General features: G+C 58.6%; 57 protein-coding genes, 4 tRNA genes and 1 other annotated feature (1 of these 62 running past the window's edge). Of the genes, 42 read left to right on the top strand and 19 right to left on the bottom strand.

Annotated features, from left to right (window positions below; all coding sequences use genetic code 11):
- The 5 genes from cysG to ACJ8J4_RS14610 form a co-directional block, all read left to right on the top strand.
- On the top strand, positions 1-1077 hold the 3' portion of the coding sequence (cysG, locus tag ACJ8J4_RS14630) for a siroheme synthase CysG (RefSeq protein ID WP_043135853.1). It extends 354 nt beyond the left edge of the window; the window shows 1077 of its 1431 coding nt (coding positions 355-1431); its start codon lies beyond the left edge, outside the window; the stop codon is at positions 1075-1077.
- Between the two features lie 22 nt (positions 1078-1099).
- Positions 1100-2008, top strand: a complete 909-nt coding sequence (gene cysD, locus ACJ8J4_RS14625) for a sulfate adenylyltransferase subunit CysD (protein WP_264383798.1) — start codon at positions 1100-1102, stop codon at positions 2006-2008.
- Positions 2009-2019: 11 nt separating this feature from the next.
- A complete protein-coding gene (gene cysN / locus ACJ8J4_RS14620) occupies positions 2020-3447 on the top strand; it encodes a sulfate adenylyltransferase subunit CysN (protein ID WP_043135846.1) in 1428 nt (475 codons plus the stop codon).
- A complete protein-coding gene (cysC, locus tag ACJ8J4_RS14615; protein WP_080287102.1) occupies positions 3386-4075 on the top strand; it encodes an adenylyl-sulfate kinase in 690 nt (229 codons plus the stop codon). The genes cysN and cysC overlap by 62 nt, the downstream gene beginning before the upstream one ends.
- Positions 4076-4159: 84 nt before the next feature.
- Complete coding sequence (locus ACJ8J4_RS14610; protein WP_025301616.1) at positions 4160-4486, top strand: DUF3561 family protein; 327 nt, start codon at positions 4160-4162, stop codon at positions 4484-4486.
- 52 nt (positions 4487-4538) lie between these two features.
- Here ACJ8J4_RS14610 and ACJ8J4_RS14605 read toward each other — a convergent pair whose 3' ends face one another.
- The 3 genes from ACJ8J4_RS14605 to ACJ8J4_RS14595 are packed head-to-tail and all read right to left on the bottom strand — an operon-like array spanning position 4539 to position 6849.
- Positions 4539-5261, bottom strand: a complete 723-nt coding sequence (locus tag ACJ8J4_RS14605) for an amino acid ABC transporter ATP-binding protein (RefSeq protein ID WP_043135839.1) — start codon at positions 5259-5261, stop codon at positions 4539-4541.
- Positions 5245-6057, bottom strand: coding sequence for an amino acid ABC transporter permease (locus ACJ8J4_RS14600; protein ID WP_049204754.1), 813 nt, complete (start codon positions 6055-6057; stop codon positions 5245-5247). The genes ACJ8J4_RS14605 and ACJ8J4_RS14600 overlap by 17 nt, the downstream gene beginning before the upstream one ends.
- A gap of 21 nt (positions 6058-6078) precedes the next feature.
- The gene (locus ACJ8J4_RS14595; RefSeq protein ID WP_025301618.1) at positions 6079-6849 is read right to left on the bottom strand and encodes a basic amino acid ABC transporter substrate-binding protein; all 771 of its coding nucleotides are present in this window, start codon (positions 6847-6849) and stop codon (positions 6079-6081) included.
- A 403-nt stretch (positions 6850-7252) separates the two neighbouring features.
- Between ACJ8J4_RS14595 and ftsB the strand changes: the two genes are divergently transcribed.
- The 8 genes from ftsB (at position 7253) to rpoS (ending at position 13555) form a co-directional block, all read left to right on the top strand.
- Positions 7253-7573 carry a cell division protein FtsB gene (gene ftsB, locus ACJ8J4_RS14590; RefSeq protein WP_021505314.1) on the top strand — a complete coding sequence of 107 codons (321 nt, stop codon included), beginning with the start codon at positions 7253-7255 and terminating at the stop codon, positions 7571-7573.
- 3 nt (positions 7574-7576) lie between these two features.
- Positions 7577-8284, top strand: a complete 708-nt coding sequence (ispD, locus tag ACJ8J4_RS14585; protein WP_025301619.1) for a 2-C-methyl-D-erythritol 4-phosphate cytidylyltransferase — start codon at positions 7577-7579, stop codon at positions 8282-8284.
- A gap of 10 nt (positions 8285-8294) precedes the next feature.
- On the top strand, positions 8295-8768 hold the full coding sequence (gene ispF / locus ACJ8J4_RS14580) for a 2-C-methyl-D-erythritol 2,4-cyclodiphosphate synthase (RefSeq protein WP_004932594.1): 474 nt from the start codon (positions 8295-8297) through the stop codon (positions 8766-8768).
- Between the two features lie 4 nt (positions 8769-8772).
- Positions 8773-9819 carry a tRNA pseudouridine(13) synthase TruD gene (truD, locus tag ACJ8J4_RS14575; RefSeq protein ID WP_025301620.1) on the top strand — a complete coding sequence of 349 codons (1047 nt, stop codon included), beginning with the start codon at positions 8773-8775 and terminating at the stop codon, positions 9817-9819.
- Positions 9800-10561 carry a 5'/3'-nucleotidase SurE gene (gene surE / locus ACJ8J4_RS14570; RefSeq protein WP_038628899.1) on the top strand — a complete coding sequence of 254 codons (762 nt, stop codon included), beginning with the start codon at positions 9800-9802 and terminating at the stop codon, positions 10559-10561. Before truD ends, surE begins: the two co-directional genes overlap by 20 nt.
- Positions 10555-11181 carry a protein-L-isoaspartate(D-aspartate) O-methyltransferase gene (locus tag ACJ8J4_RS14565; protein WP_004932585.1) on the top strand — a complete coding sequence of 209 codons (627 nt, stop codon included), beginning with the start codon at positions 10555-10557 and terminating at the stop codon, positions 11179-11181. The genes surE and ACJ8J4_RS14565 overlap by 7 nt, the downstream gene beginning before the upstream one ends.
- Positions 11182-11506: 325 nt before the next feature.
- Positions 11507-12502 carry a murein hydrolase activator NlpD gene (gene nlpD, locus ACJ8J4_RS14560; RefSeq protein ID WP_025301622.1) on the top strand — a complete coding sequence of 332 codons (996 nt, stop codon included), beginning with the start codon at positions 11507-11509 and terminating at the stop codon, positions 12500-12502.
- Between the two features lie 54 nt (positions 12503-12556).
- Entirely contained in the window at positions 12557-13555 is a 999-nt protein-coding gene (gene rpoS / locus ACJ8J4_RS14555; protein ID WP_004932578.1) for an RNA polymerase sigma factor RpoS, read from the top strand.
- 79 nt (positions 13556-13634) lie between these two features.
- On the opposite strand, the gene mutS is transcribed toward rpoS, so the two are convergent.
- From mutS to ACJ8J4_RS14535, 4 genes are all read right to left on the bottom strand, one after another.
- A complete protein-coding gene (gene mutS / locus ACJ8J4_RS14550) occupies positions 13635-16190 on the bottom strand; it encodes a DNA mismatch repair protein MutS (protein WP_197836204.1) in 2556 nt (851 codons plus the stop codon).
- Positions 16191-16498: 308 nt separating this feature from the next.
- On the bottom strand, positions 16499-17491 hold the full coding sequence (locus ACJ8J4_RS14545) for a Vgb family protein (RefSeq protein ID WP_226905936.1): 993 nt from the start codon (positions 17489-17491) through the stop codon (positions 16499-16501).
- 30 nt (positions 17492-17521) lie between these two features.
- Positions 17522-18493, bottom strand: coding sequence for an aldo/keto reductase (locus ACJ8J4_RS14540; RefSeq protein WP_025301626.1), 972 nt, complete (start codon positions 18491-18493; stop codon positions 17522-17524).
- A 12-nt stretch (positions 18494-18505) separates the two neighbouring features.
- On the bottom strand, positions 18506-19306 hold the full coding sequence (locus ACJ8J4_RS14535) for an SDR family NAD(P)-dependent oxidoreductase (protein ID WP_049294839.1): 801 nt from the start codon (positions 19304-19306) through the stop codon (positions 18506-18508).
- Positions 19307-19412: 106 nt separating this feature from the next.
- Between ACJ8J4_RS14535 and ACJ8J4_RS14530 the strand changes: the two genes are divergently transcribed.
- The 6 genes from ACJ8J4_RS14530 (at position 19413) to chbG (ending at position 25621) form a co-directional block, all read left to right on the top strand.
- Positions 19413-20306: a LysR family transcriptional regulator gene (locus ACJ8J4_RS14530; protein WP_025301628.1), complete on the top strand. Its 894-nt coding sequence runs from the start codon at positions 19413-19415 to the stop codon at positions 20304-20306.
- 420 nt (positions 20307-20726) lie between these two features.
- Entirely contained in the window at positions 20727-21044 is a 318-nt protein-coding gene (locus ACJ8J4_RS14525; RefSeq protein WP_004932561.1) for a PTS sugar transporter subunit IIB, read from the top strand.
- A gap of 12 nt (positions 21045-21056) precedes the next feature.
- Positions 21057-22418, top strand: coding sequence for a PTS N,N'-diacetylchitobiose transporter subunit IIC (chbC, locus tag ACJ8J4_RS14520; protein ID WP_016929034.1), 1362 nt, complete (start codon positions 21057-21059; stop codon positions 22416-22418).
- A 43-nt stretch (positions 22419-22461) separates the two neighbouring features.
- A complete protein-coding gene (locus tag ACJ8J4_RS14515; RefSeq protein ID WP_264383799.1) occupies positions 22462-23847 on the top strand; it encodes a glycoside hydrolase family 1 protein in 1386 nt (461 codons plus the stop codon).
- 15 nt (positions 23848-23862) lie between these two features.
- Positions 23863-24711 carry a transcriptional regulator ChbR gene (gene chbR, locus ACJ8J4_RS14510; protein WP_264383800.1) on the top strand — a complete coding sequence of 283 codons (849 nt, stop codon included), beginning with the start codon at positions 23863-23865 and terminating at the stop codon, positions 24709-24711.
- 148 nt (positions 24712-24859) lie between these two features.
- Positions 24860-25621, top strand: coding sequence for a chitin disaccharide deacetylase (gene chbG, locus ACJ8J4_RS14505; RefSeq protein WP_025301631.1), 762 nt, complete (start codon positions 24860-24862; stop codon positions 25619-25621).
- Positions 25622-25630: 9 nt separating this feature from the next.
- Here the strand turns inward: chbG and ACJ8J4_RS14500 are convergent, their stop codons facing one another.
- Entirely contained in the window at positions 25631-27010 is a 1380-nt protein-coding gene (locus ACJ8J4_RS14500; protein ID WP_060448146.1) for an MFS transporter, read from the bottom strand.
- A gap of 243 nt (positions 27011-27253) precedes the next feature.
- Between ACJ8J4_RS14500 and pncC the strand changes: the two genes are divergently transcribed.
- The 3 genes from pncC to recX all read left to right on the top strand — a co-directional run bounded on the left by pncC (position 27254) and on the right by recX (position 29491).
- Positions 27254-27742: a nicotinamide-nucleotide amidase gene (gene pncC, locus ACJ8J4_RS14495; protein ID WP_264383802.1), complete on the top strand. Its 489-nt coding sequence runs from the start codon at positions 27254-27256 to the stop codon at positions 27740-27742.
- A 111-nt stretch (positions 27743-27853) separates the two neighbouring features.
- The gene (recA, locus tag ACJ8J4_RS14490) at positions 27854-28918 is read left to right on the top strand and encodes a recombinase RecA (RefSeq protein ID WP_004932541.1); all 1065 of its coding nucleotides are present in this window, start codon (positions 27854-27856) and stop codon (positions 28916-28918) included.
- A 60-nt stretch (positions 28919-28978) separates the two neighbouring features.
- Positions 28979-29491: a recombination regulator RecX gene (recX, locus tag ACJ8J4_RS14485; protein WP_173889501.1), complete on the top strand. Its 513-nt coding sequence runs from the start codon at positions 28979-28981 to the stop codon at positions 29489-29491.
- A 40-nt stretch (positions 29492-29531) separates the two neighbouring features.
- Here recX and ACJ8J4_RS14480 read toward each other — a convergent pair whose 3' ends face one another.
- Complete coding sequence (locus ACJ8J4_RS14480) at positions 29532-29675, bottom strand: hypothetical protein (protein ID WP_162180460.1); 144 nt, start codon at positions 29673-29675, stop codon at positions 29532-29534.
- On the opposite strand from ACJ8J4_RS14480, the gene alaS reads away from it, so the two are divergent.
- From alaS to luxS, 10 genes are all read left to right on the top strand, one after another.
- The gene (alaS, locus tag ACJ8J4_RS14475; RefSeq protein ID WP_025301635.1) at positions 29625-32252 is read left to right on the top strand and encodes an alanine--tRNA ligase; all 2628 of its coding nucleotides are present in this window, start codon (positions 29625-29627) and stop codon (positions 32250-32252) included. The two genes, ACJ8J4_RS14480 and alaS, sit on opposite strands and share 51 nt — an antisense overlap.
- A 252-nt stretch (positions 32253-32504) precedes the next feature.
- On the top strand, positions 32505-32690 hold the full coding sequence (gene csrA, locus ACJ8J4_RS14470; RefSeq protein WP_004091602.1) for a carbon storage regulator CsrA: 186 nt from the start codon (positions 32505-32507) through the stop codon (positions 32688-32690).
- A 310-nt stretch (positions 32691-33000) separates the two neighbouring features.
- Positions 33001-33093, top strand: a tRNA-Ser gene (locus ACJ8J4_RS14465).
- 3 nt (positions 33094-33096) lie between these two features.
- Positions 33097-33173: transfer RNA gene (locus tag ACJ8J4_RS14460), tRNA-Arg, on the top strand.
- Positions 33174-33234: 61 nt separating this feature from the next.
- Positions 33235-33311 (top strand) — tRNA-Arg (locus ACJ8J4_RS14455).
- A gap of 52 nt (positions 33312-33363) precedes the next feature.
- Positions 33364-33440: transfer RNA gene (locus ACJ8J4_RS14450), tRNA-Arg, on the top strand.
- Between the two features lie 172 nt (positions 33441-33612).
- Positions 33613-34179, top strand: coding sequence for a fructose-1-phosphate/6-phosphogluconate phosphatase (gene yqaB, locus ACJ8J4_RS14445; RefSeq protein ID WP_025301636.1), 567 nt, complete (start codon positions 33613-33615; stop codon positions 34177-34179).
- Positions 34176-34604: a YqaA family protein gene (locus ACJ8J4_RS14440; protein WP_004932520.1), complete on the top strand. Its 429-nt coding sequence runs from the start codon at positions 34176-34178 to the stop codon at positions 34602-34604. Before yqaB ends, ACJ8J4_RS14440 begins: the two co-directional genes overlap by 4 nt.
- An 82-nt stretch (positions 34605-34686) precedes the next feature.
- Complete coding sequence (gene gshA, locus ACJ8J4_RS14435; protein ID WP_043143899.1) at positions 34687-36249, top strand: glutamate--cysteine ligase; 1563 nt, start codon at positions 34687-34689, stop codon at positions 36247-36249.
- 166 nt (positions 36250-36415) lie between these two features.
- Entirely contained in the window at positions 36416-36931 is a 516-nt protein-coding gene (gene luxS, locus ACJ8J4_RS14430; protein ID WP_004932513.1) for an S-ribosylhomocysteine lyase, read from the top strand.
- A 65-nt stretch (positions 36932-36996) separates the two neighbouring features.
- Here luxS and ACJ8J4_RS14425 read toward each other — a convergent pair whose 3' ends face one another.
- Positions 36997-38286 (bottom strand): HlyC/CorC family transporter, encoded by a 1290-nt coding sequence (locus ACJ8J4_RS14425; protein WP_016929024.1) that lies wholly within the window; start codon positions 38284-38286, stop codon positions 36997-36999.
- 42 nt (positions 38287-38328) lie between these two features.
- A complete protein-coding gene (locus tag ACJ8J4_RS14420) occupies positions 38329-39120 on the bottom strand; it encodes a cytochrome C assembly family protein (RefSeq protein WP_004932506.1) in 792 nt (263 codons plus the stop codon).
- A 169-nt stretch (positions 39121-39289) separates the two neighbouring features.
- Here ACJ8J4_RS14420 and ffh point away from each other — a divergent pair, with 169 nt between their 5' ends.
- The 5 genes from ffh to rplS all read left to right on the top strand — a co-directional run bounded on the left by ffh (position 39290) and on the right by rplS (position 42906).
- Positions 39290-40651 carry a signal recognition particle protein gene (gene ffh / locus ACJ8J4_RS14415; protein ID WP_004932504.1) on the top strand — a complete coding sequence of 454 codons (1362 nt, stop codon included), beginning with the start codon at positions 39290-39292 and terminating at the stop codon, positions 40649-40651.
- 214 nt (positions 40652-40865) lie between these two features.
- Positions 40866-41114 (top strand): 30S ribosomal protein S16, encoded by a 249-nt coding sequence (gene rpsP / locus ACJ8J4_RS14410; RefSeq protein ID WP_004932501.1) that lies wholly within the window; start codon positions 40866-40868, stop codon positions 41112-41114.
- Positions 41115-41132: 18 nt separating this feature from the next.
- Positions 41133-41681, top strand: a complete 549-nt coding sequence (gene rimM / locus ACJ8J4_RS14405; protein ID WP_019455135.1) for a ribosome maturation factor RimM — start codon at positions 41133-41135, stop codon at positions 41679-41681.
- A gap of 52 nt (positions 41682-41733) precedes the next feature.
- Positions 41734-42501, top strand: coding sequence for a tRNA (guanosine(37)-N1)-methyltransferase TrmD (gene trmD, locus ACJ8J4_RS14400; RefSeq protein ID WP_004932485.1), 768 nt, complete (start codon positions 41734-41736; stop codon positions 42499-42501).
- A gap of 48 nt (positions 42502-42549) precedes the next feature.
- Positions 42550-42906 (top strand): 50S ribosomal protein L19, encoded by a 357-nt coding sequence (rplS, locus tag ACJ8J4_RS14395; RefSeq protein WP_025301638.1) that lies wholly within the window; start codon positions 42550-42552, stop codon positions 42904-42906.
- A gap of 143 nt (positions 42907-43049) precedes the next feature.
- On the opposite strand, the gene ACJ8J4_RS14390 is transcribed toward rplS, so the two are convergent.
- The 4 genes from ACJ8J4_RS14390 to ACJ8J4_RS14375 all read right to left on the bottom strand — a co-directional run bounded on the left by ACJ8J4_RS14390 (position 43050) and on the right by ACJ8J4_RS14375 (position 45075).
- Complete coding sequence (locus ACJ8J4_RS14390) at positions 43050-43277, bottom strand: ogr/Delta-like zinc finger family protein (RefSeq protein WP_025301639.1); 228 nt, start codon at positions 43275-43277, stop codon at positions 43050-43052.
- Positions 43278-43340: 63 nt separating this feature from the next.
- Complete coding sequence (locus ACJ8J4_RS14385) at positions 43341-43856, bottom strand: lysozyme (RefSeq protein WP_049208782.1); 516 nt, start codon at positions 43854-43856, stop codon at positions 43341-43343.
- Positions 43840-44061, bottom strand: a complete 222-nt coding sequence (locus tag ACJ8J4_RS14380; RefSeq protein WP_025301641.1) for an HP1 family phage holin — start codon at positions 44059-44061, stop codon at positions 43840-43842. Before ACJ8J4_RS14380 ends, ACJ8J4_RS14385 begins: the two co-directional genes overlap by 17 nt.
- 249 nt (positions 44062-44310) lie before the next feature.
- A complete protein-coding gene (locus ACJ8J4_RS14375; protein WP_025301642.1) occupies positions 44311-45075 on the bottom strand; it encodes a DUF481 domain-containing protein in 765 nt (254 codons plus the stop codon).
- A 506-nt stretch (positions 45076-45581) separates the two neighbouring features.
- Between ACJ8J4_RS14375 and ACJ8J4_RS14370 the strand changes: the two genes are divergently transcribed.
- The gene (locus ACJ8J4_RS14370; RefSeq protein ID WP_142591891.1) at positions 45582-46658 is read left to right on the top strand and encodes a 3-deoxy-7-phosphoheptulonate synthase; all 1077 of its coding nucleotides are present in this window, start codon (positions 45582-45584) and stop codon (positions 46656-46658) included.
- Positions 46659-46661: 3 nt separating this feature from the next.
- A complete protein-coding gene (tyrA, locus tag ACJ8J4_RS14365) occupies positions 46662-47783 on the top strand; it encodes a bifunctional chorismate mutase/prephenate dehydrogenase (protein WP_016929015.1) in 1122 nt (373 codons plus the stop codon).
- 54 nt (positions 47784-47837) lie between these two features.
- Here the strand turns inward: tyrA and pheA are convergent, their stop codons facing one another.
- The 4 genes from pheA to bamD form a co-directional block, all read right to left on the bottom strand.
- Positions 47838-48995: a bifunctional chorismate mutase/prephenate dehydratase gene (pheA, locus tag ACJ8J4_RS14360; protein ID WP_025301644.1), complete on the bottom strand. Its 1158-nt coding sequence runs from the start codon at positions 48993-48995 to the stop codon at positions 47838-47840.
- A 42-nt stretch (positions 48996-49037) separates the two neighbouring features.
- Positions 49038-49164 (bottom strand) — a sequence feature (Phe leader region).
- Positions 49116-49163, bottom strand: a complete 48-nt coding sequence (locus ACJ8J4_RS14355) for a hypothetical protein (protein ID WP_101428074.1) — start codon at positions 49161-49163, stop codon at positions 49116-49118. It overlaps the preceding feature by 48 nt.
- A gap of 122 nt (positions 49165-49286) precedes the next feature.
- Positions 49287-49628 carry a ribosome-associated translation inhibitor RaiA gene (gene raiA / locus ACJ8J4_RS14350; protein WP_004932457.1) on the bottom strand — a complete coding sequence of 114 codons (342 nt, stop codon included), beginning with the start codon at positions 49626-49628 and terminating at the stop codon, positions 49287-49289.
- A 312-nt stretch (positions 49629-49940) separates the two neighbouring features.
- Positions 49941-50672: an outer membrane protein assembly factor BamD gene (bamD, locus tag ACJ8J4_RS14345; protein WP_004932456.1), complete on the bottom strand. Its 732-nt coding sequence runs from the start codon at positions 50670-50672 to the stop codon at positions 49941-49943.
- A 131-nt stretch (positions 50673-50803) separates the two neighbouring features.
- Here bamD and rluD point away from each other — a divergent pair, with 131 nt between their 5' ends.
- The 3 genes from rluD (at position 50804) to clpB (ending at position 55216) form a co-directional block, all read left to right on the top strand.
- Entirely contained in the window at positions 50804-51781 is a 978-nt protein-coding gene (gene rluD, locus ACJ8J4_RS14340) for a 23S rRNA pseudouridine(1911/1915/1917) synthase RluD (RefSeq protein ID WP_025301645.1), read from the top strand.
- Entirely contained in the window at positions 51781-52512 is a 732-nt protein-coding gene (yfiH, locus tag ACJ8J4_RS14335; RefSeq protein WP_025301646.1) for a purine nucleoside phosphorylase YfiH, read from the top strand. The genes rluD and yfiH overlap by 1 nt, the downstream gene beginning before the upstream one ends.
- Before the next feature lie 130 nt (positions 52513-52642).
- Positions 52643-55216, top strand: coding sequence for an ATP-dependent chaperone ClpB (gene clpB / locus ACJ8J4_RS14330; RefSeq protein ID WP_025301647.1), 2574 nt, complete (start codon positions 52643-52645; stop codon positions 55214-55216).
- Positions 55217-55685: the final 469 nt, after the last annotated feature.

Below are 55685 nucleotides of genomic sequence, written 5' to 3'. Positions count from 1 at the left end.
CGCTCGCCGCTGGTGGTGGCCGTATCGTCCAGCGGCCAGGCGCCGGTGCTGGCGCGGTTGCTGCGCGAAAAGCTGGAGGCGTTGCTACCCGCCAGTTTGGGGCAGATGGCGCAGGTGGCGGGCCGCTGGCGCGGCCAGGTCAAACAGCGGCTGGCCTCGATTGGCGAGCGTCGCCGTTTCTGGGAGAAAACCTTTGGCGGTCGTTTCGCCACGCTGGTGGCCAACGGCCAGACGGCGCAGGCGGAACGGCAGCTGGAGCAGGATTTGCACCGCTTCGCCGCAGGCGATGAGGGCGCCCAGGGCGAGATAGCGTTGGTGGGCGCCGGGCCGGGCGACGTGGGGCTGTTGACCCTGCGCGGGCTGCAGGTGATGCAGCAGGCGGACGTGGTGCTGTATGACCATCTGGTCAGCGGCGAAATCCTCGATCTGGTGCGCCGTGACGCCGAACGCATCTGCGTGGGCAAGCGCGCCGGCGCGCACTCGGTGATCCAGGAGGAGACCAATCGGCTGCTGGTGGAACTGGCGCAGCAGGGCAAACGCGTGGTGCGCCTCAAGGGTGGCGATCCGTTCATCTTTGGCCGCGGCGGCGAAGAGCTGCAGGTGGCCGCCGCCGCCGGCATTCCTTTCCAGGTGGTGCCGGGCGTCACGGCCGCCGCGGGGGCGACCGCCTACGCCGGCATTCCGCTGACGCACCGCGACCACGCGCAGAGCGTGACCTTTATCACCGGCCACTGCCGCCCCGACGGCGATGGCCTGGACTGGGCCGATCTGGCTCGGGCGCGGCAGACGTTGGCTATCTACATGGGCACGATGAAGGCGGCGGACATTAGCCAGCGGCTGATCGCCCACGGTCGCGCTGCCGCGACGCCGGTGGCGGTGATCAGCCGCGGCACGCGCGCCGATCAGCAGGTGCAGATCGGCACGCTGGAACAACTGGAACACCTGGCCCAACAGGCGCCGCTGCCGGCGCTGTTGGTGATCGGCGAAGTGGTGGAACTGCACCATCAAATCGCCTGGTTCGGGCATCAATCGCAGACGGAAGGGGCAGCGCGCCCGGCCGTCGTGAATTTGGCATAGGCAAGGCTTTTAAGGACCTGTTATGGACGAAAAACGACTCACTCATTTGCGGCAATTGGAGGCGGAGAGTATCCATATCATCCGTGAAGTCGCCGCTGAATTCGCCAACCCGGTGATGCTGTATTCCATCGGCAAAGACTCTTCCGTGATGCTGCACCTGGCGCGTAAGGCGTTCTTCCCCGGCACGCTGCCGTTCCCGCTGCTGCACGTCGATACCGGCTGGAAATTCCGCGAAATGTACGAATTCCGCGATCGCACCGCGAAGGAGTACGACTTCGAGCTGCTGGTGCATAAAAACCCGGAAGGGGTGGCGATGGGCATCAACCCGTTCGTGCACGGCAGCGCCAAGCATACCGACATCATGAAAACCGAGGGCCTGAAGCAGGCGTTGAACAAGTACGGTTTCGACGCTGCCTTCGGCGGTGCGCGGCGCGACGAGGAGAAATCGCGCGCCAAAGAGCGCATCTATTCGTTCCGCGATCGCTTCCACCGCTGGGATCCGAAAAACCAGCGGCCGGAGCTGTGGCACAACTACAACGGCCAGATCAACAAAGGGGAGAGCATCCGCGTGTTCCCGCTGTCGAACTGGACCGAGCTGGATATCTGGCAGTACATCTTCCTGGAAAAGATCGACATCGTGCCGCTGTACCTGGCGAAACCACGCCCGGTGGTGGAGCGCGACGGCATGCTGATGATGGTGGACGACGATCGCATCGATCTGCAGCCGGGCGAAGTGATCAGCCAGCGCATGGTGCGTTTCCGCACCCTGGGGTGCTGGCCGCTGACCGGCGCGGTGGACTCGCAGGCGCAAACCCTGCCGGAGATCATCGAAGAAATGCTGGTCTCCACCACCAGTGAACGCCAGGGGCGGATGATCGATCGCGATCAGTCCGGCTCGATGGAGCTGAAAAAGCGTCAAGGGTATTTCTAAGGAGCCGCCGGATGAACAACGCAATTGCACAACAAATCGCTGACCAGGGCGGCGTCGAGTCCTATCTGCACGCGCAGCAGCACAAGAGCCTGCTGCGCTTTCTGACCTGCGGCAGCGTCGACGACGGCAAAAGCACCCTGATCGGCCGCCTGCTGCACGATACCCGCCAGATCTACGAGGATCAGCTGTCGACGCTGCACAGCGACAGCAAACGCATCGGCACCCAGGGCGAGAAGCTCGATCTGGCGCTGCTGGTGGACGGCCTGCAGGCCGAGCGCGAACAAGGCATCACCATCGACGTGGCCTATCGCTACTTCTCGACCGAAAAACGCAAGTTTATCATCGCCGATACCCCGGGGCATGAGCAGTACACCCGCAACATGGCCACCGGTGCCTCTACCTGCGATCTAGCGATCCTGCTGATCGACGCTCGCAAAGGGGTGCTGGATCAGACTCGCCGCCACAGCTTTATCGCGACCCTGCTGGGCATTCGCCATCTGGTGGTCGCGGTGAACAAGATGGATCTGGTGGACTATCAGGAAGCGGTGTTCGAGCAGTTCAAACAGGATTACCTGACCTTCGCCCAGCAGCTGCCAGGCGACCTGGACATCAAATTTGTGCCGCTGTCGGCGCTGGACGGCGACAACGTGGCGAGCGAAAGCGCCCATATGCCGTGGTACAGCGGCCCGACGCTGCTGGAAGTACTGGAGAGCGTTGACGTGATCAGCGAGCGAGAAAACCAGCCGCTGCGTTTCCCGGTGCAGTACGTCAACCGCCCGAACCTCGATTTTCGCGGCTATGCCGGCACGCTGTCTGCCGGCGTGGTGCGGGTTGGGCAACGGGTCAAAGTGCTGCCTTCCGGTGTGGAGTCCAGCGTGGCGCGCATCGTGACCTTCGACGGCGATCTGCAAGAAGCGGTGCCGGGCGAGGCGATTACGCTGGTGCTGAAGGATGAAGTGGACATCAGCCGGGGCGATCTGCTGGTCGACGCCGGCGAAAGTCTGCAGGCGGCGCAGAGCGCGCTGGTGGACGTAGTATGGATGGCCGAGCAGCCGTTGGTGCCGGGCCAGAGCTACGACATCAAGATCGCCGGTAAAAAGACCCGCGCACGCGTGGAGAGCATCCGTCATCAGGTGGAGATCAATACGCTGACGCAGCATCCGGCCGACACGTTGCCGCTCAACGGCATCGGATTGGTGGAACTGACCTTCGACGAACCGCTGGTGCTGGACAGCTACCAGAACAATCACGACACCGGCGGGCTGATCTTTATCGATCGCATGAGCAACGTGACGGTTGGTGCCGGTCTGGTGCGTGAGACGCTGCAGGCCGCATCGGCGGCGCGCGGCGAATTCAGCGCCTTCGAGCTGGAGCTGAATGCGCTGGTGCGCAAGCACTTCCCGCACTGGGGCGCGCGCGATCTGCTCGGTGGCCGATAAGGTGGCCGTTGAACTGAGGGCGACCGGGCCGGACGACGAAAATGTGGTTTGGCATCCGCACGCGGTGACGCGCGCGGATCGCGAAGCGCGCAACGGCCATCGCGGCGCGGTGCTGTGGTTTACCGGGCTGTCCGGCTCGGGCAAATCCACCGTCGCCGGCACGCTGGAGCAGGCGCTGCATGGGCTCGGCGTCAGCACCTACCTGCTGGACGGCGATAACGTGCGCCATGGCCTGTGCCGCGATCTCGGCTTCTCCGACGAGGATCGGCGCGAGAACATTCGCCGGGTGGGGGAAGTGGCCAAGCTGATGGTGGACGCCGGGCTGGTGGTGCTGACCGCGTTCATTTCGCCGCACCGCGCCGAGCGGCAAATGGTGCGCGAGATGCTCGGCGACGATCGCTTTATCGAGGTGTTTGTCGATACGCCGTTGGCGATCTGCGAGGCGCGCGATCCGAAGGGATTGTATAAGAAAGCGCGCGCCGGCGAGCTGCGCAATTTCACCGGTATCGACGCGGTTTACGAGGCGCCGCAGCAGCCGGAAATCCACCTTGATGGCCAACAATTGGTAACAAATTTGATTGCGCAATTGTTAGACGTGTTGCGTGGTCAGGCTATTATCAAACCCTGAATTCAAAAAAAGCGTGTGGCGTTTTTCGCCATGCGCTTTTTACTCTAAGCCGCCGCAGAGCGAGCCGAATAACCAGGGATCACTATGCAAAATGTCACGCCTATCTTGATCGACGCCAAGCAATCAAAACAGGAGAGAGAGGAGCCTTCTTATTCTTTCCTGGGCGGCGTCAGCGGCTTTGTTTTCTACTGGCTGGCGTTCGCGTTGCCGTTTCTGGTTTACGGTTCCAACACGCTGTTTTTCCTGCTTTATACCTGGCCATTCTTCCTGGCGCTGATGCCGCTGTCGGTGTTGATCGGCATCACCCTCAGCATGCTGCTGCGCGGTCGTCTGATCTTGACGCTGCTGTTGACCGGCACCATTGTGCTGTGCCTGTTCTGGCTGGTGTTCAGCTTCCTGACCGGGTGGTGAGGGAGCGGGCGCCGATGCCGGCGCCCGAAGGATTGCAAAGCGGTGCCGAAGGTTACAAAACTTTGCTTAGAAATGCCTGAGTGCGCGGATTAGTCGGATGGCTGAAGATCTGCTGCGGTGCGCCTTCCTCCTGAATGATCCCCTGATCGATAAACAGCACCCGGTCGGCCACCTCGCGGGCAAAGCCCATCTCATGCGTGACGACCACCATGGTCATGCCCTCGTGGGCCAGCGATTTCATCACTGCCAATACTTCGCCCACCAGCTCCGGATCGAGCGCGGAGGTCGGTTCGTCGAACAGCATGATCTTCGGTTCCATCGCCAGCGCGCGGGCGATCGCCACCCGCTGCTGCTGGCCGCCGGACAGGCTGTTGGGGTAGGCGTCAATCTTGTCGAGCAGGCCGACCTTGCGCAGCAGCTGTTCAGCTTGCGTAATGGCTTCGGCGCGCGGCAGTTTCTTCACGCTTACCGGTGCCATGATGATGTTTTCCAACACCGTCATGTGCGGGAACAGGTTGAAGCGCTGAAATACCATGCCCACGCTTTCACGCATTTTGTTCAGGTCGGTTTTCTGATCGTGGACAGCGAAGCCATTCACCTCGATCTCGCCGCCGGAGAGCGTTTCCAGCGCGTTGATACAGCGCAGGAAGGTGCTCTTCCCTGAGCCGGAAGGGCCGATGACGCACACCACTTCATTGGCGGCGATCTGACAGGAAATGCCGCGCAGCACGTGGCTCTCGCCGAACTGTTTTTGCAGGTTATGTACGCGAATCACTTTTACCGAACCTCTTTTCCATGTGTTGCACCAGCAGCGAGAGCAGGAAGGTGATGACCCAATAGACCAGCGAAATGGTCAGATAGGGCTCCCAGTAAGTGGCGTAGGCGCCGGAGACGGTACGGGCGGCATAGGCCAGATCCGCCAGGCCGATGGCGGAGGCCAGCGACGAATCCTTGACGATCGCGATGGCGTTGTTGCCCAGCGGCGGCAGCATGCGGCGGAAGGCCTGCGGCAAGATAACCTGTCGCATGGTCTTGCCGTAGCTCATGCCCAGCGAACGCGAAGCCTCCATCTGGCCGCGATCGATCGATTGGATCCCGGCGCGGAAGATCTCCGACACATAGGCGCCGGCGTTGAGCGTGATCGCCACCACGCAGGAAAGAAAGGCACCGTAGTCGGCGCGCAGAGCACGGGCGAAATCGACGCTCATCAGGCCGCTGGTGACCAACAGGCCGTCGCGCGGATTGATGAACAGCGGCACCAATGCAAAGTGCACCACCATGATCTGCACGAACAGCGGCGTGCCGCGAAAGGCGCTGATGTAGATGCGTACCGGCCACTGAACGCCGTAATGCAGGATGGGCTTCCAGATGCCGTGCGGCGCCTGCGCCAAGCGGCCCAGCCCGAGGATCAAGCCCCAGGTGGTGCCCAGCAGCACGCAGATAATGGTGCATTTGATGGTCATCCAGGCGCCTTCCATAAACAACGGCGCGTATTCCTGGATGATCTCCCAGCGGAAGTTCAAAGGGTGTTCCTTCTTGGTAGGCTGAAACGGTGGCGCGCCGACGCCCATGCGGGCGCCGGCGGCAGGGCATTATTCCGCCGGCAGCGTCGGTACGTTGCTGTCGAACCAGGTTTGGTAGATCTTGGCGTAGGTGCCGTCGGCGACGATTTTCTTCAGGCCGGCGTTGATTTTGTTGCGCAGCTCATCGTTGCCTTTGGCGACGGCGATGCCGAAATACTGGCGCTCAAACTTGGCGTCGGGCACCAACTTGAAGGCTTTCTCAGGGTGGGTTTTGATATAGAACTTGGCCACGCCGACGTCGCCGACCGCCGCGCCGATGCCGTCTTCATACAGCTCTTGCAGCATCAGCGGGGTATTGTCGAAGCGCTTGATAGCGGTGCTGTTTTTACCCAGCACGTCGGACACCACGATGTCGCCGGTGCTGGAGTTCACCACGCCGACCTTCAGCGCCTTGAGCGCGGCGATGGAGTCCACCGTCGAGTCTTGCGGCACCACGATAGCCTGTTCGGCCGGGAAGTAAGGCGCTGAGAAATCAACCATTTGCTTGCGCTTGTCGGTGATGGTGATGCCGGAAATGATGATGTCGCGATCGCCGGAATTCAACGTGGCGAAGATCCCCTCCCACGGCGTATTGATCAGTTTGATTTGGAAGCCTTCGGCCTTGGCCACCGCTTTGATGATGTCGATGTCGAAACCTTCCAGCTGCTTTTGGCTGTTTTCAAACTCGAACGGCCGATAGGTGCCGCCGGAGCCGACGACGTAGGTCGTTTCAGCCGCTAACGCGGCGGTGGAGAAGGTGGCGGCCAGGCAGGCGCCGATCAGAACTAAACGTTTTAACATCGCGATCCCCGATAATGAATGGTTATATATTGGAATTATTTATGCACTATGAGTGCATAAAAATAAGCTCCAATGAATGAAAGTGCAACCACTGCATGATAATTATTCTTTCTATGGTGTTAAATATTCACTTTTGACGTTGCTTTGGCGTAAGAAATGGGTCAGCAAGCGGCGATGCAGTGGTTCTTGCTGCATAATGGGAAAAGGGCAGTGCGTGTCTCATCGGAAAATGCGCCGCGCGTGCCGGGCAAAAGGGGCTTTTTTTGCCGCTTTCACCACGGAATTAGGCGATAAACTCGGGAACCCTTCATCCGTATTCTGAATTTGGCGCTGAAATGCCGCTCTCAGTGTGGAGTCCAACGAGAAGTTGTGGGATGATTGGTCGGTTTTTCAGGGGGCGGAGATGGGAAAACTTACGCTGCTATTGCTGGCATTGCTCGGTTGGTTACAGTATTCACTGTGGCTGGGCAAAAATGGTATTCACGATTACGTGCGAGTCAATGAAGACGTTGCGGTCCAACAGGGCAGTAACGCCAAGTTGAAAGCGCGTAACGATCAGCTGTTTGCCGAAATCGATGATTTGAACGGCGGTCAGGAAGCGATCGAAGAGCGAGCGCGTAATGAGCTGGGCATGATCAAGCCCGGTGAGACTTTCTATCGTCTGGTTCCTGACCAATCCAGACGCAACGCGGCGTCTTCCTCGCAAAATAACGCACAAAAATAACGCATGAATCACTCCGCAGGCACCTTTCCCTCGGTGATTGCCGTCCTGCCCGCTGCCGGTATCGGCAGCCGCATGCAGGCGGAATGCCCGAAGCAATATTTAACCATCGGCCGGCACAGCATCGTCGAACACGCTATCCATGCCCTGTTGCGCCACCCGCGCATCGAGCGGGTGATCGTGGCGATCGGCCCGGAAGATCGCCAGTTCGAACAGTTGCCGATCGCCCAGGATCCGCGGGTGACCGTCACTCAGGGCGGCAAACAGCGCGCCGATTCGGTGATGGCCGGACTTAAACTGGCGGGCGATGCGGACTGGGTACTGGTGCACGACGCTGCACGCCCCTGCCTGCACGCCGACGATCTCGAGCGCCTGCTGGCGATCACCGCACACAGCAAGGTCGGCGGCATTCTCGCCGCGCCGGTGCGTGACACCATGAAACGCGCCGAACCCGGCCGCGAAACCATCGCCCACACCGTCGAACGGCAGGATCTGTGGCACGCGCTGACGCCGCAGCTGTTTCCGCTGCCGCTGCTCAAGCAGTGCCTGCAGCGCGCGCTGGATGAAGGTGCGAACGTCACCGACGAAGCCTCGGCGCTGGAGCATTGCGGTTATCATCCGCAGCTGATCGCCGGCCGGGCGGACAACATTAAAGTAACGCGGCCGGAGGATTTGGCGCTGGCGGCGTTCTATTTGACTCAGTTAGACAATTAAGGAGCGCATCATGCGTATCGGTCACGGTTTTGACGTACATAAATTCGGCGGCGAAGGCCCGTTGGTGATCGGTGGCGTTCGCATCCCTTACGACAAAGGTTTGCTGGCCCACTCGGACGGTGACGTTGCGCTGCACGCCGCGACCGACGCCTTGCTGGGCGCTGCGGCGCTGGGCGATATCGGCAAGCTGTTCCCCGATACCGATCCGGCTTTCAAGGGCGCGGACAGCCGCGAGCTGCTGCGCGAAGCCTGGAAACGTATCCGTGCCAAAGGATACCGCCTCGGTAACCTCGATATCACGATTATCGCTCAGGCGCCGAAAATGGCGCCGCACATCCCGCAGATGCGCGTCTTCCTGGCGGAAGATCTGCAGTGCCATATGGATGACGTCAACGTGAAGGCCACGACCACCGAGCAGCTCGGCTTCACCGGGCGCGGCGAGGGCATCGCCTGCGAAGCGGTCGCCTTGCTGATCAAGGAATAACCGCATGGATATGGCGAAACTGACCTGGCTGCATGGCCGGCCGCAGAGCACCGGGGTGTTGAAAGCCAATCCGGAAGACTTCGTGGTGGTGGAAGACCTGGGCTTTGCGCCGGACGGCGAAGGCGAGCATGTGCTGGTGAACATCCGTAAAAACGGCTGCAATACCCAGTTCGTGGCCGACTATCTGGCGCGCTTCGCCGGTATTCACGCCCGTTCCGTCAGCTATGCGGGCTTGAAGGATCGCCACGCGGTGACCGAACAGTGGTTCTGCCTGCATATGCCGGGCAAAGACACGCCGGATTTCTCACAGTTTGCGCTGGAAGGCTGCGAGGTGCTCTCGTTCGCCCGCCACCTGCGCAAAATGCGTATCGGCAACCTGAAGGGCAACCACTTTACGCTGGTGCTGCGCCACATTTCCGATCGTCAGGACGTGGAAAACCGTCTGCAGGCCATCGCCGCGCAGGGCGTGCCAAACTATTTCGGCAGCCAGCGCTTCGGCCGCGGCGGCAACAATCTGGTGATGGCGCGTCGCTGGGCAAACGACGAAATCCGCGTCAAAGAGCGCAGCAAACGCAGCTTCTACCTTTCCGCCAGCCGCAGCGCGCTGTTCAATCTGATAGTCGGCCGGCGCCTGGCCGACGGCCTGCAGCGCACCGTGCTGGAGGGGGATGCCCTGCAGTTGAGCGGCCGCGGCAGCTGGTTCGTCGCCAAGGCCGATGAGCTGGAGACGTTGCAGCAACGGCTGGATGCCGGCGAGTTGGTTGTCACCGCGGCGTTGCCGGGCGACGGTGAGCCAGGCACCGCCGGCAAAGCCTTGGCTTTTGAACAACAATGCTTGGCGGAACAACCGGAATTGCTTACGCTTTTAAAGCGCGAGCGTGTCGAACCCGCTCGTCGGGCCCTGCTGTTGCAGCCGCAAAATTTGCAGTGGAACTGGTGGGATGACGTTACCGTGGAACTGCGCTTCTGGCTGCCAGCAGGCAGCTTCGCCACCAGCGTAGTTCGCGAAATCATGCAGCAGGATAACAGTGATGCGGATATTGCTGAGTAACGATGACGGCGTTAGCGCCCCGGGCATTCAGGTGCTGGCGGCGGCGCTGCGGGAGTTCGCCGAGGTGCAGGTCGTGGCGCCGGATCGTAACCGCAGCGGTTCTTCCAACGCCCTGACGCTGGAGTCGCCGCTGCGCACGCAGACGCTGGCCAACGGCGATATCGCGGTGCTGCAGGGGACGCCGACCGACTGCGTTTATCTTGGCGTCAACGCATTGATGCGCCCGGCGCCGGATATCGTCGTCTCCGGCATTAACGCCGGACCGAATTTAGGTGATGACGTCATCTATTCCGGCACCGTCGCGGCGGCGATGGAGGGCCGGCACCTGGGGCTGCCCGCACTGGCGGTGTCTCTGAACGGTCACCAACACTACGCAACCGCAGCGGCCATTACCTGCCGCATCCTGCGTGCGCTGCAGCGTGAACCGTTACGCACCGGAAAAATCCTGAATATCAACGTGCCGGATTTGCCGCTGGCGGAGATCAAAGGCCTGCGCGTCACTCGCTGTGGCAGCCGTCATCCTGCCGATAAGGTCTTCTGCCAGCAGGATCCGCGTGGACAAAATCTCTACTGGATCGGGCCGCCTGGTGATAAATTTGATGTCGGGCCGGATACCGACTTTGCGGCGGTGGAACAAGGCTATGTGGCGATCACGCCGCTACAGGTGGATTTGACCGCCTACGCGGCGCAGGAAGTCGTGACAACATGGTTAACCAAGGCAGAGGTTAGCGGGGAATGGTGAACAAGCGTATGCAAACATTGCTGACGCAGCTGCGTCAGCAAGGGATCCGGGACGAAAAGCTGCTGAGAGCGATCGAGGCGGTGCCGCGCGAGCGTTTTGTCGACGAAGCGCTGGATCACAAAGCCTACGAAAACACTGCATTACCGATCGGCTCTGGCCAGACCATTTCTCAGCCTTATATGGTGGCGCGGATGACCGAGCTGCTGAATCTGAAGCCCACCTCAAGAGTGCTGGAGATCGGCACCGGTTCCGGTTATCAAACCGCCATCCTGGCGCATCTGGTGCAACACGTTTGTTCTGTCGAGCGCATCAAGGGGCTGCAGTGGCAGGCCAAGCGCCGCCTGAAGCAGCTCGATCTTCATAATGTTTCCACTCGCCACGGCGACGGCTGGCAGGGCTGGGCGTCGCGCGGCCCATTCGATGCGATCATCGTCACTGCCGCGCCGCCGGAGATCCCGCAGGCGCTGGTGGAGCAGCTGGACGACGGCGGCATTTTGGTGTTGCCGGTGGGCGAGCAGGCCCAAACCCTCAAACGCATTCAGCGTCATGGCAACGATTTCGTGGTCGATGCGGTAGAAGCGGTGCGCTTTGTGCCGCTGGTGAAAGGCGAATTGGCCTAGCGATTGTCTGATTTTTCGACCGTCTGCAAAATCTGTTGCACTTTCATCACGTGCGGATAAGGTTTTCTCGTTCCAATCAGGCTAATTTTCACTAGAATTGGCCTTTCTACGTAGTTGTCTTATGGTGCGGCGACGCCAATGTGGTTAGCATTGGCGCGCGTTTTGATGCTCCGGCGGGAGATGACCTGGCGTTCAGGGATCGGCCGGCGGCGCCTTTACATCGCAGAAACTGGGAAGTGGCAAAAGCTCGGCTACGATGTAAAGGGTATTTTGGATATATCACTGATATTGCTGTCATGGGGGAAGCATGAGCACGGGAAGCCCAATGATTACGTTACGCCGGGTAGCGGTGTGTACGATGGTAAGTTTGTGGTTGGCGGGTTGTACGAATACGGCCTCGACGTCGGCCCCTATCAGCAGTGTGGGCGGCGGCGCCGTTCCATCCGGCAATAATAATGGCGGAGTGCAGCAGGCCAGCCCAGAGGGCCGCATTGTCTATAATCGTAGTTATAACGCCATCCCAAAAGGGAGCTACAGCGGCGGTGAAACTTATACGGTCAAGCGCGGCGACACGCTGTTTTACATCGCCTGGATCACCGGCAATGATTTCCGCGACCTGGCTCAGCGCAACAATATTCCCGAGCCATATAGCCTGAATGTTGGTCAAACCATTCAGCTTGGTAATGGTTCTGCCAACGGCGGCGGCGGCATGTTGGCGACGACAGACGCGACCAAAGGCGGCGTTCCGAAGCCACCTTCCAGCGCCCAGATCCAGACGGCAACGGTTGATTCTCAATCAACTAACGCGTATTCTGAAAACTCGGGTAAACAGAATGTAGGTAAGATGTTACCTGCAGCAGGTGCCGCAGCGGTTGGGACCGCGACTGCGCCTGTTACCGCGCCGGAAGCCGCTCCACCCGTGAGCAGCACCGTCAGCAACAGCGCTCCGGTCAGTACCTGGAGATGGCCGACTGACGGTAAGGTTATTGATAACTTTTCCTCATCAGAAGGTGGGAATAAAGGTGTCGATATCGCCGGTTCTCGTGGGCAGCCTATCTTCGCTACCGCCGATGGTCGCGTAGTGTATGCAGGCAACGCTTTGCGGGGTTACGGTAATCTAATCATCATCAAACATAATGATGATTACCTGAGCGCCTACGCTCATAACGACACAATGCTGGTCCGGGAACAACAAGAAGTGAAGGCGGGTCAAAAAATAGCCACCATGGGTAGCACCGGTACCAGTTCAGTACGTTTGCATTTTGAAATTCGTTACAAGGGGAAATCCGTAAACCCGCTGCGTTATCTTCCGCAGCGATAGATTGGGCAGAATACGCTGAGATTCTGCTCGCGGTATCACGGGTAGGAGCAGCATATGAGCCAAAATACGCTGAAAGTTAACGAGTTACATGATGATGCGGATTTCGACGAGAATGGAGCTGAGGCCGAGTCGTTTGATGAAAAAGCGCTGGTAGAAGAAGAGACCAGCGAGAACGATTTAGCGGAAGAAGAGCTGTTGTCTCAAGGCGTTACGCAACGCGTATTGGATGCGACGCAGCTCTATCTGGGTGAGATCGGTTATTCACCTCTGCTGACCGCAGAGGAAGAAGTCTATTTTGCGCGGCGTGCTCTGCGCGGTGACGTGCCGTCCCGCCGTCGCATGATTGAAAGCAACCTGCGGCTGGTGGTGAAAATCGCCCGCCGCTACAGCAACCGCGGTCTGGCGCTGCTGGATCTGATCGAAGAAGGTAACCTCGGTTTGATTCGCGCAGTGGAAAAATTCGACCCGGAACGCGGTTTCCGCTTCTCCACTTATGCAACCTGGTGGATCCGTCAGACGATTGAACGGGCGATCATGAACCAAACCCGTACTATTCGTTTGCCTATCCATATCGTCAAAGAACTGAATGTCTATCTGCGCACCGCACGCGAGCTTTCCCACAAGCTGGATCATGAACCGAGCGCTGAAGAGATTGCCGAGCAACTCGACAAGCCGGTGGATGACGTCAGCCGCATGCTGCGCCTGAATGAGCGCATCACTTCGGTAGATACGCCGCTGGGCGGGGATTCGGAGAAAGCGCTGCTGGACATTCTGGCCGACGAGAAGGACAACGGGCCTGAAGACACCACGCAAGACGATGATATGAAACAAAGCATCGTCAAATGGTTGTTCGAACTGAACGCCAAACAACGTGAAGTGTTGGCGCGTCGTTTCGGCCTGCTGGGCTATGAAGCGGCGACGCTGGAAGACGTAGGCCGGGAGATTGGCCTGACGCGCGAGCGCGTCCGTCAGATTCAGGTTGAAGGTCTGCGCCGTCTGCGTGAGATTCTGCAGATGCAGGGCCTGAGCATTGAGGCGCTGTTCCGCGAATAACGCCGGTTGTTGAACCGCATCAAATAAAAACGGTGAGCATTATGCTCACCGTTTTTTTATGCCTGCGTCTGGCGCCTGACTACACCATATTTTTCAGCCGGTAGATCCATTCCAGCGCCTGGCGCGGCGACAGGGAATCCGGATCCAGTGCTTCCAGGGCTTCAACCGCCGGCGAGGTCTCTTCCTGCAACAGCGTCATCTGGGTGGCATCGACGCTGCCCGATGCGGTGTGGCTGGAGATAGACTCCAGCTCGCGCAGCTTCTGGCGGGCGCGCTTGATGACGTCGCGCGGCACGCCGGCCAGTGCGGCGACCGCCAGGCCATAGCTTTTGCTGGCGGCACCGTCCTGCACGCTGTGCATGAAGGCGATGGTGTCGCCATGTTCGAGCGCGTCCAGATGCACGTTGACCACGCCTTCCATTTTCTCCGGCAGCGTCGTCAGTTCGAAGTAGTGTGTGGCGAACAGCGTCATCGCCTTGATGCGGTTAGCCAGGTTCTCGGCGCAGGCCCAGGCCAGCGACAGGCCGTCGTAGGTGGAGGTGCCGCGGCCGATTTCATCCATCAACACCAGGCTGTGCTCGGTGGCGTTGTGCAGGATGTTGGCGGTTTCGGTCATCTCCACCATGAAGGTGGAGCGGCCGGAAGCCAGATCGTCCGCCGCGCCGACGCGGGTGAAGATGCGATCCACCGGGCCGATGGTGGCCTTGGTGGCCGGCACGTAACTGCCGATGTGCGCCATCAGCACGATCAGCGCCGTTTGCCGCATATAGGTGCTTTTACCGCCCATGTTCGGGCCGGTAATGATCAGCATGCGGCGCTGCGGCGACAGGGTGAGCGGGTTGGAGATAAACGGTTCGCTCAGCACCTGCTCCACCACCGGGTGGCGGCCTTCGGTAATGCGGATCCCCGGCTGCTCACTCATGGTCGGGCAAGCGTAGTTCAGGGTATCGGCGCGCTCGGCCAGGTTGGCCAGCACGTCCAGCTCGGCCAGTGCGGTGGCGCTCTGCTGCAGCTCCGCCAGGTGCGGCAGCAGCAGATCGAACAGTTCGTCGTACAGGCTTTTCTCGATCGCCAACGCCTTGCCCTTGGAGGTGAGCACTTTGTCTTCGTACTCTTTCAATTCCGGGATGATGTAGCGCTCGGCGTTTTTCAACGTCTGGCGGCGCACATAGTGGATCGGCACCAGATGGCTTTGGCCGCGGCTCACCTGAATGTAGTAGCCATGTACGCCGTTAAAACCGACCTTGAGCGTATCCAGCCCCAGCTTTTCACGCTCGCGGATCTCCAGCCGGTCGAGGTAGTCGCTGGCGCCATCGGCCAGCGCGCGCCACTCGTCCAGCTCGCTGTTGTAACCGGGGGCGATCACGCCGCCGTCGCGCACCAATACCGGCGGCGATTCAATCACCGCGCGCTCCAGCAGCTCGCGCAGCTCGTCGAACTGGCCCACCTGCGCCAGCAGCTGCTGCACGTGCGGGGTGTCCACGTCTTGCAGCAGCGCGCGGATGTCCGGCAATTGCTGGAAAGCATGACGCATGCGCGCCAGATCGCGCGGACGCGCGGTACGCAGCGCCAGGCGCGCCAAAATTCGCTCCTGATCGCCCACCTGGCGCAGCGAAGGCTGCAGATCGGCGAACAGCTCCTGCAATGCGCCGATCGCCTGTTGGCGGGCGGTCAGCACCTTGATGTCTCGGGTCGGCATGTGCAGCCAGCGTTTCAGCATGCGGCTGCCCATCGGCGTGACTGTGCGATCGAGGATCGCCGCCAGCGTGTTGTCGCTGCTGCCGGACAGACTCTGCGTCAGCTCCAGGTTGCGGCGGGTGGCGGCGTCCATGATGATGCCGTCCTGCTGACGCTCCATGGTGATGCCGCGAATGTGCGGCAGCGAAGTACGCTGAGTATCTTTGACGTACTGCAGCAGACAGCCAGCGGCGCGCAGCGCCTGGTGCGCCTGCTCGACGCCGAAGCCGGTCAGATCGCGGGTGCCGAACTGCAGGTTGAGCTGTTGGCGTGCGGTCTCCAGTTCGAATTCCCACAGCGGACGGCGGCGCAGGCCGTGGCGCTGTTCGATCAGCGCCATTTGTTCGAAGGTTTCCGGGTAGAGCAGCTCGGCCGGATTGGTGCGCTGCAGCTCGGCGGCCATGGTTTCCAGATCCTGCGGCTCGGCGACGCGGAAGCGGCCGGAGCTGACGTCCAGCGTGGCATAACCGAAGCCGCGCGCATCCTGCCAGATCGCCGCCAGTAGGTTGTCCTGGCGTTCTTGCAGCAGCGCTTCGTCGGTGATGGTACCGGGGGTGACGATACGCACCACTTTGCGCTCGACCGGCCCTTTGCTGGTGGCCGGATCGCCGATCTGCTCACAGATGGCGACGGACTCGCCAAGCTGCACCAGCTTGGCCAGGTAGTTCTCCACCGCGTGGTGCGGCACGCCGGCCATCGGGATCGGTTCACCCGCCGAGGCGCCGCGTTTGGTCAGCGAGATATCCAGCAGTTGGGAAGCGCGCTTGGCGTCATCGTAAAACAGCTCGTAGAAGTCGCCCATGCGGTAGAACAGCAGGATTTCAGGATGCTGGGCCTTGAGGCGCAGGTACTGCTGCATCATCGGCGTGTGCGAATCGAGTTTATCGGTGCTATTCATGCGATTATTTTTCCAATCCATTGAATGTAAAAGGAACTGTGATTTTCATTGTCGTCATTCGCTATCACATTGTTTCAGCAGACGCCGCCCCTTTTAGCGCTTGCCGGGCGGCGCAAATCAAATCATCAAAACGCCAAACGGCGCGCTCAAACCCGAGGTTTGCACAGACGCTTATACTAGCCTAGCGGGCAATCGGCTGTCACAGGTAAAAATGGGAAGCGCTGCGCAAGGCCGGTTTGTAACGCAGCGAGATTGTCGTTCGCCTGCGGGCAACAACGCAAGTCGCCGCCCGCAGTGGGGCGGCGACTTTATTGCGCGGCGGTGAGAGGCAGGGGCAGTTGATAGAGGCGGAAACTGTCGGGCACTTCGGTTTCATGGCCGGGCAGCAGACGGTGGCGGATACGCGACTCGCTGACGAAGGCGCAGCCTTGCGGGGTGATAGTCAGGTTAACCGGCGACTCCATGCCTTCGCGCAAGACCTCAAGTTGGTGCATCCCTGCCGCCTTGGGTGACGGGATCCGCAGGATCCGCCCTTGGCCGCTCTGGATCCCGTTTTCCAGCACGATCAGCGCGCCGTCCGGCGCCAATCCCATTCCGTCCGGGTTTTCAATCAGGCGCGGCAGCTGCATTTCCGTCAGCTGCGGCTGCGGATCGTTATAGCTGAGGGTATAAAGCTTACCGGTGCCGAAATTGGCGACAGCCATCAGCCGATCGTCGAGCAGCACGATCCCGGCGGCGCCCAGCCCGCTGGGGGCCGCCAATCGCGCATCCTGAAACAGCGTACTGAATGCCGCTTCGCCCGGCCGCAGGCGCAGGATGCCGCCGCCGCGGGTTTCCGTTACGTACACCGTGCCGTCTGCGCCGAGCACGATATCGTTGCCCATTTCCCCCGTCGGCAGTGCCAGGCTGCGGTTGAGGGTGCCATCCGCGACGTTCAGCGCATAGATGCGGTTGGCGCGCGTTTTGCCGCCGGAAAGGAAGTCCGGCGAATTGCCCCACAGCAACCCGCGCCGTTCGTCCAGCCGCAGCGCGTTTGAGGCGAACACCGTGTCAGCGCCAGGGAAAAAGGTTTCCCACGCTTTACCCGGCCGCTTGCGCAGCACGTTGCCGCTGGTGATCAGGCCGACATACAACGTGCCGTCCGCCGCGCGGGCGATGCCGTTGGGATAAAGCGCGCCGGGCGGCAGCGTCATGCTGCTTTCGGCGCAGTGGGTATTGGCGGCGGCCTGCGCCGGAGTGGTCAGGGGGAGTGCGGCGGCGAGGGTGAACAACGCTGCTCGCGCGGTAAGCGCATATGACATGTCTTCTCTCCTGGAATGACGGAAAAGGGGCTACCAGCGATCGGGACGGGCAGCGTGCGCCATCGGCGCCTCCAGCGCGGCCACGTCTTGCGGCGATAAGCTGAGATTGAGCGCCGCCAGCGCATCCTGCAGATGGTGCGGCTTGGACATGCCCACCAGCGGCGACGCCACGCCGGGTTTGGCCAGCAGCCAGGCCAGCGCGATCTGCGCCGGTGGAACGCCGCGCGCGGCCGCCACCTCCGCGACCGCCGCGACGGTGCGTTCCACTTCGTTTCTGCCGCCGTACCAACGGGGCGCCTGTTCGTCGGTGGCGGCGCGCAGCGTGCCGGCGTTGCCGGAGCCGGCCAGCACGCCGCGGGCCAGCGGCGACCAGGGCGTCAGGCTGAGCCCCTCCTCCAGACACAGCGGGATCAGCTCCTCTTCATCTTCACGCGTCACTAGGTTGTATTGGCTCTGCAGCGAAATAAACGGCGCCAGGCGGTGCTGACGTTGAAAGGCCAGCATTTTCATCAGGCGCCAGGCGTGCAGCGAGGAGGCACCGAGATAGCGGATCTTGCCCGCCCGCACCAGGCCGTCGAGGGTATCGGTGGTTTCTTCGATCGGCGTTTCGGTGTCGAAGCGGTGCAGCACAAACAGATCGAGGTAATCCGTCCCCAGCCGCTGCAAAGAGGCGTCGACGCTGTGCAGCAGGTGCTTGCGCGACAGCCCCCGGCTGTTCGGCTGCGCGTCCATCGGAAAGTAGGCCTTGGTGGCGATCACCACGTCTTCACGGCGGGCGAACGCCTTCAGCGCGCGGCCGAGAATGCGCTCGCTTTCTCCGCCGGAGTAAATGTTGGCGGTATCGAAAAAATTGATGCCCGCTTCCAGCGCCTCGCGGATAAAGGGGCGCGCTTCATCTTCTTTCAGCACCCAGGGCCGCCAGGCCGGATCGCCGTAGGTCATGCAACCCAGGCAGAGGCGGGACACCTGCAGGCCGCTGTCGCCAAGCCGAACGTAGTTCATGGCATCGTCTCCTCAACGCATGCCGGCGATAGTGTAACCGCCGTCCACCAACAGGCTTTGGCCGGTGATGAAGCGGGCCTCGTCCGTCGCCAACCACAGCGCCACATCGCCGATGTCTTCTGATTCGCCCAAGCGGCCGGCGGGCGTATGGGCGATAAAGGGCGCGAACGCCGCGCTGTCGGCCACGCTGCCGCGCGCCATCGGCGTGTCGATGATGCCGGGGTTGATGTTGTTGACGCGGATGCCCTGGCCGCTGTATTCGAGCGCCACCGCGCGGATCATCGCATCGAGCGCGCCTTTGCTGGCGGAGTAGCTGGATGAGCCGGCCAGCGCGCCGTGGGTCAGCCAGGAGGAGGTGTTGATGATCACGCCGCCTGAATGCTGTGCCAGGAAGGTTTCAATCTCGTATTTCATCGCCAGCCAGACGCCTCTGAGGTTAATGGCGATCACGCGGTCAAAATCCTCGCTGCTCTGTTCGGTGATGGGGGCGAAGTTGCCGATGATGCCGGCGTTGTTGAAAGCGACGTCGAGCCGGCCGTAGTGGGCGGTCACTGCGGCGAGCAGCCTACGGATATCGTCTTCCAGGGAGACGTCGGCCACGATGGGCAGGGCGTCACCGCCGGCCAGCGCGATATCGCGCGCCGTGGCTTCGATCTCCGCCGCGCGCCGGCCGACCAGTGCGACTTTGGCGCCCTCGCGGGCATAGGCCAGCGCCGCAGCGCGGCCGATACCGGTACCGCCGCCGCTCACCAGTACGACTTTGTCTGCCAGACGGCGCGGCGTTTCATGGGTTGGAGCTGTAGCATTAATCATCGCATCGATACCTGGTAATGGGTTCGATCGCAATGCTATGTTGTTAGATGACGGATAACTATCCGCTAAAAATTCATCTCACTATTAGATAATTTATATCAATAGCATGAAGAAACCCGAACTGTCCGGCCTGGCGGCCTTCGTGGCTATCGCCAGTGAACGCAGCTTCCGCCGTGCCGCCGCCCGATTGGGCGTGACGCCGCCGACGCTGACCCACACCCTGCGCGAACTTGAAGCGCAGGTGGGCATTCGCCTGCTGAACCGCACCACCCGCAACGTCTCGCCGACGGAGGCCGGAGAGCATCTGCTGGCGCAGCTGGTGCCGGCTTTTACCGACATCGACGCCGCGCTGGAGAGCCTGAATGCGTTTCGCGAAGGGCCGCGCGGCCTGGTGCGCATCAACGCGCCGCGTTCTGCGATCGATCTCGCCATCGTGCCGCATCTGGGGCGGTTGGCCAGCGAATACCCCGGCATTACGCTGGAAGTGGTGGCGGACGAGGGGTTCGCCAATATCGTCGAGCAAGGTTTTGACGCCGGCATCCGGCTCGGTGAGGACCTGCATAACGATATGCGCGCGGTGCGCCTGACACCGGATCTGCGTTTCGCCATCGTCGCCACGCCGGACTATTTTCAGCGGCACGGCGAGCCGACGCATCCGCGGGATTTACTGCAGCACCGTTGCATCGGTTGGCGCAAAGCCTCTTCAGGCGAGCGCTACAAATGGGCTTTTCAGCAGGGGGAGCAGCGATTTTCTGTGGCGGTTAACAGCCCGTTGATACTCGATGACGGCAGGATGATGGTGCAGGCGGCGCTGGCGAACGTCGGCATCGCTTTTGCCATCGAGCAGGAGGTGGAAGAATACCTGGCGAGCGGGCGGCTGCGGCGGGTGCTGGCCGACTGGTGCACGCCGTTTCCCGGTTTTTACCTCTATTACCCCAACCGCAGGAACCATTCCGTGGCGCTGGCCACGGTGATCGAGTTGCTGCGTCTGCCCATGTAATCCTCTTTGCCTGCTGCCGTCGCGTTCGGATGGCAGCAGCCGAATCAAGCTTGAACTATTTTTATTCCCTCGCCGTTTGTTCAGGCGCAAATAACCTCTTAAATTCTCAGCGAGTTCATAACTTACTGTTTATAATTGTTATTTGATTATTTATTAAGAATATTCTGAGTTATTAGCGGTTATTTGAGAGCCCGGTCACACTATTTTTTTGTGCAGAATGTGAAGAGGGTCAATCCATCAGGTCAATGAGAGACGGTTCTCTATCCTCTTGGCTTACCGATCCGTTTTTCATGCTCCGTATACTGTCTGTAACCAGGGCAACGTGACGGAAATTTTCATAAGGAATGTGCGTGAAGCAATCGTGATTGCATCTGGCATACAAATAACACCGGGTTTTTTTGATTATCTGAGGTGCTTGGTATGGAAAAGAAAAAAATCTATCTGTTTTGTTCTGCCGGTATGTCCACTTCCCTGTTGGTATCAAAAATGAAGGCGCAGGCCGAAAAATATGAAGTGCCGGTGATCATCGCCGCCTATCCGGAAGCGCTGGCCGCGGAGAAAGGCGTTGAAGCGGATCTGATCCTGCTGGGGCCGCAGATCGCCTACACCCTGCCGGAAGTGCAGAAACAGCTGCCCAATAAACCTGTTGAAGTCATCGATCCGCTGTTGTACGGCAAGGTCGATGGGCTGGGCGTACTGAAGGCCGCGGTGGCCGCCATCAAGAAAGCCAATCAATAACAGGAGGCCGCCGTGAATACCCTCATTGCCTCGCTCGAGAAGGTTATCCTGCCTTTCGCCGTAAAAATCGGTAAGCAGCCCCATGTCAACGCCATCAAGAACGGCTTTATCCGCCTGATGCCGCTGACCTTGACCGGGGCGATGTTCGTGTTGATCAACAACGTGTTCCTGAGCTTCGGCGAGGGATCGTTTTTCTATTCGTTGGGTGTAAGGTTGGACGCCTCCACCATCGAGACGCTGAATAGCCTGAAGAGCATTGGTGGCAGCGTTTATAACGGTACGCTAGGGATCATGTCCCTGATGACGCCGTTCTTTATCAGCATGGCGTTGGCCGAAGAGCGCAAGGTCGATCCACTGGCCTCGGCGCTGCTGGCGGTGGCGGCCTTCATGACCGTCACGCCGTTCAACGTCGGCGAGGCCTATGCGGTGGGCGCCAATTGGCTGGGCGGCGCCAACATCATTTCCGGTATGGTGATCGGGCTGGCGGTGGCTGAGATGTTTGCTTTCATCGTACGGCGCAACTGGGTGATCAGCTTGCCGGACAGCGTGCCGGCTTCGGTGTCGCGCTCTTTCTCGGCGCTGATCCCCGGTTTCATCATCCTCTCCATCATGGGGCTGGTGGCGTTCGCGCTGGCGCACTGGGGCACCAACTTCCACCAGATCATCATGGACGGCATTTCGGCGCCGCTGGCCAAGATGGGCAGCGTGGTGGGCTGGGTTTACGTGCTGTTCTCCTCGCTGCTGTGGTTCTTCGGGGTGCACGGCTCCATGGCGCTGGCGGCGCTGGACAGCGGCATCATGACGCCGTTCGCGCTGGAAAACGTGGAGCTGTACAACAAATACGGTTCGGTCGAAGCGGCGGTGGCCGCCGGCAAAGAGTTCCATATGTGGGCGAAACCGTTCGTCGACTCCTACATCTACCTTGGCGGCACCGGCTCGACGCTGGGTCTGATTATCGCCATCTTCATCGCCTCGCGCCGCGAAGATTACCGCCAGGTCGCCAAGCTGGCGACGCCGTCCGGCATCTTCCAGATCAACGAACCGATTCTGTTCGGCCTGCCGGTGATCATGAACCCGGTGATGTTCATTCCGTTCATCCTGGTGCAGCCGGTACTGACCATTATCACCTCGCTGGCTTATTACTCCGGGCTGATCCCGCCGATCACCAACATTGCGCCCTGGACCATGCCGGTCGGCCTGGGGGCATTCTTCAACACCAACGGCAGCATCATGGCCATGTTGCTGAGCCTGTTCAACCTGGCGGTCGCCACCGTGATTTATCTGCCGTTCGTGGCGATCTCCAACAAGGCGCAGAGCCAGATCGACGCGGCGACGGAAAGCGAAGAAGACATCGCCAAGGCGCTGAAATTCTAACTGTGGAACGGGGCGGCGCGGCCGCCCCGCGAGGGACACGAGTATGGAATATCAATTTGCCGACGGGTTCTGGTGGGGCAGCGCCACCTCCGCGCCGCAGTCTGAAGGTGCGGCAGCGCGGGACGGCAAGAGCCGCAATATCTTCGATTATTGGTACGAGATTGCGCCCGAGCGCTTTCACGATCGGGTGGGGCCGGCCGAGGCCTCGACCTTTTACGACCATTTCCGTACCGATATCGGGCTGCTCAAAACGCTGGGCCACAATACCTTCAGAACCTCGATTTCGTGGTCGCGGCTGATCCCGGACGGCGACGGCGAGGTGAACCCGCAGGCGGTGGCCTTCTATAACGCGATGATCGACGAGCTGCTGGCGCAGGGCATCACCCCGTTTATCAATCTCTATCACTTCGATATGCCGCTGTGCATGCAGCAGCGCGGCGGCTGGGAAAACCGGGCAGTGGTCGAAGCCTATGCGCGTTATGCCGACATCTGCTTCGGTCTGTTTGGCGATCGGATCACCCACTGGTTCACCTTCAACGAGCCGATCGTGCCGGTGGAGGCCGGTTACCTGAATGACCTGCATTACCCTTGCGTGGTGGATTTCAAACGGGCGATCACCGTGGCGTATCACAGCGTACTGGCGCACGCCATGGCGGTGCAGCGTTTCAGAGCGCGCGGGCTGCCGGGGAGCATCGGCATTATTCTGAATCTGAGCCCGACCTATCCGCGCTCCGACGCGCCGGAGGATCGGCAGGCCGCACACGACGCCGATCTGCTGCTCAACCGCAGTTTCCTCGATCCGGTCGCCAAAGGGCGTTATCCGGCGGCGTTGCTGCACTTGCTGGAGCGCCATGGGCTGATGCCCTACTGCGAGCCGCAGGATGCGCCGCTGATCGAAGGCGGCGTGGTGGATATCCTCGGCGTCAATTACTACCAGCCGCGCAGGGTACAGGCGAAAGCGGGGCGTCGTGCCGAGGGGCCGATCGCATCGCCGGAGGATTTGTTCAGTTACTATGCAATGCCGGGCCGCAAAATCAATCCGCACCGCGGCTGGGAGATCTACGAGAAGGGGCTGTACGACATCCTGATGGATCTGAAAGAGAACTACGGCAATCTGCCTTGTTATATTTCCGAAAACGGCATGGGCGTCGAGGGCGAAGAGGCGTTTATCGGCGCCGATGGGCGGGTGGAGGACGATTACCGCATCGACTTTATTCGCGAGCATCTGAAGTGGCTGCACCGCGCGCTGGCGGAAGGCTCGCAGTGCAAGGGCTATCATCTGTGGACCTTTATCGACTGCTGGTCCTGGCTGAATGCCTACAAGAATCGTTATGGGCTGGTGCGGCTGGTTCGGGCGGATCAGCGCCGCACCATCAAAAAAAGCGGCTACTGGTTTGCCGAGGCGGCCAGACGCAACGGGTTTGACTAACGGGAGGCCGGCGCCGTGTCCGATAACCGAATTTCGCTGAGTGCCAACGACGTGAAGCTGATTCGCGAGCAGGATTTCTTTAACTGCAAAGACTTTCACCTGTTCATCTACAACAAGGTGGAAAGCGCCACCGGGCTGCATCAGCACGATTATTACGAGTTCACCATCGTGCTGAGCGGCAAATGTTATCAGGAGATCAACGGCAAGCGGGTGCTGCTGGAACGCGGGGATTTCGTCTTTATCCCTATCGGCTCCTACCACCAGAGCTTTTACGAGTTCGGCGCGACGAAAATCTTCAACGTGGCGGTCAGCAAAGCGTTCTTTGAAGAGCACTATTTGCAGCAGCTGCCGCGTTGCTTTGTCGCCTCGCAGGCCTACAGCCTGAGAAGCGAGTTCTTGGCCTACATCGAGTCGGTGGTGAGTTCGCCACAGTTTCGCGAGGATGACTTCGCCGAATTTCTCGAAACGCTGACCTTCTATGTGATCAGCCGTATTCGTCACTATAAAGAAGACAATGACGGCGGCGATGATATCCCGCAGTGGCTGAAGAACACCCTCGCCGGCATGCATGACAAGGCGATGTTCGGCGAAAGGGCGTTGGCGAACATGGTGACGCTGTCGGGGAAAACCCAGGAATATCTGACCCGGGCGATGCGGCGCTACTACCAGAAGACGCCGATGCAGGTGATCAACGAGATCCGCATCAACTTCGCCAAGACGCAGCTGGAGGTCACCAACTATTCAGTTTCCGATATCGCCTTTGATTCTGGCTATGGCGACGTCAGTCTGTTCATTAAAAACTTCAAGCGGCTCACCGACGTGACCCCAGGCAACTACCGAAAAAAGTGTTACGGCCCTCTTTAGGGCCGCTCCCGATCAGTATTAACGCCGATATGCCGATGAGCTTTAGGCCGCCGGCCGGTTAATCATTCGATTTTTACCTTCGAGAAGGGGAATGCCGCGCCGGTCGGTCGGCCTTTCCTTGCCGAAAATTCATCCTGCGGGAGCCATTATGGAAAAACTACTGATCGTGAATGCCGACGACTTCGGCCTGAGCAAAGGACAGAACTACGGCGTCGTCGAGGCGTATCAGCATGGCGTCGTTTCCTCCACCACGGCGATGGTGAACGGCGGCGGCGCGGAGCATGCTGCAGCGCTCAGCCGGCAATATCCCGGATTGCCGATCGGGCTGCATTTCGTTTTGACCCATGGCAGGCCGCTGGGCGCCATGCCTTCGCTGGTCAATGAGCATGGCGAGCTGGGCAAATGGCTGTGGCACCGCGCCGAGGCCGGCGAGCTGCAGCTGGACGAGATTCAGGAGGAGCTGCAGCGCCAGTTCACGCGGTTTGTGACGCTGTTCGGCAGGGCGCCAACGCACATCGACAGCCACCACCATGTGCATATGCAGCCGCAGATTTACCCGCTGGTGGAGGCGTTTGCGCAGGCACAGGGTCTGCCGCTGCGCCTCGATCGCGAAGAGGCGAAACGGCGCGGTATTGCGTTGCAGACGCCCTACAGCACCGACGCGTTTGACGCGGGATTCTACGGTGAAACGATTTCCGAAGCCTTGTTCCTGCAGAGGTTGGCGCGCGCCGACGCGCAGGGCGCCGAGTCATTGGAAATGATGTGCCACCCGGCGTTCCTCGATGCGACGATCCTGCAGAGCAAATACTGCCACCCGCGGCTCGTCGAGCTGGATGTGTTGACCGCGCCGACGCTGAAAGCGGCGATCGCCGAACGCGGTTTTATGCTGGGCTCCTTCCAGGATCTGTAGCACCACCGTTTACAGCATGGCGTGCGCCTTTTTCAGGCCGGTGTCCTCGTGCGGATCGGCTCCCTGAGGCAAGGGTTCCTCCTCTTGTTCTTCGGGCTGTGGCTCCTCGACATCGGGCGCCGCTTCCGGCGGCGGCATGGTGTCGTGAATGATCTGCTCATCGAAGGTCGGATTGAGCGCCGGCGACAGCGGTGAACTGGCGAGGCTGTCTGGCAGCGCAATGTGCGGCACCGGCGCGTCCTGTGCCAGCTGCGGTTCCTCCGCTTTCGCCGTACGGCCGAGGGCCGCCAGCAGTACGCCGCACAGAGCGAAGAAGGCGTACAGGATGTTGCCGCCAAGCGGCTCGATCAGTGCGCCGACCGCCAACGGCCCGATGCTGGCGCCGACGCCGAACGCCATCAGCAGACAGGCGGCCAGCGAGACGCGGCGCTCCGGCTCGATCAGATCGTTGGCCAATGCCACCACCAGCGGATAGAGCGTAAACTGCAGCATGCTGACGACGAACCCCACCGCCAGCAGCAGCGGGAAATCGATGTGCGGCAGCAGCGCCAGCGGCAGCGCCGCCACGATCAGCAAAATGGCGTTGAAGCGCATCAGCAACGGGCGGTTATAGCGATCCGACAGCCAACTGAGCGGGAACTGCGCCACCAACCCGGCGAAGATGGCCAGCGCCATGAACAGGCCGGTTTGCTGAGTGGTTAAGGATTGCAGGCTGGCGTAGACCGGCGCCAGGCCGTAAAACGAGCCCACCACCATGCCGATCACCAACGTGGTGGCCAGCACCTTGGGAATGGCGCCGACAAAGTAACGCAGCTCCATCGGGGCCGGCGACATGTGGCGCGCATTGGTGCGGGTGGTGAGAGCGATCGGCACCAGACAGAGCGCGAAACACAGTGCGATCACCAGCAGCGTGGTGATGCCCAGATTGCTTTGCAGCATCAGCACGATCTGGCCCAGCGACATGCCGAGATAGGTCGCCGCCATATAGAAGCCGAACACCATGCCGCGCTGGTTGGATTCCGCCTGGTCGTTCAGCCAGCTTTCCAGCACCATATACTGGCACATCATGCACAGCCCGATCACCAGACGCAGCGCGACCCAGGCGGGAATGAACTCCGTCAGGCCGTGCCCCAGCACCGCGGCGGTGATGATGCCGGCGCAGGCCACGTAGGCGCGGATATGCCCGACGCGGGCGATGAGAAAGTGGCCGACCTTGCCGCCGATCACCAACCCGATGTAGTTGGCGGCGATGATAGCGCCGATCAACGCGCTGCTGACGTGGATGGAGGTCAGCCGCAGCGAGACGTAGGTGGTGAGCAGGCCCGAGCCCAACAGCAGCAGCAGGGTGGTGGTGTACAACGGCAAAAATACGCCCAACGTTTTTTTCACGCTATCATCCTAATCTCTTCTGGTGCGCCCTGAGGCCGCCGCCGCAGCGTGCCGCCTCCGTGATGTTCCTTGTGCTGGTGCGCCGCCGCTCGATGGGGCGCTTCTTTTGATACTAGCAGCTTGGCTGGGCGCTTAAAACCGCACCTCCTGCGAGGCGCTGCGCATTTCTGCGCGCCAGCCGCTGCAGCGCCTTGATAAATGCTACTATCGGGCGCATATACCTGAATTCGCGAGGGAGGGATTATGAGTGAAAACCAACTGCGTCAGCTCAGCGTGCTGGCAGGGGAGAAACTGAAGGCTCAGGGCCTCTGGATCACCTGTGCGGAATCCTGCACCGGGGGGGGGATCGCCAAGGCCATTACCGATATCGCCGGCAGCTCCGCCTATTTCGATCGCGGTTTCGTCACCTACAGCAATGCGGCAAAGCATGACCTGCTGGGGGTGAGCGAAGCGACGTTGGCGGCGCACGGCGCGGTCAGCGAAGAGGTGGTGCGCGAGATGGCGATAGGGGCGCTGCGGGCGGCGCAGGCCGATCTGGCGCTGTCGGTGAGCGGCATCGCCGGCCCGGACGGCGGCAGCGCGGAAAAGCCGGTCGGCACCGTGTGGTTCGGTTTCGCCGGCAGCGATGGCCGGGGGCTGTCGCGCAAGATGCAATTCGAGGGCGACCGCGATGCGGTGCGGCTGCAGGCGACGATTTTCGCGCTGCAAACCGCCATCGACGAATTTTTGTAAATTAGGCTTGATACTGTATGACCATACAGTATAATTAGTGACATTTCCTGCACAACATACATTCAGTGGCAGTGTGGGGTAACACCGGCATTGCGAAACGAAGGAGCAAAAATGGCTATTGATGAGAACAAGCAAAAGGCGTTAGCTGCGGCACTGGGCCAGATTGAGAAACAGTTCGGCAAAGGCTCCATCATGCGCCTGGGTGAAGACCGCTCCATGGACGTGGAAACGATCTCCACCGGCTCACTGTCACTCGATATCGCTCTGGGCGCCGGCGGCCTGCCGATGGGCCGCATCGTCGAAATCTACGGCCCGGAATCGTCCGGTAAAACTACCCTGACGCTGCAGGTGATCGCCGCTGCGCAGCGCGAAGGCAAAACCTGTGCGTTCATCGATGCTGAGCATGCGCTGGATCCTATCTATGCGAAAAAGCTGGGCGTTGATATCGACAACCTGCTGTGCTCCCAGCCGGACACCGGCGAGCAGGCGCTGGAAATCTGTGATGCGCTGACCCGCTCCGGCGCGGTTGACGTCATCATCGTCGATTCCGTGGCGGCGTTGACGCCGAAGGCGGAAATCGAAGGTGAAATCGGCGATTCGCACATGGGTCTGGCGGCGCGCATGATGAGCCAGGCGATGCGTAAGCTGGCCGGCAACCTGAAAAACGCCAATACCCTGCTGATCTTCATCAACCAGATCCGTATGAAGATCGGTGTGATGTTCGGCAACCCGGAAACCACCACCGGTGGTAACGCCCTGAAGTTCTACGCTTCGGTACGCCTGGATATCCGTCGTATCGGCGCCATCAAAGAGGGCGACGAAGTGGTGGGCAGCGAAACCCGCGTGAAAGTGGTGAAGAACAAAATCGCTGCGCCGTTCAAACAGGCTGAATTCCAAATCATGTACGGCGAAGGCATCAACAGCCGTGGTGAGCTGGTCGATCTGGGCGTGAAGCACAAGATGATCGAAAAAGCCGGCGCCTGGTACAGCTATAACGGCGAGAAGATCGGTCAGGGCAAGGCGAACGCCTGTAACTTCCTGAAAGAAAACCCGGCTATCGCCGCCGAGCTGGATAAGAAACTGCGCGACCTGCTGCTGCACAGCGGCGGTGAGTTGGTGGCTGCCTCCGGTGACGACTTCGAAGATGACGAAGCGGAAACCAGCGAGCAGTTTTAATCGCTGAAGATGTGCGCCGCCGTTTATGTGGCGCACATCCCCTGAATTCAGGCTCAAATGATGAATGACTTGCTAAGCCGCGCCATGCGCCTGCTGTCGCAACGCGATCATAGTGAAGCTGAACTGCGCCGCAAACTTGCGGCGCAGCCGTTTGTGGCGAAAGCCCGTTTTGGCGGCAAGGGACCACATGCACCGGCATCACCGCCGGTGGCTGAAGAGCCGGTGGATCCCGCGCTGATCGAGCAGGTCATCGGCTACTGTTACCAGCACAACTGGCTGGACGATACGCGTTTCGCCCACAGTTACATCGGCAGCCGCAGCCGCAAAGGTTACGGCGCGCAGCGCATCCGCAGCGAACTGATGCAAAAGGGCGTCGACAAAGCGCTGGTACAGGACGCGCTGGCGGAATGCGATATCGACTGGTGCGAACAGGCAAAACAGGTGGCGCAGCGAAAATTTGGCGATGCGTTGCCAACCGACTGGAAAGAGAAAGCCAAAGTGCAGCGTTATCTGCTCTATCGCGGCTTTTTCCAGGAAGAAATTCAGTCAATTTACCGTGATTTTGCGCAATGAGCGCACACGGGGTTTTACTTCCCTCTGAAGAAAATTTATCTTATCCCCACTTTTTGTTCGTGAGCTGGTTGTCATCGTCGGGATGACGCGCCACCGGCTCACGTGTCGTTATTCTAGCCTTTCCAGGAAAATTATGAGCAAGAGCACCGCTGAGATCCGTCAAGCGTTTCTCGATTTCTTTCATAGTAAGGGTCATCAGGTTGTAGCAAGCAGCTCCCTGGTGCCTAACAATGATCCGACATTGCTGTTTACCAATGCCGGCATGAACCAATTTAAGGATGTTTTCCTGGGGCTCGACAAACGCGCCTATTCCCGCGCCACCACCTCGCAGCGCTGCGTGCGCGCAGGCGGCAAGCATAACGACCTGGAAAACGTCGGGTATACCGCTCGTCACCACACCTTCTTTGAAATGCTGGGCAACTTCAGCTTCGGCGATTACTTCAAGCACGACGCGATCAGCTACGCGTGGGAACTGCTGACCGGTGAAAACTGGTTCAACCTGCCGAAAGAGCGACTGTGGGTCACCGTGTATGAAACCGATGACGAAGCATTCGACATCTGGCAGAAGCAAATCGGCGTACCGGCCGAGCGCATTATCCGCATCGGCGACAACAAGGGCGCGCCTTTCGCTTCTGATAACTTCTGGCAGATGGGCGATACCGGCCCATGCGGCCCGTGCACCGAGATTTTCTACGATCACGGCGATCACATTTGGGGTGGTCCTCCGGGCAGCCCGGAAGAAGACGGCGATCGCTACATCGAGATCTGGAACATCGTTTTCATGCAGTTCAACCGTCAGTCCGACGGCACCATGTTGCCGCTGCCGAAACCTTCGGTGGATACCGGTATGGGCCTGGAACGCATCGCGGCGGTGTTGCAGCATGTGAACTCCAACTATGAGATCGACCTGTTCCGCACCCTGATTGCCGCCGTGGCGAAAGTGACCGGTGCGACCGATCTGGACAATAAATCTCTGCGCGTTATCGCCGACCACATCCGTTCCTGCGCCTTCCTGGTGTCTGACGGCGTGATCCCGTCTAACGAAAACCGCGGCTACGTGCTGCGTCGCATCATTCGTCGTGCGATCCGCCATGGCAACATGCTGGGCGCGAAAGACACCTTCTTCTACAAGCTGGTGGCGCCGCTGATCGAAGTGATGGGCCCGGCGGCCGATGAACTGAAACGCCAGCAGTCGCTGGTGGAGCAGGTGCTGAAAACCGAAGAAGAGCAGTTTGCCCGTACGCTGGAGCGTGGTCTGGCGCTGCTGGACGAAGAGCTGGCCAAGCTGCAGGGCGATACCCTGGACGGCGAAACCGCTTTCCGTCTGTACGATACCTACGGCTTCCCGGTGGACCTGACCGCTGACGTCTGCCGCGAGCGCGGTCTGAAAGTCGACGAAGCGGGCTTTGAAGAGGCGATGGAAGCACAGCGCCGCCGCGCGCGCGAATCCAGCGGTTTCGGCGCCGACTACAACAGCCTGATCCGTGTGGACGGCAGCAGCCAGTTCAGCGGCTACGATCACGACGAGCAGCAGGCGATGGTCATTGCGCTGTTCCGCGACGGCCAGCCGGTCGATCAGATCAACGCTGGCGAAGAGGCGGTGGTGGTGCTGGACGAGACGCCGTTCTACGGTGAATCCGGCGGCCAGGTCGGCGATAAAGGCGTGCTGAAAACCGCAGGCGCCGAGTTTGTGGTCAACGACACCCAGAAATACGGTCAGGCTATCGGCCATCAAGGCAAGCTGGCGCAAGGTTCGCTGAAGCTGAACGATCGCGTGGACGCGCAGATCGACACTGAGCGCCGCAACAGCATCCGCCTGAACCACTCCGCGACCCACCTGCTACACGCTGCGCTGCGCCAAACGTTGGGCGAGCACGTTGCGCAGAAAGGCTCTCTGGTTAACGACAAATACCTGCGCTTCGACTTCTCGCATTTCGAAGCGATGAAGCCGGAACAAATTCGCGCGGTGGAAGATCTGGTTAACCAGCAGGTGCGTCGTAACCTGCCGGTGCAGACCGAGCTGATGGCGTTGGAAGATGCTAAAGAGAAGGGGGCGATGGCGCTGTTCGGTGAGAAGTACGACGACAACGTGCGCGTGCTGACCATGGGCGACTTCTCCACCGAGCTGTGCGGCGGCACCCACGCCAGCCGCACCGGCGATATCGGCCTGTTCCGCATTCTGAGCGAGTCTGGCACCGCGGCGGGCATCCGCCGTATTGAAGCGGTAACCGGCGCTGGCGCTATCGCTACGCTGCATCAGCAAAGCGATTTGTTGCAAGACGTTGCGCAGTTGGTGAAGGGCGATAGCAACAACCTGACCGATAAAGTGCGCTCGGTGCTCGATCGCACCCGCGTGCTGGAAAAAGAACTGCAGCAACTGAAAGATCAGCAGGCGGCGCAGGAAAGCGCGTCGCTGTCCAGTCAGGCGAAAGTGGTTAACGGCGTGAAGCTGTTGGTCAGCCAGTTGGACAATGTCGAAGCCAAAATGCTGCGCACTATGGTGGATGACCTGAAAAATCAATTGGGTTCGGCCATTATCGTGTTGGCGACGACGGCTGATGACAAAGTCAGCCTGGTCGCGGGCGTGACCAAGGATCTGACTGACCGCGTGAAAGCCGGCGAGTTGATCGGCAACGTGGCGCAGCAGGTCGGCGGCAAGGGCGGTGGTCGCCCTGATATGGCGATGGCGGGGGGGACGGATATCAACGCCCTGCCAGCGGCGTTAAACAGCGTAGAAGCCTGGGTGGCCTCGAAGCTGTGAACATAAATAAATAGCACGCACAAACGCCATAATACTTTGTTGATTATGGCGTTTTCATACTGTGCTAACACAATTTAGTTACAATTGCGGGAACAAAGTTTTTCAGGTCGGCTAAACTTACCATTATCTGAGGTGGGACCAAGTCTGCTTACACTTATTGTGGATTGCGCGGCTTACGTTTTCACCACATATGATGGATAATGACGGGGAAACTGAGAGACCCGACTCTTTTAATCTTTCAAGGAGCAAAGAATGTTAATTCTGACTCGTCGAGTTGGTGAAACCCTCATGATTGGCGATGAGGTTACGGTCACTGTGCTAGGGGTAAAAGGCAACCAGGTGCGTATTGGTGTGAATGCCCCCAAAGAGGTTTCGGTTCACCGTGAAGAAATCTATCAGCGCATTCAGGCAGAGAAGTCTCAGCAGACGACTTACTGATTCCGAAGCAGCGTCTCGTTGCCAGACGAGACGCTACTGCATCGTTTTACCCACTTCTTTCGTTCTCCCCTCTCTTTTTCGTGATTATTTTCCCGGTTAGTTTTCTGCTTTGTTGCCACAGACGCTACGGTTGCCTGTTGATAAAACGCCCTTTTTGCCGTGAAATCGCCCATGTTGGGTGTGAATTGTGCAAACGCGCATGAGTTGGGAAAAATTGTTTGACTTAAAAGTCGGAGAAAGTAATATGTGCGCCACGCAGTGCCGATGAGCTTCTCCAAAGCAAGTTAGGCACAATTCGAAAGAAGCGTATGGTGAGGTGGCCGAGAGGCTGAAGGCGCTCCCCTGCTAAGGGAGTATGCGGTCAAAAGCTGCATCCGGGGTTCGAATCCCCGCCTCACCGCCATTTGCATCCATAGCTCAGCTGGATAGAGTACTCGGCTACGAACCGAGCGGTCGGAGGTTCGAATCCTCCTGGATGCACCATATTTTGCAGTATGGTGGGGTAGTAACAACGTACCATACGGTATCAAAAAAGAATTCCTGTGCATCCATAGCTCAGCTGGATAGAGTACTCGGCTACGAACCGAGCGGTCGGAGGTTCGAATCCTCCTGGATGCACCATTCTTTCTGTCGTGTTTCGTTAGCGAAGCAGGCAAGCAGTAAAAATAGACATGCATCCATAGCTCAGCTGGATAGAGTACTCGGCTACGAACCGAGCGGTCGGAGGTTCGAATCCTCCTGGATGCACCATCTAAGAGAAACCCGCCTCGGCGGGTTTTTCGCTTTTCAGCCTTTATCTATCTCCCCCCCTTTCCCCTTTGTGCACGATTAGGCACAGCACATTCCGCTATGACGCAGTCAGCGACAACCCATCGGCTTTACGCTAAAGTAGTTTTCTTTCCTCAACGATCATGGAGTAACGATGTACGACCGCTATCAGGGTCTTATTTTCGACATGGACGGCACGATTCTGGACACCGAGCCAACGCACCGTAAAGCGTGGCATGAAGTGCTGTCCCGTTATGGCATGACGTTTGATGAAACGGCCATGGTGGCGCTGAGCGGTTCGCCGACCTGGCGCATCGCTCAGGCGATTATCGCCAGCCATCAGGCCGACCTCGATCCCCATCACCTGGCGGCGGAGAAAACCCGCGCGGTGGAAGCGATGCTGCTGGATAGCGTGCGTCCCTTGCCGCTGATCGAGGTGGTGAAGTCCTATCACGGCCGCCGTCCGATGGCGGTCGGTACCGGCAGCGAGCACCGCATGGCTGAAATGCTGCTGCGTCATCTCGGCCTGTTCGACTGCTTCGACGCGATCGTCGGCGCGGACGACGTACAGCGCCATAAACCGGAGCCGGATACCTTCTTACGCTGTGCTGAACTGATCGGCGTGCCGCCGGAAAAATGCGTGGTGTTTGAAGATGCCGAATTTGGCATTCAGGCGGCGAAAAGTGCCGGTATGGCTGTGGTAGACGTCCGCACGCTGTGAGTAGTACGCTAGCCGTAATATCGTTATTTGGCAGTAGCTTCCTCAGTGCGACGCTGCTGCCGGGAAATTCAGAAATCGTTCTGGTCGCCTTGCTTACCCAGAGTCGCGTCTCGCCGGAATTGCTGGTATTGGCCGCGACCTTGGGCAACACGCTGGGCGGCTTGACCAATGTCATTATCGGGCGCCTGTTACCGGCGTTGAAACCACAGCGGGGGCTGGCAACGGCGCTCGGGTGGCTGCAACGCTTCGGCCCGGCTGCGCTGTTGCTCAGCTGGGTGCCGGTGGTGGGCGATTTGTTGTGCGTGTTGGCAGGTTGGCTGCGCATGCCCTGGGGCTCTGTCGCGCTGTTTCTGTGTATCGGAAAGGCGCTGCGTTACATCGTTTTGGCTATGATAACGGTACAGGGCATTGCCTGGTGGCAGTAACCAAGTGAATATAACTCAATATTCTCTCGGGTGCGGATTCAGTATGCTTACGAGTTATTGTTTTTAGAAGCGGGAGGTCAATTTGATCCCGGACGTATCACAGGCGCTTTCTTGGTTGGAAGCCCATCCTCAGGCATTAAAAGGCATTCGTCGCGGCATCGAGCGTGAAACGCTGCGAGTCACGCCGAACGGCACCTTGGCGACCACCGGGCATCCGGAAAAGCTGGGGGCGGCATTGACGCACCACTGGATCACCACGGACTTCGCCGAGGCGCTGTTAGAGTTTATTACGCCGGTTGATGACAATATCGATCACCTGCTGACGTTCCTGCGCGATATTCATCGCTACGTGGCGCGCAACATTGGCGATGAGCGCATGTGGCCGCTCAGCATGCCGTGTTTTATCGAAGCCGAGCAGGACATCGAGCTGGCGCAGTTCGGTTCGTCGAACATCGGCCGCATGAAGACGCTGTACCGTGAAGGGCTGAAGAATCGCTATGGCGCGCTGATGCAGACTATTTCCGGTGTGCACTACAACTTCTCGCTGCCGCTGGAATTTTGGCAGGCCTGGGCCGGCGTGCAGGACGCAGAAAGCGGTAAAGAGCAGATCTCGGCGGGGTATTTCCGCCTGATCCGCAACTATTATCGTTTCGGCTGGGTGATCCCATATCTGTTTGGCGCATCGCCGGCCATTTGTTCTTCGTTCCTCAAAGGGCGCGAGACCACTCTGCCGTTCGAGCGCACCGAGCAGGGGATGTGCTACCTGCCGTACGCCACCTCGCTGCGTCTGAGCGACCTGGGCTACACCAATAAGTCGCAGAGCAATTTGGGCATCACCTTCAACGATCTGCACAGCTATGTGGCCGGTCTGAAACGGGCGATTGCTACGCCTTCCGAAGAGTTCGCCAAGCTGGGCGTGAAAGAGGGCGATCGCTACCTGCAGCTGAACAGCAACGTGCTGCAAATCGAGAACGAGCTGTATGCGCCGATCCGGCCGAAGCGCGTGACCCAAAGCGGCGAGACACCGTCAGACGCGTTGCTGCGCGGCGGTATCGAATACATCGAAGTGCGTTCGCTGGATATCAACCCGTTCTCGCCGATCGGCGTGGATGCGGTGCAGGCGCGTTTCCTGGATCTGTTCCTGGTGTGGTGCGCGCTGGCCGATGCGCCGGAGATGAGCAGCGATGAACTGCTGTGCACGCGCAAGAACTGGAACCGGGTGATCCTCGAAGGGCGCAAGCCGGGCCAGACCATCGGCATCGGCTGTGGTGCCAGCCATGAGCCGCTGGAAAAAGTGGGTAAGGCGCTGTTCGCCGATCTGCGTCGGGTGGCGGAAGTGTTGGACGGCGAAGCCGGCAACCGTCAATACCAGCAGGTGTGCGATGAGCTGGTCGCCGCGTTCGACGATCCTGAGCTGACCTTCTCCGCGCGCATTCTGAAGGCGATGAAGGCGGAAGGCACTGGGCGCGTCGGTCTGCAGCTGGCGGAGCAGTATCGCCAGACGTTGCTGGAAGAACCGTTGGAAATCCTGAATGAGGCCGAGCTGGATAAAGAGCGGGAAGCCTCGTGGCAGCGCCAACGCGACATAGAAGCCAATGATACGCTAAGCTTTGAAGCGTTCCTGAAGCAAAACGGCGGAAGCTGAAAAAGAAAAAGGCCACATCAATGTGGCCAAATATGCATCTCTGATGACAGGGATGATGATAACAAATGCGCGTCTTTCACATACTCAGACTCGCAGGGTTGGAAAAGGTTTCCCGGTTAGGAAAAAAAGTTTCGAAATAAATGCTCTTTTACGAGGAGGTAGCGAAATGCCATTGCTGGATAGCTTTACCGTCGATCATACCCGTATGGCAGCCCCGGCTGTCCGCGTTGCGAAAACCATGAAAACGCCTCATGGTGATACCATCACGGTATTTGATCTGCGCTTTTGCCGCCCGAACCTGGAAGTGATGCCCGAACGCGGCATTCACACGCTGGAACACCTGTTCGCCGGCTTTATGCGCGACCACCTGAACGGCCAGGGCGTGGAGATTATCGACATCTCCCCAATGGGCTGCCGCACCGGTTTCTACATGAGCCTGATCGGCGTGCCGGAAGAGCAGCGCGTTGCCGATGCCTGGAAAGCGGCGATGGCCGACGTGCTGAAAGTGACCGACCAGCGCAAGATCCCTGAGCTGAACGAGTACCAGTGTGGTACCTACCACATGCACTCGCTGGAAGAAGCGCAGGAAATCGCCAAGCACATTCTGGATAACGGCGTGGTGGTGAACCACAACGACGAGCTGGCGCTGCCGAAAGAGAAGCTGCAGGAGCTGCATATCTGACCGTACGTTTCCCGCAGAAACAAAAAAGACGCGATTTCGCGTCTTTTTTACGTTCTGGCCGGCGGTCAGTGATGGCCGACGCTGGACTGCAGCGAGGTGATCGGCGTGACTCGCACCTGTTTGATCATGTTGCCCTGTACGTCGAGAATGTCGATATCGTAATGGCCGATACGCACCCGGGTGCCGATTTCGGGGATCTCTTCCAGTTCTTCCAGCAGCATACCGTTGACGGTACGGGCTTCATTGGCCGGCAAGGTCCAGTTGAAGGCTTTGTTCAGCTCCCGTACGTTGGCGGTGCCGTCGATCAAGACCGAACCGTCGCTCTGCGGCGTGACTTCTTCCGCCAGCGTCGGTGACATCGAGGTGGTGAAGTCGCCGACGATCTCCTCGAGGATGTCTTCCACCGTAACCAGGCCCTGAATGTCGCCGTACTCGTCGACCACGATGCCGACCTTCTCTTTATTGCGCTGGAATTTCACCAACTGAACGTTGAGCGGCGTGCCTTCCGGTACGAAGTAGATCTCATCGGCGGCGCGCAGCAGGTTCTCTTTGTTGAACTCTTTTTTCTCGGTCATCAGGCGGTAGGCTTCGCGCACGCGCAGCATGCCGATCGCATCGTCCAACGAGCTGCGATACAGCACGATGCGGCCGTGCGGCGAGTGGGTCAGCTGGCGCATGATCGACTTCCAGTCGTCGTTGACGTCGATGCCGACGATCTCGGTGCGCGGCACCATGATGTCGTTGACCGTCACCTTTTCCAGATCCAGCACCGAGATCAGCATGTCCTGATTGCGGCGTGAGATCTGCGACTGGGATTCGCGCACGATGGTACGCAGCTCATCCTTGCTGACGGCGTCGCTGATGCGCACGTTGGTGCGAATGCCGAACAGGCGCAAGGTCAGGCTGGTGATGCCGTTGAGCAGCCAGACCAGCGGGAACATCACCTTTTGCAACGGGGCCAGCAGGACGCTGCTGGGGAAGGCAATACGTTCCGGATAGAGGGCGGCGAAGGTCTTCGGCAGCACTTCGGCGAACAGCAGCACGGCGAAGGTCAGTATGCCGGTCGCGATCGCCACGCCGAGATCGCCATACAGCCGCATGCCGACGATGGTCGCCAGCGCCGAGGCGAGGATGTTGACCAGGTTGTTGCCGATCAGCACCAGGCCGATCAGCCGATCCGGTTTTTGCAGCAGCTTCTCCACCCGACGCGCCGAGCGGTTGCCCTGTTTGGAAAGATGACGCAGGCGATAACGGTTGAGCGTCATCATGCCGGTTTCGGAGGCGGAGAAGTAAGCGGAGACCACGATCATGATCACCAGGATAATGATGAGGGTCCCCGTCGACACATGCTCCAATGCAGTATTCCTTATAGAGAGGGAGAATTGAGCCAGGCTGGCCTAGCGCACCATCACCTGCTGAATCAGACGGCTGCCGAAATAGGCGAGCGTCAGCAGGAAGGCGCCGGCGAAGCTGAACCAGACGACGCGGCGGCCGCGCCAGCCTTCATGGTAATGGCCCCACAACAGCACGATATACACGAACCAGGCCATGATCGACAGCACGGCTTTATGCACGTTCTCTTTGCTGAACAGGTTATCCATGTACAGCAGGCCGGTGCACAGGGTGAGCGTCAGCAGCACCACGCCGATCTGGGTGATATGGAACATCTTGCGCTCGATGCTCATCAGCGGCGGCATGTCGGCGCTGAAGGTCAGCTTCTTGTTTTTCAACAGGTAGTCGAGCCAGGCGAGCTGTAAGGCGTAGAGCGCGGCGATGATCAGGGTGGCGTAAGAGAATAGCGCCAGGCCGATATGCACCATCAATTCCGGGCTGGCCTCCAGGTGAGTGATGAACTCGCCGGGCATGAAGCTGGCGAAGGCCAGATTGATCATCGCGAAGCTGTAGACGATCGGCAGCAGGAACCAGCCGCGATCGCGTGAAGCGACGAAGGTCATCACCGAGCAGATGATCAGGCTGACGATAGAACCAATGTTCAGCAGGCTGAGATTCTGCCCGGCGCTGACGTCAAAGATGCGCTGCTGCAGCGCGATGGCGTGGCAAATCAGCGCCACCACCGCCGAGACGAGGGCCAGTCGACGGTATGCGCTGTTCTTCCGCAACAAGCTGGGAATGATCAGTCCAAGGCTGAGCAGGTAGGCCATCAAAGCCACAATGGAGAAAACTGGCATAGCGTTTAATTTTGCTTCGGCGTGGTTAATAGGAGTGTCAGTATAACGTTGCGCGCGTTTCACTCCAACCTATCTCCAACGCTGAGGCAGAGATCCGCCGCGCTTCGTGTTATCATCGGCGCAATTGTGTCGCCGGAGCGGCCTGTCATTACACGTTGAGCATGAGACGATGTTTGAAAATTTAACCGATCGATTGTCGCGCACGTTGCGCAATATCAGCGGCCGCGGGCGGCTGACCGAAGAGAATATCAAGGAAACCCTGCGTGAAGTGCGTATGGCATTGCTGGAAGCGGACGTTGCGCTGCCGGTGGTGCGCGACTTCATCAACCGCGTCAAAGAGAGCGCGGTTGGTCATGAAGTCAACAAGAGCCTGACGCCGGGGCAGGAGTTCGTCAAGATCGTCAAGGGTGAGCTGATCGCCGCGATGGGCGAAGTCAACACCGAGCTGAATCTGGCGGCCCAGCCGCCGGCGGTGGTGCTGATGGCGGGCCTGCAGGGCGCCGGTAAAACCACCAGCGTCGGTAAGCTCGGCAAGTTCCTGAAAGAAAAACAGAAGAAGAAAGTGTTGGTGGTTTCCGCGGACGTTTATCGCCCAGCGGCGATCAAACAGCTGGAAACGCTGGCGGAAGGTGTCGGCATCGATTTCTTCCCGTCTGACGTCAAAGAAAAACCGATCGACATCGTCAATCGCGCGCTGCAACAGGCCAAGCTGAAATTCTACGACGTACTGATCGTCGATACCGCCGGCCGTCTGCACGTTGACGAAGCGATGATGGACGAGATCAAACAGGTGCATGCGGCGATCAAGCCGGTGGAAACCCTGTTCGTGGTTGACGCCATGACCGGCCAGGACGCCGCCAATACCGCCAAGGCGTTTAACGAAGCGCTGCCGCTGACCGGCGTGGTGCTGACCAAGGTCGACGGCGACGCGCGCGGCGGTGCCGCATTGTCCATCCGCCACATCACCGGCAAGCCGATCAAATTCCTCGGCGTGGGCGAGAAGACCGAAGCGCTGGAGCCGTTCTACCCGGATCGCGTGGCATCACGCATCCTGGGCATGGGCGACGTGCTGTCACTGATCGAAGATATCGAAAGCAAGGTCGACCGCGAGCAGGCGGAGAAACTGGCCAACAAGCTGAAGAAGGGCGACGGTTTCGATCTGACCGACTTCCTGGAGCAGCTCAAGCAAATGCGCAACATGGGCGGTATGGCCAACATGTTGAGCAAGCTGCCGGGCGCGGGCCAACTGCCGGACAACGTCAAATCGCAGATGGACGACAAAGTGCTGGTGCGCATGGAGGCGATCATCAACTCGATGACGCTGAAAGAGCGCGCCAAACCTGAAATCATCAAGGGCTCGCGCAAGCGCCGCATCGCGATGGGGGCCGGCATGCAGGTGCAGGACGTCAACCGCTTGCTGAAGCAGTTCGACGAAATGCAGCGTATGATGAAGAAGATGAAGAAAGGCGGTATGGCGAAGATGATGCGCGGCATGAAAGGTATGATGCCACCGGGCTTCCCAGGCCGCTGATGGGCCTCCGCACGCTGAGTGCGGGCGCTTTCAGCATTCGCCGTTCGCGGTGAAAACCGCCCGAAATTTGACAGGCTGCAAAAGTTGTCCCCTGCGATCGACGCTTTAGATTGCTTTTTGCGCCAAAATGAGTAAAATTTTCGGGCTTTTTATATTGCAACCGGGCCCCGTCCCTCAATGGGGCCCGGCTGTTTTATTAACTAAAGAGGATGTTATGGTAACAATTCGTTTGGCACGTGGCGGCGCTAAAAAGCGTCCGTTCTATCAAGTAGTAGTGACCGACAGCCGCAACGCTCGTGATGGTCGTTTCATCGAGCGCGTTGGCTTCTTCAACCCGATCGCTTCCGGTCAGGCTGAAGCACTGCGTCTGGACCTGGACCGCATCGAGCACTGGGTTGGTCTGGGTGCAACCGTTTCTGATCGCGTTCACGCGCTGATCAAAGACGCTAAGAAAGCAGCTTAATCTGTCGCGGTGGTGGCAATGAGCAAGCAACTCAAACCGGTAGCGCCTAAGCAGCCGATTGTACTCGGTAAAATGGGGTCCGCTTACGGCATTCGTGGTTGGCTCAGAGTGTTTTCATCCACCGAGAACGCCGAAAGCATTTTTGACTATCAGCCGTGGTTTATCCAGCAGGCGGGTCAGTGGCAGCATATCGAGTTGGAAGACTGGAAGCGCCACAGTCAGGATCTGATCATCAAGGTCAAAGGCATTGACGATCGGGACGCGGCGAATCTGCTGACTAATCGCGAGATTATGGTGGATTCTGAGCAACTTCCTCCGCTGGAGGGTGACGATTACTACTGGAAAGACCTGATGGGCTGCCAGGTAGTCACCACCGCTGGCTACGAGCTGGGTAAAGTCATCGATATGATGGAAACCGGCTCGAACGATGTGATGGTTGTGAAAGCGAACCTGAAAGATGCGTTCGGCATGAAGGAGCGGTTGATTCCGTTTCTTCATGGGCAGGTTATCAAGAAAGTCGATCTCACTGCCCGCGTGATTGAGGCAGATTGGGATCCTGGTTTTTGACCCCCGGATCAAACGGTCGAAGCAAGTGGAATAACGGTAAGGGGATTGGCTTGTGTTCATCGGTATTGTAAGCCTGTTTCCTGAGATGTTCCGCGCTATCACCGATTACGGGGTGACTGGCCGGGCAGTAAAAAATGGCCTGCTGAGCGTGCAGTGTTGGAGTCCTCGCGACTTCACCTACGACCGGCATCGTACCGTGGACGATCGCCCTTACGGCGGCGGCCCGGGAATGCTGATGATGGTGCAACCTTTACGGGAAGCCATTCATGCGGCGAAAGCAGCGGCAGGCGAGGGAGCAAAGGTGATTTATCTGTCACCTCAGGGGCGCAAGCTGGATCAAACCGGCGTGTGCGAACTGGCGGCCAATCAGAAGATGATTCTGGTATGCGGCCGTTACGAAGGGATAGACGAGCGCGTAATCCAAACCGAAATTGACGAAGAATGGTCAATCGGCGATTACGTTCTCAGCGGCGGGGAACTGCCGGCAATGACCCTGATTGATTCAGTCGCCCGTTTCATACCGGGTGTGCTGGGCCATCAGGCCTCAGCGGAGGAAGACTCCTTCGCCGACGGATTGCTGGACTGCCCGCACTATACCCGCCCAGAGGTGTTGGAAGGGATGGAGGTACCGCCAGTTCTGCTGTCGGGTAACCATGCCGAGATACGTCGCTGGCGCTTAAAGCAGTCGCTGGGCCGAACCTGGCTTAGAAGACCTGAACTTCTAGAAAGCCTAGCTCTGACTGACGAGCAAGCGGTGTTGCTGGCTGAGTTCCAACGGGAACATCAGGCCAGGCAACAGGACTATGAAGGAAACGTCTGACAACAGACGGGACCGATATATCAGTTTACCTAGGGTAAGAGACATATTATGAGCAACATTATTAAGCAACTTGAACAAGAGCAGATGAAACAAGACGTACCTGCATTCCGTCCGGGTGATTCCGTGGAAGTGAAGGTATGGGTCGTTGAAGGTAGCAAAAAACGTCTGCAGGCATTCGAGGGCGTGGTTATCGCTATCCGTAACCGCGGTCTGCACTCTGCATTCACTGTTCGTAAGATTTCCAACGGCGAAGGTGTTGAGCGCGTATTCCAGACTCACTCCCCAGTAATCGACAGCATTGCTGTGAAACGTCGTGGTGCCGTTCGTAAAGCTAAACTGTACTACCTGCGTGAGCGTACTGGTAAGGCTGCTCGTATCAAAGAGCGTCTGAACCGCGTTGGCTAACGCTGCATCCAAAAGTTAATAGTTATCAGGGGTTGGCATTATGCCAACCCCTTTTTTTATCTTAAATCTCGACTGGTTACATTTGCGAGATTTTGTCTGCGCGCCGCCAACATAATAAAGCCTGCATAAGCAAGCTTTTTGCATTATAGCGCCGCGGCGCTTTGTTTATGCTGACTCTCCGGCGGGTGAGGCTGCGCCGGGATAATGTCATCGCCAGGTTTGACGATCACCCGCGCGACGGACTCGTGCGTGGCGAACGTGCAGCTGCAATTGATGTTGCGGCATTGATGGTAACGCTCTTTGGTCGACTCGCTCAGATAGCGGCTGGAGCGAGTGTGGGCCACGTGACCGCATAGTGGACAGTGCATCATAAGAACCCCCTTGAACAAATTAAGTGAAATTGTTGTGGCATCACCCTTTGGCGAGCGAACTCGTCATGATGAGGCAATCCCCTGCAAGCACAGTGCGCGTTCCATGGCGCGTCGCTGTTCCAGCCCCTTATTTTTCTTTCCGTTTACGTAAATCCAGCGTGGTAACTGATCGCAGGCCTGCCGCCACTGGCGCTGTTGCAGCAGCGCGACCAGCGTAGAGTGGCAGGCTGCGCCGACGCCCACATTGAAGGCGAAGGCGATCACTGCGTCATAGGTTTGTTGCGAGAGCGTATGCGGCAGGCAAGCGGCCATGCCGCGTTCGGTGCGGCGAACATCGTCTACCAAATCCACCGCGGCTTTGCGTTCATCTATCATCTTGTCTGGGATGACGCCGGCAGTGTGTCCAATGCCCTGTGTCCACACCCCGGCGCTACACTGGTAAGGCGACAGGCGGCAGCCTTCGAGATCGGCGATCAGCCTGAGGCCGGCTTCTGAGGTTTGCAGCTCGCCAAATGACGGCAATAGCACGGCGATGGCCAAAACGGTGGCGACGCTGCAGCGCTTAACGATTGCATTCATCGTAAATTTTCCTCCGTGATGCCGCATTGCGTTCAATAGCCTTCAAGATCTGCAGGCTTTTACGTCGGTAGTACCAGTTCACCAGAAACGTGCCGATGCCTACCGCCGCACCGACTAGAAAGGCAATGTCCTGCGGTGACAGCTTGCCGAGCCAGGCGAGAAACAACGCCATGGCGTAGGTGATGAATGAGGTGATTTTCTCCATAGCTTATGCTCGCTTTGTTTACAGTCTCTCGGGAGCTGTGGCGGCTATCGATGCGTTTCTGGCCACTCTCTATCGAAATCCATCATGCCCCGAGGCTGTATAATAATTACTGTATATGCATACAGTATTAAGCTATTTGCTAAAGTCGTCAATGGGTGGGGTGAATATTTTTAGCAGATTGTGCAAAAGAGGGCGGCAGGCATAAAAAAAGCCCATCAATGATGGGCTTTGAGAAATATTGGGGGGAAATTACAGGCCGTAGACCAGCGTGACCGAGGTCGTCGTGTCGGTGTTCTTCGGCGCCGAGGCCGGCGGTTTGCTGTTGTAGGTCACGGTGTAAGCCACGCGCAGCGAGAAGCGATCGTTGATCGCCACGTTCAACGCGCTTTCCGAGTTCAGCGTGGTTTCTTCGTTCGCCAGTGCGGAAACGCCCTGAATGAACTTGGTGTTGTCGGTCAGCTGATAGGAATAGTTGGCCGCGCCATAGGCCAACCCTTTGGTCGAGCGGCCGCCGCCATGGTATTCGTCATGGCGCACGCCGGGACCGAATTCCACCCGCAGATCGCTAAGCGGCCCGTTGAGGAGTTGACGGCCGTAGCCGCCGGTCAGCGTGGAGCGTGAGTCGTAACCGTTGAAACGGTCGCTCAGCCAGCTGGCCTGGCCGAACAGGTAGTTGCGATCGGTCAGGTTATAGCGCGTACGGCCACCGGCCTGGTATTTTTCGGACGAGCGCACGTTGGAGGAGGTGGTGTTGTTAGCCGCCCCCCACAGGCTGTACGCCGCGTCGCTGTTGAACCAGGTCATGTTGGTGTTGGCAAGCAGGGTGGAGCTCTGCGAGTTGCCTGACTGGGCGTTGTAGCCCGCCTGCACGTTGCCTTCGAATGGTTTCTTGGCGGTGGCCGGATCGTCCATCGCGGTGAAAAGCGTATTGTCGGCAAAGGCTGAAACACTGGTGAAAGTCGTTAAGCAGCAAATATACAGCGGAAAAGCGCGACGAGCGCGAGAAGAGAGCATCTTGGATCCAGTTGTTAAGGGTGGTTATTGTTGATGACGGTCACATTATATCGGTTCATTTCAGCGACAAAAATAGCCGCTATTAGCTTAAGTTTTTAATTTTTATTCCTCATTTATTCGCTTTTCTTCTACTGAAATTCATCGCTTTCGGCGGCATTTCGTGCTGAGTCTGACGGTATCCGCGCCTGCCCGTTCGTTGGCGCCGAGACGGGCGGCGTATCTTGACTGTAAAACAAGTTGTACATATATGTTTACGATGTAGGACTTTCGCCGGGAAGGCGAACAGGTGCGTTTTGAGGCGCTTGTGAATTTATTATTTAATTGAATTTGTTTGTTTTTATTGTATTTTCTTGATGTGTTTATGCATGTTATCTCATAAGAGAAATTATGGTAATTTTTTATTTACGGAAATTGGATTGAAAACTTTACATATCGTGATAGGGTAGAGCCCTGAAACGCTCAATGTTCCATTTCAACGCATAACGCCAAACGACAGGAATAGCATCATGCAAAAAGACGCGCTCAATAACGTACACATCAGTGCAGAACAGGTTCTCATCACGCCGGAGGAGCTGAAGAACCAGTTCCCGCTCAGCGCCGACGACGAAAATGAAATCGCCACCGCGCGTAACACCATCGCCAACATTTTGCAGGGGCGCGATCATCGCCTGTTGGTCGTGTGTGGGCCTTGTTCGATCCACGATCCGGATGCGGCACTGGACTACGCCCGTCGTTTGAAAACCCTGGCGGCTGACTTGAGCGATCAGCTGTATATCGTTATGCGCGTTTATTTTGAAAAACCCAGAACCACTGTCGGCTGGAAAGGTTTGATCAACGATCCGTACATGGACGGTTCGTTTGACGTTGAAGCAGGCTTGCATATCGCGCGTCGCCTGTTGCTGGATCTGGTGGGCATGGGCTTGCCGTTGGCTACCGAAGCGTTGGATCCGAACAGCCCGCAGTACCTGGGGGACTTGTTCAGCTGGTCGGCGATCGGTGCGCGTACCACCGAATCGCAGACCCACCGTGAAATGGCTTCTGGCCTGTCGATGCCGGTCGGGTTCAAAAACGGCACCGACGGCAGCCTGGGTACCGCCATCAATGCCATGCGCGCCGCCGCTATGCCGCACCGCTTCGTCGGCATCAACCAGGCGGGCCAGGTTTGCTTGCTGCAGACTCAGGGCAATCCGGACGGGCACGTGATCCTGCGCGGCGGTAAAACCCCGAACTACAGCGCCGAGCACGTTGCGGCCTGTGAAAAACAGATGCTCGAGGCGGGACTCCATCCGTCCTTGATGATAGATTGCAGCCATGGCAACTCGAATAAAGACTATCGCCGTCAGCCGGCGGTGGCCGAGTCCGTGGTGGAGCAGATTAAAGCGGGTAACCGCTCGATTACCGGCATTATGCTGGAGAGCCATCTGCATGAGGGCAATCAGTCTTCCGAACAGCCGCGTGCTGACATGCGTTACGGCGTATCCGTCACCGACGCCTGCATCGACTGGGAGAGGACGGAAACGCTGCTGCGCCACATGCATCAGGAACTCGGCGCTGCGCTGAAGGCACGCACGGGAGAAAAGTAAGTTATGGTGGCAGAACTGACCGCGCTGCGCGATCAAATCGACGAGGTGGACAAAGCGTTGCTGGATCTGCTGGCGAAACGCCTGCATCTGGTAGCGGAAGTGGGGGAGGTGAAAAGCCGCCACGGTTTACCGGTTTATGTGCCGGAGCGCGAGGCGGCGATGCTGGCCTCGCGCCGCCAGGAGGCGGAAAACCTCGGCGTGCCGCCGGATTTGATCGAGGACGTCTTGCGCCGTGTGATGCGCGAATCGTACGTCAGCGAGAACGATAAAGGTTTTAAAACTCTGTGCCCGCAGCTGCGGCCGATCGTCATCATCGGCGGCAACGGCCAGATGGGCCGGCTGTTCAACCGTCTGCTGACGCTGTCGGGTTATCAGGTCAGGGTATTGGATCAGGAAGATTGGCCGCAGGCGGAACAGCTGTTGGCGGATGCCGGTATGGTGATCGTCAGCGTGCCGATCCACGTGACCGAGCAGGTGATAAGCCGCCTGCCGCCGTTGCCTGACGACTGTATTCTGGTGGATTTGGCGTCGGTGAAGAATCGTCCGCTGCATGCGATGTTGGCGGCGCACAGCGGCCCGGTGGTGGGGTTGCATCCGATGTTTGGTCCGGACGTGGGCAGCGTGGCGAAGCAGGTGGTGGTTTACTGCGATGGCCGCCAACCGGAGGCTTACCAATGGCTGCTTGAACAGCTGCAGGTGTGGGGGGCGCGGCTGCATCGTATCAGCGCGGTCGAACACGATCAGAATATGGCGTTTATTCAGGCGCTGCGGCACTTCGCCACCTTCGCCTACGGGCTGCACCTGGCGGAAGAGAACGTGCAACTGGAGCAGCTGCTGGCGCTCTCCTCGCCGATCTACCGGCTGGAGCTGGCGATGGTTGGCCGACTGTTCGCGCAGGATCCGCAGCTGTACGCTGACATCATCATGTCGTCGGAAGAAAACGTGGCGCTGATTAAGCGTTACTACCAGCGCTTCGGCGAGGCGATCAAGCTGTTGGAGCATGGCGACAAACAGGCGTTTATCGATAGCTTCCGCAAGGTAGAGCATTGGTTCGGCGATTACGCCCAGCGCTTTCTGGTGGAGAGCCGCACGCTGTTGCGGCAGGCTAACGACAGCCGGCAGTGAAACGCGGGCAGTAAACGTAAAGGGTTCGGCCAAGCCGAACCCTTTTTTATGGTTTCAGGATGGGTTGACCGGCACCACGGTGTCGCTCGGGTAACAGCCCAGCACCTTCAGCGAGCGGGTGATTGGCGTCAGATCGCGCAGCGCTTTTTGCATCGCCTCGGCGCGTAGGTTGGCCTGCACATCGATATAAAACATCTCTTCCCACGGATTGCCGTTGATCGGGCGTGACTCCAGCTTGGTCATGATGATGCCGTTGTCGCGCAGTACCAGCAGCGCTTCGACCAGTGCGCCGGATTGTTGGCCGGTCGCCATGATCAGCGTGGTTTTGGCCGGCACCTGTTCGGAGACGTCGATCGCTTTGCGCGCCAGGACGATAAAACGGGTGATGTTCTGCTGCTGGTTGGCGAGGTTGTGTTCCAGCACCTGCAGCCCATACAGTGCGCCGCCGGCTTCGCTGCCCAGAGCAGCCACCTTCGGCGAATTCAGCTTGGCGACTTTCTCCATCGCGGCCGCTGTGCTTTCAGTGTATTCGATTTTCCAGTGTGGGAAGCGGTTCAGGAACTGACTGCACTGCTGGAACGGTTGCGGGTGGCTGTAGACGGTTTCAATCTGGCTCAGATCGCTGTCGCCGGCAATCAGAACGCAGTGGTTGATCGGGTTGGTCAGTTCGCCGACGATCGACAGGCTGGTGTGCTGCAGCAGATCGTACACCTCGTTAATCGACCCGGAGCTGGTGTTCTCGATAGGCAGAATCGCATAGTCCGCCTGGCCGGTTTCCACCTGGGTGAAGATATCCTGAAACTTCTGGCAGCCGCATTCGATCAGCTGATCGAAGTGGCGGGCAGCGTATTGGCGTGCTGCCAGATGTGAGTAAGAGCCTTTTGGGCCGAGGAAGGCGATGCGGGCGGAATGTTGGCTGACGGGGTTGAGCTGGTGCTGTAGCAACGCCTGCTGGGTCAGGACGGAATCTTCGATGATCAGTTGAAACAGGCGGGTGACGTAAAAGCCGTCCAGGTCGTAAGGCTTGGCGGCGGCGATCAGCGCATCCAGCAGATCGCGCTCGCGCTCTTTATCGCGGATCGGGCGATGAGAGTGCAGCTTGGTCTTGCCGACTTCGATCGCCAGCTCACGGCGTTCCGCCAGCAGGGCCAACAGTTTCAAGTCCAGTGCGCTGATGCGCTCGCGCAGCACCAATAACGGGTTGTCAGTCATAATCAGCTTCCGCCTTCAGTTCTTATTCGTTGTAAAACAGCCATAAAAAAAGCCTCCTGTTTCCAGGAGGCTTTGTTGTTCGTCTTCGCATTCTTTCTTACACGACGAAACGCCTCCCAGTCAGGGGAAGGTAAAAAAGAATGCGAAGAAAAACGGTGTGCGTGGCATGGTCTACCTAAGGTTAATGCGAACAGGTTTTAAAGTAACCGCTGGCTTTTACCCCGTCAACAAAAATACCCGACAAAAAACGCGCCCTCGGGCGCGTTTGATGCGGCAATCGCTGTCGGACGGTTATTCCTGCTCTTGCGTGACTTCCGGCACGATGTCTTTCACGCTGGCATTGCAGCGGCGCGCTTCGCCTTTATGCTGCACCTTGTTCAACTGGCGTTCCAGCTTGGCGATCAGCTCATTAACGGCGGTGTACATGTCATCATGTTTGGCGCTGGCGACCAGCGGGCCGTTAGGCGTGGTAATGGTAGCGTCGGCGACAAACCCCTGCGGTTCTTTAGATAAGACGATATGTGGGTTTATCAGCTGGGTCTGCCATTTTTCCAGTTTGGTGAGACGGTCTTCGACGTGATTGCGGATTGCGGGAGTGATATCCATTTGTTTGCTGGTAATGTTCAATGTCATATAACTTACCTCTCTGTCTTTCCGTCTTGGTGAACCCAGCATACCCCGCTTTTTGTTTAAATGCGTGATGTAAATCACGATTTTTTGTCACTTTTTGCAAAGTTAGTTCAATCTGTGATTCAGCATTTGAATTGGCTATCTAATGCTTGAGAGTTGCCGCCGGATGGCGCATTATCGATGAGTTGACCGGTGAGGAGCGCGAGCTAACACCGTGTTTTTACTTGTGTATTTTTCCAGTGGAAACCCGGTCGACGCCAATGAAAACGGCAGCCGAGGCTGCCGTTTTGTTTTTCTGCCGTTACCGACGCGCGCTTATTGCGGGTTGGCGGCGATCACTTTGGCCACTTTGTCAGCCTGGCCGTTCAGCTGCAGCTGCTTGTAGGCATTTTCCATCAGCGGCAACACGTCGTGCGTCGCTTTGGTATCCGGGAATTCACGCAACATCTGTTCGGCGCGATTAACGACCGCGACGTAAGCACCGCGTTTAGTGTAGTATTCCGCCACCGAAAGCTCATACTTGGCCAAGCGGTCTTTCAAATACACCAAACGCTTGTTGGCGTCGGTCGCGTATTGGCTGTTCGGGTATTGCTGAATCAACTGGCTGAAGTCGCGGAACGCAGCGCGAGCGTGCTGAGGATCGCGGTCAGAACGGTCAACCCCGAAGAAGCCCTGCAGCGCGCTGTCATCGAGCGCCATGTCGGTCAGGCCGCGCATGTACATCACGTAATCGATGTTCGGGTGCGTCGGGTTCAGACGCATGAAGCGATCGATGGATGCCTGAGCCATCGGCAAGTCGGCGGCCTTATAGTAGGCGTAAATCAAATCCAGCTGGACCTGCTGGGAATACGGCCCGAAAGGATAGCGGTTATCTAACGCTTCGAGTTGCGTAATCGCGCCCTTGAAGTTACCGTCCTGCAGTTTTTGCTGCGCGGTAGCATAGATTTCCGAAGGTGGGTTGTCGGGAACCGCATCCTTGGATGTGGAGCAACCTGCCAGCGCCAGGCTCAACGTGGCTGCCGCCACCAGATATTTCATACGCGTCATGACGTTTTGATTATCCTCAGGGTGTTATTCCGGGAGACTGTCCGTTAAGCTCCCGACAAAGACCAGGTACAATAGCACATTATATTAAACGGCATCGCCGTGAAAACCCAACGTTAACGAAGAAGCTGCATATGGCACAACAAGTACAACTCACCGCAACGGTGGCCGAATCTCAACTCGGACAACGTTTAGATCAGGCTTTGGCCGAATTGTTCCCTGATTATTCACGATCTCGCATAAAAGAGTGGATCCTGGGCGATCGGGTGAAGGTCAATGGCAAAACGTCAAACAAACCGAAAGAGAAGGTGCTGGGCGGAGAGACCGTCGCCATCGATGCACAGATTGAAGAAGAGGCGCGTTGGGAGCCACAGGATATCGCGCTGGATATCGTCTATGAAGACAGCGACATCCTGGTGATCAACAAACCGCGCGATTTGGTGGTGCATCCCGGCGCCGGTAACCCGGATGGTACGGTGCTCAATGCGCTGTTGTATCACTACCCGGAAATTGCCGACGTGCCGCGTGCCGGCATCGTGCACCGTCTGGATAAAGACACCACCGGCCTGATGGTGGTGGCGAAAACCGTGCCGGCGCAAACCCGGCTGGTGGAAGCGCTGCAGGCGCGCGAAATCACCCGTGAATACGAAGCGGTGGCGATCGGTACCATGACCGCCGGCGGTACGGTAGAAGAGCCTATCGCGCGCCATTCCACCAAGCGTACCCACATGGCGGTGCACCCGATGGGTAAGCCGGCGGTAACGCACTACCGCATCATGGAACACTTCCGTGCGCATACTCGCCTGCGCCTGCGCCTGGAAACCGGCCGTACTCACCAGATCCGCGTGCACATGGCCTATATCAGCCATCCGCTGGTGGGCGATCCGCTGTACGGCGGCCGTCCACGTCCGCCGAAAGGCGCTTCGGAAGCCTTCATCAGCACGCTGCGCGGCTTTGACCGTCAGGCGCTGCACGCCACCATGCTGCGTTTGTATCATCCGATCAGCGGCATCCAGATGGAGTGGCATGCGCCGCTGCCGCAGGACATGGTTGATCTGATCAACGCGCTGAAGGCGGACACCGAAGAATTCAAAGATCAGATGGACTGGTAATGAGCTCGCTCATTCTGCCTGACTGGCCGTTGCCTCCCGGCGTTAAGGCCTGCAGTACCACGCGCGGCGGCGGCGTCAGCCTGCCGCCTTATGACTCGCTGAACCTCGGCACCCACGTCGGTGACGAGGAGCAAGCGGTGACACGCAATCGGGAACGATTGGTTATCGCCGCCGGTTTGCCGCAGATGCCGGTGTGGCTCGAGCAGGTGCACGGCACTCGCGTGGTGACGTTGACGGGGAAAGCACCTGCCGATTTGCGGGCGGATGCGGTGTACAGCAATGTGCCGGGGCAGGTGTGTGCCGTGATGACGGCGGATTGTCTGCCGGTGTTGTTCTGCTCGCAGCACGGTGACGAAGTGGCTGCCGCCCACGCCGGCTGGCGCGGATTGTGCCACGGCGTGCTGGAGCAAACCGTGGCGGCGTTCAGCGCCGCACCGAGCCAGATTAGCGCCTGGCTGGGGCCGGCGATCGGTCCGCAGCAGTTTGAGGTCGGGCCAGAGGTGCGGGCCGCTTTCATGGCGGAAGATGCTGAAGCTGCAGCGGCATTTACCCCGCACGGCGATAAGTTTTTGGCTAATATCTACCTGCTGGCTCGCCAACGCTTGTTGCGTGCAGGCGTTCAGGCCATCTATGGTGGCGATCGCTGCACGGTTAACGAAACGAGCCATTTTTTCTCCTATCGACGCGACGGAATAACCGGACGTCTGGCAAGTTTAATCTGGCTGATATAACCTATTGAATTAGGACGATCCAACGACGCATGGCGTTGTACCGAAAATTTAGCGTCGAGATAACCTTGAAAATTTGAGGGATGACCTCATTTAATCTCCAGTAGCAATTTCGACCCATCTTGGAGGTGTTATGCGTCTGGATCGTCTTACCAACAAATTCCAGCTTGCCCTCGCCGATGCCCAGTCACTAGCCCTTGGGCACGACAACCAGTTTATTGAACCGCTACATCTGATGAGCGCCCTGCTTAATCAGGAAGGGGGCACGGTTCGTCCACTATTAACTTCCGCAGGTATCGATGCCGGGCGTGTGCGCACCGAGATCGAACAGGCGCTGTCCCGTTTACCGCAGGTAGAAGGCACCGGTGGCGACGTTCAACCGTCCCATGAGCTGGTGCGCGTCCTGAACCTGTGCGACAAGCTGGCGCAGAAGCGCGCGGACAAATTCATTTCTTCCGAGCTGTTTGTGCTTGCGGTGCTGGAAGATCGCGGCTCGTTGACCGACTTGTTGAAAGCGGCCGGCGCGACGGCCGACAAAATCAGCAAAGCCATTGAACAAATGAGAGGCGGTGACAGCGTGGAAGATCAAGGCGCCGAAGACCAACGGCAAGCATTGAAGAAATACACTATCGATCTGACCGAGCGCGCCGAGCAGGGCAAGCTTGATCCGGTGATCGGCCGTGACGAAGAGATCCGCCGCACCATCCAGGTGCTGCAACGTCGTACCAAAAACAACCCGGTGCTGATCGGCGAGCCTGGCGTGGGTAAAACCGCCATCGTCGAAGGCCTGGCGCAGCGCATCATCAACGGCGAAGTGCCGGAAGGGCTGAAGCACAAGCGCGTATTGTCCCTCGATATGGGCGCCTTGATCGCCGGGGCCAAATATCGCGGCGAGTTTGAAGAGCGTCTGAAAGGCGTGCTCAACGATCTGGCCAAGCAGGAAGGCAGCGTTATCCTGTTTATCGACGAATTGCACACCATGGTCGGCGCCGGTAAGGCGGATGGCGCGATGGATGCAGGCAACATGCTGAAGCCGGCGCTGGCGCGCGGCGAGCTGCACTGCGTTGGCGCGACTACGCTCGACGAGTATCGTCAATATATAGAGAAGGATGCGGCGCTCGAACGTCGTTTCCAGAAAGTGTATGTGGCGGAGCCGAGCGTGGAAGACACCATCGCTATCCTGCGCGGCCTGAAAGAGCGTTATGAACTGCACCACCACGTGCAAATCACCGACCCGGCCATCGTGGCGGCGGCAACGCTTTCGCACCGTTATATCGCCGATCGTCAATTGCCGGACAAGGCTATTGACCTTATCGACGAAGCGGCGTCCAGCATCCGTATGCAGATGGACTCCAAGCCGGAGTCGCTCGACAGGCTTGAGCGCCGCATCATCCAATTGAAGCTGGAACAGCAGGCGCTGAATAAAGAGTCTGACGACGCCAGCAAGAAACGCCTGGACATGCTCAGCGATGAGCTGGGGCAGAAAGAGCGCGAATATTCTGAGCTGGAAGAAGAGTGGAAAGCGGAAAAAGCGTCGCTCTCCGGCACCCAGAACATCAAGGCTGAACTCGAGCAGGCCAAAATCACCCTGGAGCAGGCGCGCCGCGTCGGCGATCTGGGGCGGATGTCGGAACTGCAGTACGGCAAGATCCCTGAGCTGGAGAAACAGCTCGCCGCCGCTACGCAGGCCGAAGGCAAGAGCATGAAGCTGTTGCGTAACCGGGTGACCGATGCGGAGATTGCTGAAGTGCTGGCGCGTGCCACCGGGATCCCGGTGGCCAGAATGCTGGAAGGTGAGCGCGACAAGCTGCTGCGCCTGGAGCAAGAACTGCATTCGCGAGTGATTGGCCAAGACGAAGCGGTCAGCGCGGTCTCCAATGCGATCCGCCGCAGCCGTGCGGGGCTGTCCGATCCTAATCGGCCGATCGGTTCGTTCCTGTTCCTCGGCCCGACCGGGGTGGGGAAAACCGAGCTCTGCAAGGCACTGGCTTCGTTCCTGTTCGACAGCGACGACGCTATGGTGCGTATCGATATGTCCGAGTTTATGGAGAAACACTCCGTGTCGCGTCTGGTCGGTGCGCCTCCAGGTTATGTCGGTTATGAAGAGGGCGGCTACCTGACGGAAGCCGTACGTCGCCGGCCTTATTCGGTGATTCTGCTGGATGAAGTCGAGAAAGCGCATCCGGACGTGTTCAATATTCTGTTGCAGGTGTTGGATGACGGCCGCCTGACCGATGGTCAAGGCCGTACCGTCGATTTCCGCAATACTGTGGTGATCATGACGTCCAACCTGGGGTCCGATCTGATCCAGGAGCATTTCGGTCAGATGAACTACGCGCAGATGAAAGAGTCGGTGATGGAGATGGTGAGTCACCACTTCCGTCCGGAGTTCATCAACCGTATCGACGAAGTGGTGGTGTTCCACCCGCTGGGCGAGAAACACATTGCCGCGATCGCCAAGATTCAGCTGTCGCGTCTGTACAAGCGTTTGGAAGAGCGCGGTTACGAAGTGACCATGACCGAACCGGCCCTGGCTCTGTTGAGCAAAACCGGTTACGACCCTGTGTATGGTGCGCGTCCGTTGAAGCGTGCTATTCAGCAGGAGATCGAGAACCCGCTGGCGCAGCAAATCCTGTCTGGCAAGCTGATCCCCGGCAAGCTGGTAACGCTGGATGTGGAAAACGACCATATCGTTGCACGCCAATAACGACAATTAAGCGTAATAAAGATGAAAGGGAGCGGGTGGCCGCTCCCTTTTCTTTACCTTCGCTTGTCCCTGTTTACAGGGTTTGCCGCTATTACTGTGCTAAAACCGGTATTTTCTGACTAATAAACATCCTAAAAAGGCGTTTTTGGTGATTATTTGAACGCTTGAAAGGTTTTTTGCATTTAGGGGTTGCGGCCTGCCGAGAACTCCCTATAATGCGCCTCCACTGACCGGGAACAACGACTGACAAGCCGCCGGGTCAGCGAGAGAAAAGCGAAATAAACGCTTGACTCTCCGGGTGAAAAGCGTAATATACGCCACCTCGAGTTAGCAAGCGAAAGCACCTAGCTCACTGCTCTTTAACAATTTATCAGACAATCTGTGTGGGCACTCCACAAGACGATATCCAGCATCTTCGGATGCAAAAAAATATCAAGTCTTGAAGAGTGACTAACTGAAGTAAAATTCA

The organism is Serratia sp. CY47280, from assembly GCF_052168655.1.
Taxonomy (GTDB): Bacteria; Pseudomonadota; Gammaproteobacteria; order Enterobacterales; family Enterobacteriaceae; genus Serratia; species Serratia bockelmannii.
Note: the sequence above shows the minus strand (reverse complement) of the source record. Positions and strands in the feature narration are given on the sequence as shown.

Coding starts and splice junctions, on each gene's coding strand:
- cysD (WP_264383798.1), top strand. CDS start 1,100: ATGGACGAAAAACGACTCACTCATTTGCGGCAATTGGAGGCGGAGAGT.
- cysN (WP_043135846.1), top strand. CDS start 2,020: ATGAACAACGCAATTGCACAACAAATCGCTGACCAGGGCGGCGTCGAG.
- cysC (WP_080287102.1), top strand. CDS start 3,386: ATGCGCTGGTGCGCAAGCACTTCCCGCACTGGGGCGCGCGCGATCTGC.
- ACJ8J4_RS14610 (WP_025301616.1), top strand. CDS start 4,160: ATGCAAAATGTCACGCCTATCTTGATCGACGCCAAGCAATCAAAACAG.
- ACJ8J4_RS14600 (WP_049204754.1), bottom strand. CDS start 6,057: ATGGGCGTCGGCGCGCCACCGTTTCAGCCTACCAAGAAGGAACACCCT.
- ACJ8J4_RS14595 (WP_025301618.1), bottom strand. CDS start 6,849: ATGTTAAAACGTTTAGTTCTGATCGGCGCCTGCCTGGCCGCCACCTTC.
- ftsB (WP_021505314.1), top strand. CDS start 7,253: ATGGGAAAACTTACGCTGCTATTGCTGGCATTGCTCGGTTGGTTACAG.
- ispD (WP_025301619.1), top strand. CDS start 7,577: ATGAATCACTCCGCAGGCACCTTTCCCTCGGTGATTGCCGTCCTGCCC.
- ispF (WP_004932594.1), top strand. CDS start 8,295: ATGCGTATCGGTCACGGTTTTGACGTACATAAATTCGGCGGCGAAGGC.
- truD (WP_025301620.1), top strand. CDS start 8,773: ATGGATATGGCGAAACTGACCTGGCTGCATGGCCGGCCGCAGAGCACC.
- surE (WP_038628899.1), top strand. CDS start 9,800: ATGCGGATATTGCTGAGTAACGATGACGGCGTTAGCGCCCCGGGCATT.
- ACJ8J4_RS14565 (WP_004932585.1), top strand. CDS start 10,555: ATGGTGAACAAGCGTATGCAAACATTGCTGACGCAGCTGCGTCAGCAA.
- nlpD (WP_025301622.1), top strand. CDS start 11,507: ATGATTACGTTACGCCGGGTAGCGGTGTGTACGATGGTAAGTTTGTGG.
- rpoS (WP_004932578.1), top strand. CDS start 12,557: ATGAGCCAAAATACGCTGAAAGTTAACGAGTTACATGATGATGCGGAT.
- mutS (WP_197836204.1), bottom strand. CDS start 16,190: ATGAATAGCACCGATAAACTCGATTCGCACACGCCGATGATGCAGCAG.
- ACJ8J4_RS14545 (WP_226905936.1), bottom strand. CDS start 17,491: ATGTCATATGCGCTTACCGCGCGAGCAGCGTTGTTCACCCTCGCCGCC.
- ACJ8J4_RS14540 (WP_025301626.1), bottom strand. CDS start 18,493: ATGAACTACGTTCGGCTTGGCGACAGCGGCCTGCAGGTGTCCCGCCTC.
- ACJ8J4_RS14535 (WP_049294839.1), bottom strand. CDS start 19,306: ATGATTAATGCTACAGCTCCAACCCATGAAACGCCGCGCCGTCTGGCA.
- ACJ8J4_RS14530 (WP_025301628.1), top strand. CDS start 19,413: ATGAAGAAACCCGAACTGTCCGGCCTGGCGGCCTTCGTGGCTATCGCC.
- ACJ8J4_RS14525 (WP_004932561.1), top strand. CDS start 20,727: ATGGAAAAGAAAAAAATCTATCTGTTTTGTTCTGCCGGTATGTCCACT.
- ACJ8J4_RS14515 (WP_264383799.1), top strand. CDS start 22,462: ATGGAATATCAATTTGCCGACGGGTTCTGGTGGGGCAGCGCCACCTCC.
- chbG (WP_025301631.1), top strand. CDS start 24,860: ATGGAAAAACTACTGATCGTGAATGCCGACGACTTCGGCCTGAGCAAA.
- pncC (WP_264383802.1), top strand. CDS start 27,254: ATGAGTGAAAACCAACTGCGTCAGCTCAGCGTGCTGGCAGGGGAGAAA.
- recA (WP_004932541.1), top strand. CDS start 27,854: ATGGCTATTGATGAGAACAAGCAAAAGGCGTTAGCTGCGGCACTGGGC.
- recX (WP_173889501.1), top strand. CDS start 28,979: ATGAATGACTTGCTAAGCCGCGCCATGCGCCTGCTGTCGCAACGCGAT.
- alaS (WP_025301635.1), top strand. CDS start 29,625: ATGAGCAAGAGCACCGCTGAGATCCGTCAAGCGTTTCTCGATTTCTTT.
- ACJ8J4_RS14480 (WP_162180460.1), bottom strand. CDS start 29,675: ATGAAAGAAATCGAGAAACGCTTGACGGATCTCAGCGGTGCTCTTGCT.
- csrA (WP_004091602.1), top strand. CDS start 32,505: ATGTTAATTCTGACTCGTCGAGTTGGTGAAACCCTCATGATTGGCGAT.
- yqaB (WP_025301636.1), top strand. CDS start 33,613: ATGTACGACCGCTATCAGGGTCTTATTTTCGACATGGACGGCACGATT.
- luxS (WP_004932513.1), top strand. CDS start 36,416: ATGCCATTGCTGGATAGCTTTACCGTCGATCATACCCGTATGGCAGCC.
- ACJ8J4_RS14420 (WP_004932506.1), bottom strand. CDS start 39,120: ATGCCAGTTTTCTCCATTGTGGCTTTGATGGCCTACCTGCTCAGCCTT.
- ffh (WP_004932504.1), top strand. CDS start 39,290: ATGTTTGAAAATTTAACCGATCGATTGTCGCGCACGTTGCGCAATATC.
- rpsP (WP_004932501.1), top strand. CDS start 40,866: ATGGTAACAATTCGTTTGGCACGTGGCGGCGCTAAAAAGCGTCCGTTC.
- rimM (WP_019455135.1), top strand. CDS start 41,133: ATGAGCAAGCAACTCAAACCGGTAGCGCCTAAGCAGCCGATTGTACTC.
- rplS (WP_025301638.1), top strand. CDS start 42,550: ATGAGCAACATTATTAAGCAACTTGAACAAGAGCAGATGAAACAAGAC.
- ACJ8J4_RS14390 (WP_025301639.1), bottom strand. CDS start 43,277: ATGATGCACTGTCCACTATGCGGTCACGTGGCCCACACTCGCTCCAGC.
- ACJ8J4_RS14385 (WP_049208782.1), bottom strand. CDS start 43,856: ATGAATGCAATCGTTAAGCGCTGCAGCGTCGCCACCGTTTTGGCCATC.
- ACJ8J4_RS14380 (WP_025301641.1), bottom strand. CDS start 44,061: ATGGAGAAAATCACCTCATTCATCACCTACGCCATGGCGTTGTTTCTC.
- ACJ8J4_RS14375 (WP_025301642.1), bottom strand. CDS start 45,075: ATGCTCTCTTCTCGCGCTCGTCGCGCTTTTCCGCTGTATATTTGCTGC.
- ACJ8J4_RS14370 (WP_142591891.1), top strand. CDS start 45,582: ATGCAAAAAGACGCGCTCAATAACGTACACATCAGTGCAGAACAGGTT.
- tyrA (WP_016929015.1), top strand. CDS start 46,662: ATGGTGGCAGAACTGACCGCGCTGCGCGATCAAATCGACGAGGTGGAC.
- pheA (WP_025301644.1), bottom strand. CDS start 48,995: ATGACTGACAACCCGTTATTGGTGCTGCGCGAGCGCATCAGCGCACTG.
- raiA (WP_004932457.1), bottom strand. CDS start 49,628: ATGACATTGAACATTACCAGCAAACAAATGGATATCACTCCCGCAATC.
- bamD (WP_004932456.1), bottom strand. CDS start 50,672: ATGACGCGTATGAAATATCTGGTGGCGGCAGCCACGTTGAGCCTGGCG.
- rluD (WP_025301645.1), top strand. CDS start 50,804: ATGGCACAACAAGTACAACTCACCGCAACGGTGGCCGAATCTCAACTC.
- yfiH (WP_025301646.1), top strand. CDS start 51,781: ATGAGCTCGCTCATTCTGCCTGACTGGCCGTTGCCTCCCGGCGTTAAG.
- clpB (WP_025301647.1), top strand. CDS start 52,643: ATGCGTCTGGATCGTCTTACCAACAAATTCCAGCTTGCCCTCGCCGAT.